The organism is Actinomadura sp. NTSP31 (assembly GCF_041951385.1).
Taxonomy (GTDB): Bacteria; Actinomycetota; Actinomycetes; order Streptosporangiales; family Streptosporangiaceae; genus Spirillospora; species Spirillospora napierensis.
Genome location: NZ_JBGNUT010000005.1, coordinates 114,119 through 170,533, shown reverse-complemented (window position 1 = coordinate 170,533; position 56,415 = coordinate 114,119). Strand labels below are relative to the sequence as shown.

Genomic DNA, 56,415 nt, shown 5'->3' with positions numbered 1-56,415 from the left:
CACCAGATACGGGACGCCCAGCGGCGCGTACGCGGCGACCAGCTCGGCCGGGTCCGCGAGGTCGGCCTTGGTGAGGCACAGCAGCGGATCCATGCCGGCGTCGTAGCCCGCGACGAGCTGCCGGTCGATCATCCGGGGCCGCGGCTCCGGATCGGCCAGCGCCGTCACGATCACCAGCTGGTCGGCGTTGGCGACGACGATCCGCTCGAACGGGTCGGTGTCGTCGGCGGTGCGGCGCAGCGACGACGTCCGCGGCTCCACCCGGACGATCCGGGCGAGCGTGTCCGGCGCGCCGGACACGTCCCCGACCAGCGCGACCCGGTCGCCGACCACCACGCCCTTGCGGCCGAGCTCGCGGGCGCGCATCGCGACGACGGGCCGCTCGTCACCGGTCCCGGTGCCCACCAGGCAGCGGTACCGGCCCCGGTCCACCGCCGTCACGAACCCGGCGGAGGCGTCCTCGTGCGCCGGACGGCGGCGGGTGCGCGGCCGCGACCCGCGGCGCCCGGGCCGCACCCGGACGTCGTCCTCGTCGTAGTCCTGTACTCGTCGTGCCAGTGGTCCGTCCCCGTTCTCAGGCGGACGCCCGCATCGACGTCCACAGCTCGGTGAAACCTGGAAGTGTCTTGCCCACCGTGCCCGGATTCTCCACCTCGACGCCCGGGACGGCCAGGCCCAGCACCGCCGCCGCCATCACCATCCGGTGGTCGTCGTAGGTGCGGAAGACGCCGCCGTGCAGCTTGCGGGGCCGGATCTCCAGGCCGTCCGGCAGCTCCCGCGCGTCCCCGCCGAGCCCGTTGATCTCGGTGACGAGCGCCGCCAGCCGGTCGGTCTCGTGCCCGCGCAGGTGCGCGATCCCGGTCAGCCGGGACGGGGAGTCGGCCAGCGCGGCGAGCGCCGCGAGCACCGGCGTCAGCTCCCCGACGTCGTGCAGGTCGGCGTCCAGCCCGCGGAACCCGCCGGGCCCGCGGACGGTCAGCCCGTCCGGCCCGAGCGCCACGTCCGCGCCCATCCGGGCGAGCAGGCCGCGCAGCGCGTCGCCCGGCTGCGTCGTCTCCGCCGGCCAGTCCGGCACCGTGACGCGGCCGCCGGTGACCAGCGCGGCGCCGAGGAACTGCGCCGCGTTCGACAGGTCGGGCTCGATCACCCACTCGCCGCCGCGGACCGGCCCCGGCGCGACCCGCCAGAGGTTCTCCCCGGTCTCGACCGCCACCCCGCGCTCGCGGAGCATCGCCACCGTCATCGCCAGGTGCGGCGCGGACGGCACCGGCGGCCCCTCGTGCCGGACCTCCACGCCCTTGTCGAACCGCGGCGCCGCCAGCAGCAGCCCCGACACCAGCTGCGACGACCCGGACGCGTCGATCGTCACCGGGCCGCCGCCGACCGAGCCGGTCCCGTGCACGGTGAACGGCAGCGCGCCGCGCCCGCCGTCGTCGATCGCGACGCCGAGCGCGCGCAGCGCGGCGATGATCGGCCCCATCGGCCGCTTGCGGGCGTACGGGTCGCCGTCGACGGAGACCTCCCCGGCGGCCAGCGCCGCGACGGGCGGGACGAACCGCATCACCGTCCCGGCGAGCCCCGTGTCGACCCGAGCGGGCCCCCGCAGTTCACCCGGAAAGGTCTGCCAGTCGCCCTCCATCTGGGGGGACGACCCCCCAGCAACGGCATTCGAGTCCTCTCCAATGTTGGCCCCCAGCGCCCGCAGCGCGTCCGCCATCAGCTCGGTGTCGCGGCTGTGCAGCGGCCGGGTGATGCACACCGGGTCCTCGGCGAGCGCCGCCAGGATCAGCGCCCGGTTGGTCATCGACTTGGAGCCGGGCAGCCGGACCGTGGCGTCGACCGGGCCGCCGGCGACCGGGGCCTTCCAGTGCGGAGTGGGCATGCCCCAAGGCTATCGGGCGCGCCCGGTGGCGCGGCGAGCGGATTTCCCGCTCAGACAGGGATGGTGAGCAGCGTCCCGCCGCCGTCCACCACCACCTGGAAGCGGCTGATCTCGTCGCGCGACAGGGCCGTCGCGCCCTGCATCGTCAGCGGCTTCGGCGATCCGGGGACGCCGTAGCCCGGCGCGGGAACGCGCCAGCCGCCGACGACCGTCCGCGCCCCCGACGTCGACACCGCCTCCAGATGGCACCTCAGCGGGCCCTTGACCTTGGCCAGCTCGAAGGTCACCTGCGTCCCCCACTTCTTGTTCACCAGCCCGACCGTGCCGGACGCGCCGGTCCGCGCGTCCGTCGCCTGGTGCCGCTCGCCCACGATCGCCTGCGCCTGCGGCGGCGCCTTCTGCCCGTCGTCGCCGCCCAGCGTCGTCCCGACGCCGACCCCGGCCGCCACCAGCGCGGCGGCCGCCGCCGCTCCGGCCGCGTACGCGACGCGCCGCACCCGCCGGTCCCTGGCCTGCTTGCGCCGGACCAGGTCGATCACCGGCGCCGGGGGTCCGGCCGGTTCGCCCGGCGGCTCGGCCTCCGCCGGGCCGATCCCGGAGAGCGCCTCGGCCATCGAGCCCATCTCCCGCAACTCGGCCTGGCAGAAGCCGCAGGCCCGAAGATGCGCCTCGAAGGCCCGCCGATCATCGGCTTCGAGAAGCCCCAGCGCGTAGGCGCCGACGTCGGTGTGCTCGACCTGGGAACTCATGAGGTCACCCCCCTCTCCTCCAAGGCGACGCGCAGCGCGCGCAGCGCGTAGTAGACGCGGGACTTCACCGTGCCGACCGGGATCCCGAGGTGCTCGGCGGCCTGGTTCACCGTCCGGTCGCGCAGCACCGTCTCGGTCAGCGCCTGCCGGTGCGCGGGCGACAGCGAGGCCAGCGCCTCGGTCACGACGACCTTGCGCAGCAGGCCGTCCATCTCGTCCGCCATCGGGAGGTTCTCCAGGGGGGCGTCGCCGACCTCGGGCGGCCGTACGTCGCGGTGCCGCCGGTCGTCGATCACGATACGCCGGGCCACCGTGGCGAGCCAGGGCATCAGCGAGGACGAGCGGGCGTCCAGCCGGCCGGCGCTGCGCCACGCCCGGATCATCGTCTCCTGCGCCACGTCCTCCGCCCACTGCCGGTCGCCGCCGGTCAGCCGCAGCACGAACGACAGCAGCGGCCGCTGGTACTCCCGGTACAGCTCCGCCACCAGCTCCTCGCCGTCCGGTGCGGGGCGCGGGCCGCCGTCCGGGCCGGGCCTGCGGAGCAGGCTCCGCAGGCCGCCGGTCCGGCGGGTCGATCCGGGTGCTGCCATGCCGGGCGTCTCCGTGTCGGTCGAAGAACCCACGTCGGGGGGCGGTCACCTGGCAGTACGCGGGCGACCCGGGTCGCGGTTCAACGGATTTGAGACCGCCTTAAGGCTCCCTTCGGGAAGCCGGCGCCCGGAGGCTCAGTGCTTGACGGACTGCAGCACCTTGCCCGCCTGCACGGCCGTGCCGGCCCCGACCGTCCGGCCGGCCTTCGCGGCCTTGGCGGCCTGCGTCGCGGTGCCCGCCTTGACCGTCTTGCCGGCCTTGGCGGCGCGGGCGGCCTGCGCGGCGGTCTGCGCCTTCACGGTCTTGCCGGCCTGGGACGCCATGCCGGACGCCCTGCCGGAGGCCCAGCCCGCCTTCCCGGCGGCCTTGCCGCCCTTCAGCCCGAACCGGCCGCCCTTGCGGGACGCCTTGCCGAGCTTCAGCCCGCCGAGCAGCGCGCCGCCCCGGCCGGAGGCCTTCCCGGACGTCCTGCCCAGCTTCATGCCGAGCTTCGCGCCGCCGCCGCGGCCCGACTTGGCGGCCTTGGCGGCCTGCGTCGCGGCGCCGGCCTTGATGGACTTGCCGGCCTGCGACATCAGGCCGGACGCCTTCCCGGCCTTCGCGGACGCCTTGGTCAGCTTGGCGCCGAACAGGGCGCCGCCGCCACCGCCGGCCTTCGCGGCCCCCTTGGCCGCCTTCCGGCCGCCCTCGGCACGGGCCACGCGGACCTGCCGGGCCGCTTCCCGGCGGGCCTCCCGCAGCGTCACGGCGGCCTCCCGGCGCATCGCCTTGGCCTCGGCGCCGGACTTGATCTGCGATTCGCGGACGGCGCGGCGCAGCTCGGCCATGCGCGGCTGGCGGCGCGGCTGCGACGCCGACATCAGCAGCGCGCCGAACAGCGCGGCGTTCTTGAGCAGGTGGGAGCGCTCGGCGTCGCGGCGCTCGGGGTCGTCCTCGGTCCAGTAGCGGTGCTCGGTCGCGAGCGCGGGCACCATCTGGGCGGCCAGCAGCAGCGTCGTCAGCCGCCGGAACCTGCCCATGACCAGCAGCGCGCCGGTGCCGATGCTGATCGCGCCCTCGATCCGGACGAGGGTCTCGGGGTCCTTCGGCATCCAGTCGATCCGGTCGGCGATCGGCTTCACCGACGGCCCGACCTGCTCGGCGCGCGGGCGCGGATCGCGGACCGCCTCCAGACCGGTCATGATGAACGGGGCCGCCACCAGGGGGCGGGCCAGGGTCTCGATGGGTCGCATGACCCGCTACATGCCCGCCACAAGGCGCCTCAAGCGCGGCAGGATGGGGACCATGTGCGGTCGATATGCCACCACCCGCGCGCGTCAGGAGCTCCTGGACGAGTTCCAGGTGCAGGTCGACGCGGCCGGCGGGGAGATCCAGCCCGACTACAACGTCGCCCCGACGAAACAGGTCCCCGCCGTCCTGAACCGGCGCCCGAAGGACGCGGCGGACGAGGCGGAGGCGGTGCGCCAGCTCCGCACGCTCCGCTGGGGCCTCGTCCCGTCCTGGGCCAAGGACCTGTCGATCGGCTCCCGCATGATCAACGCGCGGGTCGAGACGGTCCACGAGAAGCCGTCGTACCGCCGGGCGTTCGCCAGGCGGCGCTGCCTGCTGCCCGCCGACGGCTACTTCGAGTGGTACACGCTCGAATCCCCGGACGATCCGGCGGAGGGGGAGAAGAAGGCCAAGAGGAAGCCGCAGAAGCAGCCGTTCTTCATCCGCCCGAAAGACGGCGGCGTGATGGCGATGGCCGGGCTTTACGAGCTGTGGAAGCCGCGCGGCGACGAGGACGCCGACTGGCTGTGGACCTGCACGGTGATCACCACGAACGCGCCCGACGACCTCGGCCGCATCCACGACCGGATGCCGATGGTCGTCGAGCCGGATCGGTGGGACGCCTGGCTCGACCCCGAGCTGACCGACCCCGAGCGGGTGCGGGGGCTGCTCGTTCCCGCCATGGCCGGCACCATGGACGCCTTTCCGGTGTCGAAAGCGGTCAACAGCGTGAAAAACAACGGGCCCGAACTCATAGAACCGTCCGGAAATGGGAATAGTTCCGGCAACCATTCCGGCAGTCTGTTCTGACGGTTCCGACCGCACCCCGGCCCCTCCCGGCTCCGGCGGCCCGAACCCGGCCCGCCATTGCCGGACGGCACTGCCCGGAGACCCCCACCGGGAGGAGTTCGGAGCCCGTGGACGCAGCCGCAGCCCGCTCCCGCCTGCAGGCCATGATCGAGGATCTGGATCGTTCCATCGCCATTCTGCGCGGGGAGGGCCCGGAGCGCGACCCGTCCCCGGCGGACGCCGGCTCCGGCCTTTGCGACCGCGACCGCGTCGAGGCCGCGCTCGACTCCCTGCGCCGGCACCGCGCCGCCGTCCAGGCCGCCCTGGACCGCGTCGGCGCCGGCACCTACGGGCAGTGCGTCGGCTGCGGCCGCCCGGTCCCCGAAGGCCGCCTGGAGGCCCGTCCGGACGCCGCCCGCTGCGTGCCCTGCCAGGCCCGGCACGACCGCCGGGGCCGCTAGAGCCGCTTGGCGCTGGCGAGGAGGTGGAAGCCCAGCGACTCGTCCCCGGGCGGGGCGTTCAGCTCGGTGCGGACGAGGCGGGGCAGCGCGTCCGGGGACGAGGACAGCACGTGCTCGACGGTCGACGGGGACAGCGCCGTGCGCGGCCTGATCCAGCAGACCTCCAGCCCGACCTCGGCGAGCAGCTCGCGGAGCTGGTCGGCGCCGAAGCAGCGGGTGATCGTCCCGTCCGGCCAGGGCACCAGGACGACCTCCGCGCTCGGCACGTCCGACAGGTGCGCCCAGTGGCTCTGCTCGGCCAGCAGCGCCATGCCGAGCGTCAGGGAGTCCACGCACAGCAGGACGCGTCCGCCCGGCCGCAGCACGCGGGCGATCTCGGCGATGGTCTCCTCGGTGGCCAGGTGCCGCGACAGCACCCGGTTCTCGGCGAGGACGGCGTCCATGGAGGCGTCGCCGAGGAAGGCGAGCGACCCCGAGTCCCCGAGGATCTTGACCGTCCCGTTCCCCGGCCCGGCCCGCCCGTCGCCGGACGCCCCGTCGGCGGGGGCCCCGGCCGTGCGGCGCGCGAGCAGGGGGTCGCGGACCTCGACGACGGAGTGGCCGGCCTCGGCCGCGCGCTCCGCGCAGCGGCCGTGGTCGCCGGAGATGTCGAGGACGCGCGACGGCCTGCGCGGCAGCCAGCGCGCCAGCTGCGCGTCGGCCACCGCCCAGTAGAACCTCCAGTAGCGCGCCAGTGCGTCGCCCTCGGGGGAGTCGCGCAGGCTGGCGATGGTGGGCTCGGGAGGTCGCGCCGGCACCGGTAGCAACGTTTGCTCCTGTTCTCGCCGTGTATGTCAGTTCTTCCCCATCAGGGCCCGGTCATCACCCTCCGTGCAGGCCGGGGGGAGGTGGCCCGGCCCGCGCGGGAACGTCCGGAACCTTTTCCGCGCACGGCTCCCGGTCGGGGAATCGGCGGGCGCGTCCCGGCGTTGCACCGTCTCATAACCGTCCGCATAAAGCGGCGCGGGCGCGGCGGACAGGGCCGCGCCGGCCGCGCGGCGGACGGCGCCAAGCACGAGTACAGCGGAGGTGCAGGCCGATGACCACAGCCGTTGCCGATTACCCGCGCGGCGCGGGGGTAGTGTCCCCGCCCGGCGGCGCGCGCGCCCCCGAGGGCGTGATGAGGCAGCGCGGCCCGATATCGTCTGTGGGATACGACGCCACCAGGCCGGCCAAGGCCAAGGGCGCCACAGTCAAGGGGGTGGGTCAGGTACCGGGCACCACGGAGACCGTTGAGCAGCGCCAGGAGCGGTTCCAGCGCGACGTGCTCCCGTTCTTGGACCAGCTGTACTCGGCCGCGCTGCGCATGACGCGCAACCCGGCGGACGCCGAGGATCTCGTTCAGGAGACCTTCGCCAAGGCGTTCGCGTCCTTCCACCAGTTCAAGGAAGGCACCAACCTCAAGGCGTGGCTGTACCGCATCCTGACCAACACGTTCATCAACTCCTACCGCAAACGGCAGCGGCAGCCGCAGCAGTCGGCCACCGAGGAGATCGAGGACTGGCAGCTCGCGCGCGCGGAGTCGCACACCTCCAGCGGCCTGAAGTCCGCCGAGGCGGAGGCGCTGGAGCACCTGCCCGACTCCGACGTCAAGCGGGCGCTGCAGGACCTGCCGGAGGAGTTCCGCATCGCCGTCTACCTCGCCGACGTCGAGGGCTTCGCCTACAAGGAGATCGCCGACATCATGGGCACGCCCATCGGCACCGTGATGTCGCGCCTCCACCGCGGGCGGCGGCAGCTGCGGGGCATGCTGGAGGACTACGCTCAGGACCGCGGCCTGACGCGCACCACCGGGGGGCCGGCATGAGCCGGGGACGCGCCGGACGCGCAGAGCGGAGCCACATGCCGGACACCGCGGCCGGGCGCGGCGCGGTGAGCGAGAGGGGTGCGTGAGCCATGAGCTGTGGCGACCACCACGAAACGTCCTGCGAAGAGGTCCTCGCACGCGTCTACAGCTACATCGACGGCGAACTGGACCAGGGCGGCTGCGGCGAGGTGCGCGAGCACCTCGACGAGTGCGGGCCCTGCCTGCGCGAGTACGGCCTCGAGGAGGCCGTCAAGAAGATCGTCAACAAGTCCTGCGGCTGCGAGCAGGCGCCGGCCGAGCTGCGCTCCAAGGTGCTCGGCCGGATCGAGGAGATCTGCGGCGAGATCAAGGCGTCCGGCACCGCGGGCGCGTCCGAGTCGGCCTGAGCCCGGGTCCCGGGCCCTGAAGTCCGGGCCCGGACGCGCGGGACATGATCGCCCGGTGGCGGGCTGGGTATCGTGCTGGGGTGCTCGCTCTCGTCACCGGCGCCGCCGGCTTCATCGGGTCCCATCTCGTCGACCGGCTCCTCGCCGACGGCCATGAGGTCGTCGGCGTGGACGACCTGTCGTCGGGCGCCAACCTCAACCCGGCGGTCGAGCTGTGGCGGATGGACGTGGCCGATCCCGCGCTGGCCGACCGCGTCGCGGCGCGCCGTCCCGAGGTCGTCTGCCATCTCGCGGCGCAGGTGAGCGTGCGCGCCAGCGTGGCCGATCCGCTGCACGACGCGCGGGTCAACGCGGTCGGGACGGCCAACGTGCTGGAGGCGGCGCGCGCGGCGGGGAGCCGCAAGGTCGTGTTCACCTCCAGCTGCGCGGTGTACGGGGTGCCGGACGCGCTGCCCGTACCGCCGGACGCGCCGCTGCGCCCGGCGTCGCCCTACGCGGCGTCCAAAGTGTCGGGCGAGGTGTACGCCGGGATGTACAGGGCGCTGCACGGCCTCGACTACACGACGCTGACGCTGGCGAACGTGTACGGGCCGCGGCAGACGCCCGAGGGCGAGGCCGGCGTGATCTCGATCTTCACCGACGCATTGTTGGCGGGCCGCCCGACGCGGGTGTTCGGGGACGGCGGGCAGACCCGCGACTACGTGTACGTCCTGGACGTGGTGGACGCGTTCGCCCGCGCGACGGGCGAGGCGGGCGGCGGCGCGCGGTTCAACGTGGGAACGGGCCTGCAGACGACCGACCGCGACCTGCACGCGCTCGTCGCCGCCGCGGTGGGCGCGCCGGACGAGCCGGAGTTCGCGCCGCCGCGCCTGGGCGACCTGCCCGCGATGGCGGTGGACCCGGGGCCGACGCGGGCGGCGCTCGGCTGGGAGCCGCGGGTGAGCCTCGTGGACGGCCTCGCCGAGACGGCCGCCTGGGCCCGCGAACGCACCGCCTGATGCCGGAGACCTGTGGGAATGCGGGCTTGGTGCCATTGATGCGTTGATTCGGGACGGTTTAAGAATGCCATTTGCAGATGCACGTGCATGGGGATTGTGCAGAGGCATTGTGCGGGTACGCTCAGTGCATTATCCCCGGCAATTGATCACTTAAAGTGACCTCTGCTTCACGCTTTGCTCACGATTCCCGGCATGCCTGTGTGACCTGGGCAGTTCGCGTTAGGCTTGGGCCGTAATCAGCGACGGGAACGCGTGCACGCCTCGTGAATTCGGGGTATGTGCGGTTCCGGGAGACCGGGGCCGACCGGTTCCGGCGGACCGGCCGCGCGCCGGCCGACCCGGTCAGACGGGGGGAGGCGGAAGCCATGCTCAAGCGCGAGATTCCGGCCGTGCGAGGCCGGTGCCCGGGTGCCACGACGTCGTCGCTGACGATGCCCGAGGGCGTTTCCTGGGTCTAGTGCCGGCAGGCACGGACGATCCCGGCGGCGGCCCGCTCGTTCGTCACTCCCTAAGGGGCGGCAATGCGTGGACTACCTCTCGCTGCCTGGGCGTACGTGTGCGGTGTGGTCGCGCTCGCGACCGCGGTCATCGCCACGTCGTCCTTCGCGGGGGTGGACTGGACCAAGCTGGCCGTACTGGCACTGCTGTTCCTGATCTGCGACTCGGCGCCCGCCCGGCTGAACGTGGAGCGGGCGCGGGTCTCGCTGAGCTTCGCCGCCAGCCTGGCGGGGGTCGTGCTGCTCGGCCCGGCCGGCGCGGCGCTGCTCGGGCTCAGCGCCCTGGTCACCGGCCAGCGGTTCTTCGCGCCCGAGAAGCGCGCCTTCAACGGCGCCCAGTTCGCGCTCAGCGGCTTCTGCGCCGGCACGGTCTTCGACCTGCTCGGCGGTGACCGCTTCCATCCCGAGCAGACCCGCTGGGTGGAGAACGTGATCGGCCCGTTCCTCGGCGCCCTGGTCACCTTCGTCCTGGTCAACCTGCTGCTGATGGCGGGGGTGCTGCTGCTGTCCCGGCAGGCCGACCCGCGCGAGCTGCTGCACGAGAGCGGCCAGCTCGCCGTCGGCTGCCTCGGCTACGGCATGGTCGGCCTGCTGATCGCCGGGCTGTGGCCGCGGATCGGCGCCTTCGCCGCCGTGCTGGTGCTGCTGCCGCTGTTCATCGCCCGCTGGGCGATGGACCAGGCGTACGCGCAGCAGCAGGCGCACGCCGCCACCCTCGCCGCGCTCTGCCAGGCCGTCGAGACCAAGGACTACTACACCCGCGGCCACTCCGAGCGGGTCTCCCGCGGCTCGGTGATGATCGCCCAGGAGATCGGCATGCGCGCCGACCGGGTCGAGGCGATCCGGTACGCGGGCATGCTGCACGACGTCGGCAAGCTCGGCGTGCCGACCAAGGTGCTGCAGAAGTCGGGCTCGCTCACCGAGGAGGAGTTCGCCGCGATCCAGCTGCACCCGATGCGCGGGCTGGAGATCGTCCGGGAGATCGGGTTCCTGGACGAGGCGCTCGCCGGGATCATGCACCACCACGAGAAGGTGAACGGCCGCGGCTACCCGATGGGCCTGGCCGGCGACGAGATCCCCGAGTTCGCCCGGGTGATCTCCGTCGCGGACGCGTTCGACTCGATGACCTCGACCCGCTCCTACCGGGCGGCCCGGACCGTGGACGAGGCCGTGGCGGAGCTGCGCCGCGGCATGGGCGACCACTTCGACCCGCCGATGGTGGAGGCGTTCCTGCGCGCGCTGGACCGGGACGGCTGGGAGCCGCCGCGGCCGGTCGTGCTGCCGGACGACGACGTCGTCGAGACCACCCAGCAGGACCACGACGACCCGAGCGCCCCGCTGCGGGTCGCCGGAGACGAAGCACGGCGGTGACCGGACCCCCCATGAGCAGCACCCAGATCCGGGCCCGCCGCGAGCGGGCCGCGTGGCAGACCATCGACTCCGGCCAGCTGCTGCTGATCGCCACCGCCGGGCTGTTCGTCATCGTCGCGATCACCGAGGTCGCCGCGGCCGGGCTGCGGCAGCCCAACGTCGCGATCATCTTCGGCGTGCTGATCGCGCTCGGCGAGCTGTTCCGGATGGTGATGCCGGGCAACCGCGAGGTCGCGCCGATCGCCAGCGCCGGCGCGATGGGCTACGCGCTGCTGGTCGGCATCGGCCCCGAGGGCGCCCCGCCGGACGCGCCGCTCGGCGTCGTCCCCGCCGAGCACTCCCCGCTGCAGGTCGTCGCGGTGACCTCGGTCGGGATGCTGGTCGGCTCGCTGCCGCACATCCTGGTCGGCCGGTCCCCGCGCCCCGACGCGATGGCGCGGCGGCTGTTCACCGTCGCGATCGTGGCGCTGTGCTTCCGGCCGATGCTGTCGCTCGGCCTGCCGTGGCAGCTGCTGCTCGCGGTGATGGGCCTCGTCGTCGTGCTGTCCTGCTTCACCGACGTGCTGATCGCCGCGATGATCCGGGCGGAGGCGGTGCGGGCCCGGTTCGGCATCGCGCTGCGCGACGAGATCGACGCGAAGATGGCGCTGTGCGCGGCGACCAGCGCGACCGCGATGCTGATCGCGGTCGCGACCACCGCGATGGGCGAGGCCGCGCTGCTGATCTTCACGGTGCCGATCCTCGTCACCCAGTTCGCGTTCCGCCGGTACGCGGGGATCCGCGCGACCTACCTGCAGACCGTCCGGGCGCTGTCGCGGGTCACCGAGGTCGGCGGGTACGTCGAGACCGGGCACTCGCGGCGGGTGTCGCGGCTGTCGGTGGCGATGGGACGCGAGCTCGGCATGTCCGAGGAGGAGCTGCTGGAGCTGGAGTACGCGGCGCTGATGCACGACATCGGGCAGCTGTCGCTGGGCGACCCGATCCCCGGCGGCGCGACCGTGCTGGCCTCGCCCGCCGAGCAGCGCCGCATCGCCGAGCTGGGCGCCGAGGTCATCAAGCAGACCGGCGTGCTGGACCGGGTCGCGCACATCGTCCAGCTGTCCTCGCACCCGTACCGGACGGGCCCGGAGACGGCCGGCGGGCCCGGGGAGGCGGAGCGGCCCGCCCCGGCGCCGCCGCTGGCGGGCCGCATCATCAAGGTCGCCAACGCCTACGACGACCTGGTGGGCGACTCCGCCGACCGCGACCGCGGCGCCGCCGTGCTGGAGCGGCTGCGGCTGGACTCGGCCGCCGAGTACGACCCGACGGTCGTGGAGGCGCTCAGCCGCGTCGTCGACCGCCGCCCCCGCCCCTGACCCGCTCCCGTCCGCGGACGGCCGCGCGGGCGGGCCGGACGCGCTAGGGTCGGCCCCGTCGGGCGCGCGGGACAACCGGACGCGCCGCCGTCGCGCCGGAGGGGAGTCCGCAGGTGTTCGAGTCCGTGCTCGTGGCGAACCGGGGAGAGATCGCCGGCCGTGTCGTGCACACCGCCCGCGCCATGGGACTCAAGGCCATCGCGGTGTACTCCGAGGCCGACGCCGACCTGCCGTACGTCGCCGAGGCGGACGAGGCGGTGCTGATCGGCCCCGCCGACCCGGCCCGCAGCTACCTGAACGCGGCGGCGATCCTGGAGGCCGCGCACCGCACGAACGCGCAGGCGGTCCACCCCGGCTACGGGTTCCTCGCCGAGAACGCCGCGTTCGCCGGGCGGGTCGCCGAGCGCGACCTGGTCTGGGTCGGGGCGCCGCCGCTGACGATCGCCCGGATGGGCGACAAGATCAACGCCCGGAACCTGATGAAGGAGGCGGGCGTCCCGGTCGCGCCCGGCGCGTGGGAGCCCGTCCCGGACGCGGCGGCCGCCGTGGAGGAGGCCGAGCGGATCGGCTACCCGGTGATGGCGAAGCCCGCCGCCGGCGGGGGCGGTGCCGGGCTGGCCGTCGCGTACGACGAGGCGTCGCTGCGCACCGCGTTCCATGCGGCCCACACCGCCGCGACACGGCTGTTCGGGCACGGCGACGTCCTGCTGGAGCGGTACGTGGAGGGCGCCCGGCACGTCGAGGTGCAGATCCTCGGTCTGGCGGACGGCACCGTCGTCGCGCTGGGGGAGCGGGACTGCTCCGTCCAGCGCCGGTTCCAGAAGGTCGTCGAGGAGACCCCGTCGCCCGGCGTCGGCGCGGCGCTGCGCGAGCGGATGCTGGCCGCCGCCGTCCGCGCGGGCCGGGCCGTCGGGCACCGCGGCGCCGGGACCGTCGAATGGCTGGTCGACCCGGCCGCGCAGGAGTTCTTCTTCCTGGAGATGACCACCCGGCTGCAGGTCGAGCACCCGGTCACCGAGCTGGTCACCGGCGTCGACCTGGTCGAGCAGCAGTTCCGGATCGCGGCGGGCGAACCCGTCGCCGAGTCCGTCACCGCGGCCGGGGCCGCGCCGCGCGGGCACGCGATCGAGTTCCGCGTCCACGCCGAGGACCCGGAGCTGTTCGTCCCCGGGCCGGGGAAGATCGACGTGTGGGAGGAGCCGGTCGGCGACGGCATCCGCATCGACGCCGGCTACGCCGAGGGCAACACCCTCACCGGGCACTACGACTCCCTGCTGGCGAAGCTGTGCGTGTACGGCGACGACCGCGCGCACGCCCTGGCCCGCGCCCGCGCCGCGCTGGGCGCGTTCCGCATCGAGGGGCTCGCGACGAACCTGCCGTTCCTGGCGGAGCTGCTCGACCATCCGGAGTTCGCGACCGGCCGCTACGACACCGGCGTGGTGGCGCGCATGCGGGCCCGCTGACCGCCGGTCCGCCGGGTCAGCGCGCGGGGCGCGGCCTCGCCGACTCCGCCTGGTGCAGGAGGGCGCGGAACCGCGCCGGCGTGTCCGCGCCGCCCGCCGCGAGGACGGTGCCTCCGGCGTCGGTGACGACGGCGTACGGCGGCCATGGAATGTCGTTGGCGTCGTAGACGCCGGGGTCGATGACCAGCGGGAGATCCACTCCGTGCTCGTGCAGGTGGCGTCGGACGTCCCGCTCGTCCGCCGCGCTCACCAGCACCACCCGCCGCCCGGACGCGGCGCCGGCGAACACCGGCAGCATGGTCCGGCAGGTGCCGCACGCCGGCGAGATCAGCGCGAAGACCGTCGGGGCCTCGATCGCCGCGTTCAGCGCGAAGGGCGCTCCGGGACGCGGACCGGCGGGCGGCGGCGCCTCCGGCTCGCGGACCCCGGAACGCGGCCGTGGCATCCCCGCGACCGCGCCGAGGAAGACCGCCGCGAGGACCGGCTGCACCGGCGAGAACGGCGCGGGCCCGGCGACCGCCGCCATGACGGCCAGCAGCAGGAGCAGCCCCGTCCGCGCCACCGACGCGGCGCCGACCGGCGTCGGGCGGCGGGCCGAGCCGAAGCAGCCGCAGTCGATCCGCATGCCGCGCCGCAGCACCGCCGCCATCGCGCCGAGGAACGCCGCGAACAGCGCCGCCGCGGCCAGCGCGCCCCAGCGCCGGGTGGCGGGGACGGCCAGCAGCACGGCCGCCGCGACCTCGGCGGACAGCACCGCCACCGCCGCGGCCCGGGTCAGCCGGCTGGGCAGGACGCGGTACGCCTCGATCGCCGCCGCGAAGCCGCGCACGTCGCGCACCTTGCCGCCCGCCGCGACCAGCAGCACCGCGATCAGCGCCGGCCACGCCGACGCCAGGACGGTCACGCCACCTCCTGCGGGTCCGGCTGGAACGCCGACGCCTGGAGCCGGTACAGGTCGGCGTACAGGCCGTCCGCCGCGAGCAGGTCGGCGTGCGCGCCGCTCTCGGCGACGCGGCCGCGGTCCAGCACGTAGATGCGGTCGGCGAAGCGGACGCTCGCCAGCCGGTGGGTGATCAGCACGACCGTCCGGCCGGCCGCGTGCCGCCGGATCCGCTCGAACAGGGCGTGCTCGGCGCGGGCGTCCAGGGCCGAGGTCGGCTCGTCGAAGATGACCAGCGCGGCGTCCCGGTAGAAGCCGCGCGCGGCGGCGATGCGCTGCCACTGCCCGCCCGACAGGTCGTGGCCGCCCCGGAAGCGCCGGTCCAGCAGCGCGTCGTAGCCGTCCGGCAGCTCGTCGACGACCCGGTCGGCCCCCGCGGCCGCCGCGGCGGTCGCGAGCAGGTCCTCGTCGAGCGGCCGGCCCATCACGATGTTCTCCCGGACGGTCAGCGGCCAGCGCGTGTGGTCCTGGGCGATCACCGCGACGCGCCGGCGGAGCGCGTCGCCGTCCAGGCCGGCGAGGTCGGCGTCGTCCCAGCGGATCGTCCCGGAGCCGGGGCGGTACAGCCCAGCGAGCAGCTTGGCCAGCGTCGTCTTGCCCGAGCCGTTCTCGCCGACCAGGGCGATCACCTCGCCGCGGCCCACCGTGACGCTGACGTCGGTGAGCGCGGGCGTGCTCGCGCCCGGGTACCGGAACGACACCCGGTCGGCGGTGATGCGGCCGAAGTCCCCGGCGGGCGGGACGGCGCCGTCCGGCGGCGGCAGCCGCTCGGCGGCCAGCGCGCGGAAGTTCAGGTAGTCGCCGAAGTACAGGCCCGCCTCGTACAGCTTGTTCAGGCTCAGCACGCACGCCGCGAGCGACGCCTGCCCGGCCCGGATCGCCAGCACGGCGGCGCCCGCGACCGGCAGCGCGATGACGCCGCCGGCGAGCAGGCCGCCGAGCGCGCAGTAGACGCCGACGGTCGCGACGCCGGTGAGCAGGTCGCCGGCCGCCTTGGCGCCGGTCTGGCGGCGCGCGACGTCCAGCTGGACGCGCTGCTCGAGGCCGGCGACCCGGTCGTACTCGCCGAGCAGGAAGCCGCGCAGGGTGAACGCGCGGACCTCGGCGGCGGGCTGCCGCTCGGCCATCAGGTCCGACAGCATGAACTTGCGCCGCCGCGCCGCCGACAGCCGGTAGAACGCCGCGTACCGCAGCCGCGCCGTCTTCAGCGCGGCCCAGCCCGCGGGCACGGCCGTGACCAGCAGCAGCGGCATCAGCGCGGGGTGCAGCAGGCCGAGCGCGACGGCGGGCGCGGCGAGCCCGACCGCGCCGGTCAGCACGCCGACCGTCATCTCCACGACGGTGGCGGTGTCGGGCACGCCGTTGTCGCGGGCGCGGCGCATCGCGTTGTGGAACTCGTGGTCGTCGAACGCGGTCAGCTCCACGCGGGTGGTCAGCTCGAACAGCCGCGTCTCCGCCTGCCGCTCGACCTGCGGCTTCAGCCGTGCCTGCGCCCAGCCGGCGGCGGCCAGCAGCACGCCGCGCAGCGCCGCCGCCGCGCCGACCAGCGCCAGCGCGGGCAGTGCCGCGCGGACCCGGCCGGGCGTCGGCCCGGCGGCGAACAGCGACGCCAGGACGTCGGAGGTGGCCAGCAGGCCGAACGCGGTGAACACGCCGGCCGCGACGTTGCCGCCGAGCGCCACCGCCGTGTCGCGCCGGCTCGCCTGCCAGGCCAGCCGGACCGCCGCCGCGACCAGCGCCGGAAAGCGCCGCAGCATCGCCGGGAGACCGGCTTTCAGCAGTTCCTCGTCGCGGCTTTCCCAATAGGTGATTTCGAGCCCCGACCTGTCGTCGGCGAGGGCCGGGGAACGTCGGAACACAGGGCCAACCTAGATCATCGAATGTCGGGTGTAAATGCCTCGTTCCGTTCGCCGCGTTCCGCGCTGCCGCACCGGTGACAAATCACTGTCTGGACAGCCCGCTGATCATCTGCCCATAATGCGTCCGTTTGATCCGGGAGCCCGGCGCCACCGATGCCGGCTTCCCGCTCTGGTCCCGAACGGCCGCCCGAACGGCGGCCAAGGAAGGAGCCCCCCATGTCCGTGCTCGCCCTGGAGCCCCGCGACGCCGGCGTCCTCGACCCGGAGGACCTCGCCGTGGACTTCGAGATGGAACTGCTGGAACTGCTGCACGGCCCGCAGGCCTGCGTGAACACCTGCAAGCGCACGGTGTGCAGCAGTTACCCCTGCTGCCCCTCCATCGTCTGACCCCTCTCCGACGCACGCGGGAAAGGCCATTGGCTCCCACCGGTGGCCTCTTCCTGCGCGTCCGCCATTGCCGGGTCACGCACCGCGATCGAAGGGCGACAATGGAACCGTCCGTTTTTCAGCGCATTTCCACAATTGCCCACGAGCGTGGTAGGGAAATCCGGTCGGACGCGACCTGGATCAGCGTGCGCGATCCCGGCTTCGCGGCGCCCCGGCAGGGCTGGAAACTGCACGTGTCCGCGCGGCCCGGCACGTTCGCGGAGACGCTCGAACGCATCCTTCCGCTGCTGCTGGCCACCCCGTGCGATTTCAAGGCGGCGCGCTCCGCGGAGATGCTGCGCGAGCTCAACTCGGGCGACCTCGACGCGGCGTCCGTCGGCAAGGCCGTCACCGTCTACCCGCCGCAGGACGCGGTCACCCGGCTCGGGCACGCGCTCGCCACCGCCCTCACCGGCATGGCCGGACCGCGCGTGGTCAGCGACCGCCGCGTCCGCCCCGACGCCCCCGTCTACTACCGCTACGCCCCGTTCGCGCCGCAGTACAAGGTGGACGACAACGGCGACTTCGAGCTGGTCGTCGTCGGCCCGGACGGCGAGGCCGAACCCGGCGCGGCCGGCGTCGAGTTCGCCTGCCCGCCGTGGGTGACCGATCCGTTCCGCCCGCCCGCAGCGGCGGGGAACGCCGCCGCCGGCCCGGCGGCGCCGCGCGTCCGGACGATCGGCGGCCGCTACCGGGTGACCACCGGAGTGATGCGCGGGCCGCGCGGCAACGTCTACCGGGCCGAGGACGCGGGCGGGCGGCCCGTCGTCGTCAAGGAGGCCCGCGCCTACGTCGGGGAGCACCCCGAGGGCTACGACCTGCGGATGTACCTGCGCAACGAGCTGCGCGTCCTGACCGTCCTCGCCGGTGTCGACGGCGTCCCGGAGGCGCTCGACCACTTCCGGCACGGCGAGGACGAGTTCCTGGTCATGAGCGACGCCGGCGCCACCGACCTCAACCGGCACGTGGCCGAGCACGGCGCGCTCACCGGCCGCGAGCTCGCGGACCTGGCGTCCCGGCTGCTCGCCGTCCTCGACGCGGTGCACGCGCGCGGCGTGGTCGTCCGCGACCTGTCGCCCAAGAACGTCGTGCTCGCCGAGGACGGCGGCTGCACGATCATCGACTTCGGGACCAGCCGCCACGGGGACCTGCAGATGCCGGGCTGGAGCCGCGGCTACAGCGTCCCCGACCAGCGCACCGGCCGCCCGTCGGAGCCGTCCGACGACCTGTTCTCGCTCGGCGCGACGCTGTTCTTCGCGGCCACCGGGATGAACCCCGTCATCATCGACCCCGACCCGGAGCGCGGCGTCGAGCGGTCGCTGCAATGCCTGGCGCGGATGTCCCCGGGCGGCGGCGTGGTGGCGCTGGTGCCGCGGCTGCTCAGCCTCGATCCCGGTGTCCGGACGCGCGCCGCCGCGGAGATCCGCGCCGGGCGCCACGCCGCCGCGAAGCCCGCGGCTCCGGTGCCCACCCCGCGCCTGACCGGCGGCCTGCTGTCGTCCGTCCTCGCGCACACCGTCCGCGAGTGCGTCCGGTTCGCCGAGAAGCTCATGGACGAGCCGGAGGACCGCCGGACGAGCCCGCCCGTCACCAACGTCTACGCCGGTTCGGCGGGCGTCGGGATGGAGCTGCTCCAGCACCCCGAGGGCAAGGCCGCGGGCACCGACCTCGCCCGCTGGACGGCCGCGAACCTGCCCGCCGCGAACCTGCCCGCCTCGCTCTACTTCGGCCTCACCGGCACGGCGGTCTTCCTGGCCTCCGCCGGGGTCGCGATGCCACGGCCCGTCCGCACGTCCGGCGGCGAGCGCGCGGACCAGGCGCACGGCGTCGCCGGCATCGGCACCGGCCACCTCCTCCTCGACGCCCTCGCCCCCGACCCCGCGAACGCGGCGATGGCGGCGGAGTGCGCCCGGCGGCTGCTGGCGGGCGACGTCGCCGCGCCCGACGCGGCCGTGTCGGTCGAGCAGCCCGGCTCCGGCGTCGCCGTCGACACCGCGTTCGCGCACGGCGACGCGGGCGTCGCCGACTTCCTGCTGGCCTACCACCGGGCCGTCGGCGACGCCGCCGCCGGAACCGCCGCCCGCGACGCGTTCGCCGCCCTCGCCGCCAGGACGGCCGCGCTCATCGACGAGCTGGACGGCCCGGCCGCGCGTCCCATGGGCGCCTCGTGGTGCCAGGGCATGTCCGGCGTCGTCGGCGCGATGCTGCGCGCCGCCCGCGCCTACGATGACGCGCACTACCTCGACCTGGCCGAACGCGGCGCCCGCGCCTGCCTGGCGATCGCGCCGCGCGCGTGGGTGTCGTCCCAGTGCTGCGGCCTCGCGGGCATGGGGGAGGCGCTCATCGACGTCGCCCTGGCCACCGGCGACGACGCGTACTGGCGCGGGGCCGAGGAGATCGCCGAGCTGATGCTCGTGCGCAGCGGCGGCGAGCCCGGACGGCCGGTTTTTCCCGGCAACGACCTCGACACCCAGGCCTTCACCTGGGGCACCGGCACGGCGGGCGTCCTGTCGTTCCTGCGCCGCCTGGACGCCCGCTCCGGCCCCCGCCTCTGGACGTCCCCGGCCGTCTAGAACACCAGGGAGCGTCTAGAGCGCCAGGGAGTAGGTGAGCAGGTGCAGGCCGGGCACGGGCGACCAGTCCCGGTCGGGCGTGCGGACGAAGCCGAGCCGCTCGTACATGCGGTGCGCGGCCTGCATGTTCGCCTGCGTGGACAGCCGCAGCCCGGTCAGCCCCGCGGCGCGGGCCCGCGCGACGCACTCGCCGACCAGGGCGCGTCCCGCGCCGAGCCGCCGCGCCTTCGCCAGGACGGCGAGCATGCGGAACTCGGCCTCGTCCGGGGCGGCCAGCTCGGCGTACGGGCTGCCGGGCGGGCAGTAGGCGACGGCGCCCGCGATCTCGCCGGCGACCTCGGCGACGAGCAACTGCGACTCGGCGGCCCGATCGGCGGCGTTGCGGAGCGTCCCGACGTAGGACGACTCGGGCGAGACCAGCCCGCCTCGCACGTACACCTCGACGGTCAGCTCACCGATCAGGTCGTACTCGTGGGGGCGCGCGTCGCGGACGGTGAGGGAGGCTGTGTGCATCGGGTGTTTCTCCAGGCCGGGGAGCCGTTGTCGCGGGGTCGCCGCGGCCCGAAGGCCGCGACATATCAGGCTATCCGCATCCATCGCGGGCGCGTGCCCGCCCGGCCTGCCGCCGCGGGCGGATAGTCGTTAGAGGGTTGACTACTAGGGCCGGCCGCGTGTTGATTGGCCGTGTCGACCGTTGGCCACCCGCCGACCCCAGGAGGCGCCATGCCGGTTCCCCGCTCGATCCTCGGCACGCAGGACATCGGCGACATGGAGCTCGGCGTCGTCGCCGGCGCCTGGCCGGACGACGTCCGCGGCCACTACGTCGTCAGCACCTCCGACCAGCGCAGCCACCCCGTGCACGCCTTCTTCGGCGACGGGATCATCGCGCGGCTGCCGCTCCGGCCCGGCCCGGACGGCCGGTTCCGCTGGCGCGCCCGGGTGATCGACACCCCGTCCGTCCGGCTGCGCCGCGCCCGCCCCGACCTGTTCACCGCCGGCCCGGTCGGCACCGGCTCGCCGTGGGGGTTCGTCAACGCCGCCAACACCGCGCCGCTGCCCTGGGGCGACCGGCTGTTCGCCACCTGGGACGCCGGGCGGCCCGTCGAGGTCGACCCCGTCACCCTCCGGTTCGTCGCGGAGGTCGGGCACCGCGACGACTGGAGGCCCGCCATCGACCAGGCCGTCCTGCCGCTGATCTCCACGTCCGCGCACCCGGTCATCGACCCCGAGCGCGGCTGCCTGTGGACGGTCAGCCGCGACGTGATGTCCGGCGCCGTGTCGGTGATCCGGTACGCGGGGGAGGGCAGCCGGGTCGAGCGCTGGGACGTGCGGGACGCCGTCCTGCCGCAGGCCACGCACACCATCACCCAGACCCGCGACTGGCTCGTGCTCGCCGACACCGCCTACAAGATCGACGCCGACGAGGTCTTCGGCGCGGACCGCACCGTCGCCAACAACCCCGACGGCCCCGTCCTGCTGATCCGCAAGGACGACCTGCGCCCCGGCGGCGGCACCGTGACCTGCACGGAGTTCCGGATCGCGCCCGAGGTCAACCACTTCTACGCCAAGTACGACGACGCGGACGGCGTCCAGGTCGTCATGGAGCACACCCCCGGCGTCGACATCGGCATGTACCTGCGCGAGGACGACCTCGACGCGTTCGGCCGCCCGGTCGACCCGGCGCTGCGCGGGATGTACTGCCACGGCATGACGCCCGCGCTCACCACCGTCCTGCTGTTCGACCCCGAGACCGGGACGGTGCGCGAGCACGCCCGCGCCGGCGACCCGGCGCGCTGGTGGCAGGCCGAGCTGTCCGCCATCGACTGGAGCATCGAGGGGCAGACCGCCCCGACCCGGCACCACCTCATCTACCTGGGGTTCCACCCCGAGGCGATCAACCAGCGGGCGCTGCGCAACTACACCGGCCGCATCGACGCCGGCCTGTTCCCGCCGGAGGAGACCCCGGCCGTCCTCGCCAGCCACGACCGCGACGACCTCAAGCCGCTCGCCGAATGGACGTTCGCGCTGGACGACTACCCGACCTCGCCCTCGTTCGTCCCGCGCGGACGCGGCGGCAGCCGGTACGCGGGCGGCGACCCGGGCGGGCACGACGGGTACCTCGTCGTCGCCGTCCACAACGACGACCGCTTCCGCATCGAGCTGTTCGACGCCGCCGACGTCGGTCGCGGACCCGTCGCCGTCCTCGCGCCGCCGCACGGCACCACGGTCCCGTTCCTCATCCACTCCGCATGGATGCCCGAGGCCGTCCCCGCGCCCGACCTGGAGCGGCTGAGCTTCGCCGACGACCTCGACGACCGCCTCGACCAGCTCGCCCCCGACCTGCGGGCCGTCACCCGCGACGTCGCCGCCGACCTCGCCGCCGGGCGTTGACCTGCGGCGTGCCGCCGTACCGACGACACACCGCAGGTGAACGCCGTTCGGCGGGTCAGTGAAGGTCGGCGCAGGAGCGCTCGTCGGGCAGCAGCGGCCGCAGCCGGATGGTGTAGGTCGCGCCCCCGCTCCGCCACGCGGTGCTCGTGTCGTTCGACGGGACCTTCGCGGACGCGGCGACCGTGCACACGGCCGTCCCCACCCGCGCGCCGTCGCCGAGCGGCGCCAGCGGCCACGTCCTGATCGGGCCGTCCGCCACCGCGCCCCGCGACGCGAGCACCGCCGCCTTCGACGGCTTGAACGGCGCGGCCCCCGACGCCAGGTCGGACGCCGGCCAGGTGCCCGGATCCAGCCGCTTCTGGAACGTCAATGCCGGGTCCGGCCGCGACCCCGGCTGGGCGATGCTGCTGTGCGCGTCGCCCAGGGTGAACTCCAGGGTCATCGCGTCCGAGACCCGGCCCGGCCCGACCGTGTGCGAGCGGCCGAGGCCCGCGGCGCGCGCCTCGGCGAGCAGGCGGTCCAGCGCGGCCGGTCTCAGCCGGTACTCGGTGACCCTGCCCTGCGCCGCGACGAGCGCGCGGCCCGTCGAGTACAGCGAGAAGTCGGGCAGGGCGCCCGGGCCGCCGAGCCCGGCGATGCCCCCGGACCTGCGCATCCGCAGGACGAGGTGCTCGCCGCGCGGGGCGTCCTTCGCGGGCTTCGCGGTGGACCCGCCGGGCTCCAGCGAGTGCGGCGGCTCCGCCACGCCGGACGCCCCGCCGCAGGCCGCCAGCGTGCCCGCGCACGCGAGCGCGACGATCAAGCTGGTACGTGCATGCGAACCGGCCATGAGCGTTGGACGCGCCGCCGCGCCCCCGGGTTCCCCCGCGCTACAAATCCGGCGGCGGAAGACTGTGGGAATCCGCGACCGACCGGGCCCCGCTCCGCACGCTAGTGTGCCGGGCGTGAGTGTGCTCGTAGTGACCGGGACCTGCACGGGCGTCGGCAAGACCATCGTCACCGCCGCGCTGGCCGCCGTGGCCGCCGCGCGCGGCGCGTCGGTCGCCGTCGTCAAGCCCGGCCAGACCGGGATGGCGGGCGGCGAGCCCGGCGACCTCGACGAGGTGCGCCGGCTGGCCGGCATCGACGACGTGCACGAGTCCGCGCGGTTCCCCGACCCGCTGTCGCCCGCCGCCGCGGCCCGCCGCGCCGGCGTCCCGCCCGTCCGGCTGCCGGACGTCGGCAAGCACGTCCAGGAACTCGCCGCGACCCGCGATTTGGTGCTCGTGGAGGGGGCGGGCGGCCTGCTCGTCCGCTACGACGAGGAGGGCACCACCATCGCCGACCTGGCCCGCTGGCTCGGCGCCGCCGTCGTCGTCGCGACCCGTCCGGACCTCGGCACGCTCAACCACACGGCGCTCACCCTGGAGGCGATGGCCCACCGCGGCGTGCAGCTCGCGGGCGTCGTCATCGGCTCCTGGCCGCACGACCCGGACCTGGCGATGCGCAGCAACATCCGGGACCTGGAGACCATCGCGGCGCGCCCGCTGTCCGGCGCGCTGCCCGCCGGGGCGTCCGCCCTCGACCCCGCCGAGTTCCTCCTCGCCGCCCACCGCGGCCTGTCCCCGGCCCTCGGCGGCACCTTCGACCCCGCCGCCTTCCGCGAAACCCACACCCCCGACCCGAGCTGAACCAGGCGAGCCGGATCAGCTGGAGCTGTGCCGTGCGGATGCCATTCTGGTCAGTCGTCGGACGGCTTCGCTGTGGCCTCGTGCTGCTCGGCTTCCCACCTCGCTCGGTATTCCGCCTTCAACGCCTCCATTTCTTCCATCGCCTGCCGAAGCGTCCGGGGACGGGCGCGTGGGGAGTCCGGTATGGGAGGACGAGGCGCACCGTCGATGGAGATCAGGTTCTTGGCCACCTCGACCTTGGCGCCTTCTTCGGCGTTCACGTAATCCCACAGCTTGTGGGTCCGCGCCAGGTTGTAGGGCGTGTCCGGGAGGTCGATGCAATAGAACTGGTGTACGACGTAGTACCCCATTCTCAACCTTCCCAGGGTTCCCACTCGGCGGTGCCGATCTCAATGTCGAACGGGTCGGGAAGGTGGACCGTCTCGCCGAACGCCCATGACTCCTGGTGCAGATAGGCGCCGAGGGCCTGGTCCGGGATCGAGTACAAGATGGAACGCGCGGCCTTGGGAGAGCGGTCGACCAGCAGGTAGTACGGGATCTCCGCCCTGGCGTAGCCGTTCCACTTGTTGTTCCCACGCCCCTTCCCCGAGGGCTCCTGGTCGTTCTGGGCGTTGCTGCGAGAGGTGACCTCCACGACCATTTCGACCTGATCGGGGACGAGCGTCCGCACTCTGGAACGCCGCGCGGCCTGGAAGACCTCCTGCTCCAGGAGCATCAGGTCCGGAACGAATCCGTCACCGACGCCGACGAGCGACATCCCGGTCCCGCTGTCGGTCCTCCAGGGGAAGTCAGGACCGAAGGCTCGGTTGAAGACCATCGTGATGTCACCGATGACGGCATTGTGCTCGAACACTGGCGGCGGTGACACGACGACCCTTCCTCCGATGATCTCGACTCGGGACCCTTCGGGGGTGTCGAGGTAGTCATCGAGTTCGCCGCGCACCCACAGGTTGTAAGGGGCATCGGGCAGCATCGACACCTCTTCGTCCGACAAGACTTTCACGTCCTGTGACTCCTCCCTCACGATCTGCTCCGGTCATCGTAGAGAAGGGATGCACCCAGCGTAGCCGGAACCTTCGAACCTGTGCTCGAGATCAGGAGGTGCAAGGGCAGGGGTCAGGTGTCGCGGCGGAGGCGGGTGATGAACTTGTAGCGGTCGCCGCGGTAGAGGGACTGGGCCCATTCGACGGGCTGGCCGGTGGTGTCGAAGGCGTGCCGGGACAGCAGGAGCATGGGCAGGCCGACGTCGACGCCGAGGAGCTGCGCGTCGTGCGGGGTGGCGAGGACCGTCTCGATGGTCTCCTCCGCCTCCGTCAGGTGGACGTCGTAGGCGGTGGCGAGGGTCTCGTACAGGGAGCGGTGGCGGGGCAGCTCGCGGCGCAGGCCGGGAAAGCGGCGGGCCGGGAGGTGGGAGGTGTCGATCGACATCGGCTCGCCGTCGGCGAGCCGGAGCCGGTGGACGCGCAGGACGCGCCCGCCGGGGCGGATGCACAGCAGCGCGGCGAGGCGCTCGTCGGCGCTGACGTACCCGGCGTCCAGGATGCGGGTCTCGGGACGCAGGCCGTGGTGGCGCATGTCCTCGGTGTAGGAGACGAGCTGGAGCTCCTGCGAGACCTTCGGCTTGGCGACGAAGGTGCCCTTGCCCTGGATGCGCTGCAGGCGCCCTTCGACGACGAGTTCGGCGAGGGCCTGCCGGACGGTCGTCCGGGACGTCTCGTACTTCTCGGCCAGCGCCCGCTCGGGCGGCAGCGGGCTGCCCGGCGGCAGCGACTGGATGAGCTCGACGAGGAGTTCTTTGAGCTTGTAGTACTTCGGGATGCGCGGCGCCTGGTTGGTGTGGTGCTTACCCAGGTCGCCGAGTGCCGCCCGATCGAATCCGCGCTCGAATCCGTCCCCGTGCCGGGGTCCGCCCCTGACCTCCGTCACGGCATCTCCTCACGTTCATCATCGGTTTCCCCCGATGTTATGCGTGAAGACTACGGCCGGTAGAGTGCACGACCTCCGCCAGGGCCGCCCCCAGTTCTGTGAGGTCCGCCTCGCTCACCGTCGCGCGCGCTGTGAGCCGTAGGCACGCCCGTCCCTTCGGGACGGAGGGAGGACGGAAGCAGCCGACGCGCAGTCCGTGCTCAGCGCAGATCCCGGCGGCGCGTACCGCGGCGTCCGGTTCGCCGAGGAACACCGGGACGACGGCGGCGGCCGGATCGGCGGTCTCCAGTCCGGAACCGGCCGCGAGGTTTGCCATCGCGCGGGCCGTGGAACGGGCCCGGCCGGGCAGGTCCGGGTCCGCCTCCAGGACGTCGAGGGCGGCGAGCGCGGCGCCCACGGCGGGCGGGTTCAGGCCGGTGTCGAAGATGAACGAGCGGCCGGTGTCCAGCAGCGCCTGGACGACCTCGGGCGCGCCGAGGACGGCGCCGCCCTGCGAGGCCAGCGACTTCGACAGGGTGAGGGTGAGGACGACGTCGGGTTCGCCGGCCAGGCCGGCGGCGTGCGCGGCGCCGCGTCCGCCGGCGCCGACGACGCCGAGCGCGTGCGCCTCGTCGATCACGAGCAGCGCGCCGTGCGCGCGGGCGGCGCGGTGCAGGCCGGCGAGCGGCGCCAGGTCGCCGTCCACGGAGAACACCGCGTCGGTGACGACGACCGCGTGGTCTTCGTCACGTCCGGCGAGGGCCCGCTCGACGGCGGCGGCGTCCCGGTGCGGGACGATCGCGACGCGGGCTCGCGACAGCCGGCACGCGTCCACGATCGAGGCGTGGTTGACCTGGTCGGACACCACCAGGGTGCCGGGGCCGGACAGCGCGGTGACGGCGCCGAGGTTGGCCAGGAAGCCGGAGGAGAACACCAGCCCGGCGGCGCTGCCGGTGAACGCGGCGAGCCGCCGGTCCAGCTCGGCGTGCAGCGCGGTCGTGCCGGTGACCAGCCGGGACCCGGACGACCCGGTGCCCCATTCGCGGGCCGCGGCGATCGCGCCCGCCACGAGCCGGGGGTCGCCGGACAGCCCCAGGTAGTCGTTGGACGCCAGGTCGGCCAGGCCGTCGTGGTCGGCGCCGCGGGGGCGCAGCGTCCGCCGCAGGCCCGCCTCGGACCGCCGGGCGGCCGCGTCGCGGAGCCGGGCGAGCGGGTCGGGGCGCCGCGGCGGGGGGCCCGCCGGCGCGTCGGGTGCTGCGGTCATGCCGGAATCCTGCCAGGTGGCGTGCGGCGGGGACGGAGGCGGGGCGCCGGGAACCGATGGGCGATGATGGTCGCGTGCCTACCTTGACCGATCTGGTCCGCGACCACACCGACCTCACCGAGACCGATGTGGAGTGGCTGCACGCGCTGGTGTCGGACTGGCAACTGCTCGCCGACCTGTCGTTCGCGGACCTGCTGCTGTGGGTGCCGCTGCGGTCCGGCTCGGCGGTCCCGGCCGACGAGCAGGGCGGCCGGGGCGGGCGGCGCGGCGGCGCGCTCGACACGAACGCGGCCGTGCAGGGCTGGGTGGCGATCGCGCAGATGCGGCCGACGACCGGCCCCACCGCCTACCCCGAGGACCTGGTCGGCAAGGTCGTCCGGACGGGCCGGCGCGGGCTGATCGACGTGGCGTGGCGGGAGCGGCGGATCGTCCGGGAGGGCGACCCGGAGTGGGGCAGCGGCATCCCCGTCCGGGAGGAGTCGATCCCGGTGCGCCGCGGCGCCAAGATCCTCGGGGTGATCCAGCGCAGCACCAACCTCAGCTCGGCGCGGACCCCGTCCCGGCTGGAGCTGACCTACCTGCAGAGCGCCAGCGACCTCGCCAAGATGATCTCCGAGGGCCGGTTCCCGGTGCCGGGCGAGGAGCCGAACATGGTCCGCTCGCCGCGCGTCGGCGACGGGCTGATGCGGCTGGACCGCGGCGGCGGCGTCACCTACGCCAGCCCGAACGCCCAGTCCGCCTACCGGCGCCTCGGCCTGCCGTCGGACCTGGTCGGCGAGTCGCTCGGCAAGGTCACCGCCGACCTGTGCGACACCGGCGAGCCGCTGGAGGAGGCGCTCAGCGTCGTGCTCAGCGGCCGGGCCCCGCGCGAGGTGGAGGTCGAGGCGAACGGCTCGGTCATGCAGCTGCGGACGATCCCGCTGGTCGTCGGCGGCACCCGGATCGGCGCGATCGTGCTGTGCCGCGACGTCACCGAGCTGCGCTGGCGCGACCGGGAGCTGATGACCAAGGACGCCACCATCCGGGAGATCCACCACCGGGTGAAGAACAACCTGCAGACCGTCGCGGCGCTGCTGCGGCTCCAGGCGCGCCGCCTGCAGATACCGGAGGGGCGGGCGGCACTGGACGAGGCGGTCCGCCGGGTCGGGTCGATCGCGATCGTGCACGAGACCCTGTCGCACACCCCCGACGAGCTGATCGACTTCGACGACATCGCGGACCGGGTGATCATGATGGCGGGGGAGGTGTCCACCCCGGAGACCAAGGTCGAGCCGAAGCGGACCGGCAGCTTCGGCGTGCTGCCCGCCGAGATCGCGACGCCGCTGGCGATGGCGCTCACCGAGCTGCTGCAGAACGCGCTGGAGCACGGCCTCGCCAACCGGTTCGGCACGCTGGAGGTCGTCGCCCGCCGCTACGGGGAGGGCGGCGCGCACAGCGAGCCGGCGGGCGTCCGGGTCTGGGGCGAATGGCCCGACTCCGGCGCGGCCGAGCCGCACGCCCCGAAGGAGGCGCCCCGCGAGCCCGGCGACGGCCCCCGCCTCGTCGCGGTGGTCACCGACGACGGCGTCGGCCTGCCCCCGGACTTCGACGTGGAGAGCAGCAACAGCCTCGGCCTGCAGATCGTCCGCACGCTCATCGTCGGCGAGCTCGGCGGCCGCCTGGACTTCCGCGACCGCCCCGGCGGCGGGACCGAGGTCACGGTGGACGTCCCGCTCGACCACAACCATCGCTCCGGCCCGCGCGCCTGACGCCGCGGCGCGGCCGGGCCCGCGAACGCCGACGGCGCCGGCTTTCCGGCCCTGGGGGTTCGGAAGCGGCGCCGCTGGACGGTGCGATCGGGGTGCTACAGGCCGGCGTTGGCGCGGGCGCGGGCGCGGCTGGCGCGGCGCTTCAGGGCGCGGCGCTCGTCCTCGCCCATCCCGCCCCATACGCCGGAGTCCTGGCCGGACTCCAGCGCCCAGCGCAGGCAGGCGTCCGTCACGTCGCAACGCCGGCACACCTGCTTGGCCTCTTCGATCTGCAGGATCGCGGGCCCGGTGTTGCCGATCGGGAAGAACAGCTCGGGGTCCACGTCACGGCAGGCAGCGCGGTGGCGCCAGTCCATGCGGTCCACTCCTTCGTCAGGTGGTGTGAGACACTCCACGTTTGTGAACGGCTTCACATGTCGCGAACGCCCGGAGCGGCGGTGGCCGGCGATCCAGGGGTGATTGTTCCGCGGCGCTGCGAGCAGGAGGCGGACGACGTTGGGGCCCCTGTCGGCTGGCGCACTACGAGCGTTTCAGCCGGGTACGGGCAGACGCAAGACCTTTGAGAAGGGATTCTCAAAGTATGGGTGTCGCATGTGTCACACCAGTGGGTCGGCCGTGTTACTTGGTTCCCAGTAGAGCGTGACGCCGGTCTCAGATGAGGATGCGGACCGCCTTCGGCACCGAGCGGAACGTCACGCTGCGCTGTTCCCCGAGGTAATCGCCGTCCAGCTGAAAGGCGACCGGGCGGCTCGCCCGCAGGGTGACCTCCGCCGCGTCGTGCGCGTTCACCACGTGCCGTCCCTGCACCGGGCGGGTGCGCACCAGCATCATCTGCCCGAGCGCGCCGAGGATCGGGCCGGCGTCCATGGACCGCATGCCGAACACGTCCAGCCCGCGCCCGAAGTTCGCCTTCGGACTCGGATTCACCGGCAGCCGGCCCATGAAAGTCCAGGGCGCGGTATTCGACACGAACGCCAGGAACAGCCCCGATATCGGCGGGCGGCCCGGCACTTCCAGAGTGAGGGCCGGACGGCGCCGATCCGTGCCCGCGAAGAAATGGCGGACCGCGGCCCGCACGTACAGCGACGGGTCGGCCTTCGCGCCCGCGCCGCGGCGCCGCTCCACCTCCCGGACGACCTCCGCGTCCAGCCCCACGCCCGCGTTGAAGGTGAAGTACCGCCGCACGCCGTCCGGCAGGCACGCCGCCCCGAGCCCGACCGTCCGGTACCGCCCGGCGCGCAGCGCCTCCAGCACCGCCTTCGTCGCGCCGATCGGGTCGTTCGGCAGCCCCAGCGCGCGGGCGAACACGTTCGCGCTCCCGGACGGCAGCACCGCCAGCGCCGGCAGATCGGGCGACGGGCCGTTCGCGAGCAGGCCGTTCACCGCCTCGTTCACCGTGCCGTCGCCGCCGAGCGCGATCACCGCGTCGTAGCCCTCGGCGGCGGCGAGCCGGGCCAGCTCGGTCGCGTGGCCGCGGTGCGCGGTCTCGGCGATCTCGAGGTCGAGGTCGCCGGCGAAGGCCCGCACGAGGATGTCGCGGGCCCGCCGGGAGGTGGAGGTCGCCTTGGGGTTGGCGATGAGCATGGCGCGCACGGCGCCAGCGTACCGAGGGTCATCCGCGGGTTTACCCGCGCGTCGGGCACGGCCGCGGCCGAGTAGGGTTTCGATGTGACCGATCGTCCCATCACCGTGCGGGCCGCCGCCGTCCTGGAGGGCGCGGAGGGCCTCGGCGCCGTCGCGTTCGGCGTCTACACCGGCGTGGAGACCGCCGCCGGCGCCGCCGTCGACCCGGTGAGCGCGATCGGGGTGACCGTCCTCGCCCTCGCCGGCGGGCTGGGCATGCTCGCCTGCGCCCGCGGCCTGCTGCGCGCCGCCCAGTGGAGCCGCGCCCCGACGGTGCTGACGCAGCTGTTCGCGCTGCCGGTCGCCTGGTCGCTGTGGCAGAGCGACCGGCCCGCCATCGCCGTCCCGATGGGGCTGGTCGCCGTGCTCGCGCTGGTCACCGTGCTGAGCCCGCCGAGCACCGCCTGGCTCGTCGAGGACCCGGACGGGGACGAGGACGAGGACGCCGCGGACGCGCCGCCCCGCGACCCGAAGCCCGGCGCCGCGGACCCGAGCCCCGCGGACGGCCGCTCCCTCGGGCAGAAGCTGATGGACCGCCTCAAGGAGCAGCCCGCCAAGGGCACGTCCGCCAAGAACTGACCGAACGCCAACGCCGAGGGCCCCGGGGAGAGCGTCCCCGGGGCCCTTCGGCGTTCGGTCGTCCTACTCGTCGGCGGTCAGGCCCTCGCGCAGCTGCGCGAGCGTGCGCGCCAGCAGCCGCGACACGTGCATCTGCGAGATCCCGAGCTCGGCGGCGATCTGCGACTGCGTCATGTTGCCGAAGAACCGCAGCAGCAGGATCTTCTTCTCCCGCGCGGGCAGCTTCTCCAGCAGCGGCTTGAGCGACTCGCGGTACTCCACGCCCTCCAGCGACTCGTCGATCATGCCGAGCGAGTCCGCCACGGCGGGCGCGTCCTCGTCGCCGGAGTCGGGCGCGTCCAGGGACACCGTGGAGTAGGCGTTCGCCGACTCCAGGCCCTCCAGCACCTCTTCCTCGCTCATCTGCAGGTGCGCGGCCAGCTCGCTGACCGTCGGCGCCCGGCCCTCGCGCTGCGCGAGGTCGCTGATCGCCTTGGTCAGCGACAGCTTCAGCTCCTGCAGCCGGCGCGGCACCCGGACGGCCCAGCCCTTGTCGCGGAAGTGCCGCTTGATCTCGCCGACGATCGTGGGCGTGGCGTAGGTGGAGAACTCCACGCCGCGCTCCAGGTCGAACCGGTCGATCGACTTGATCAGCCCGATGGTGGCGACCTGGATCAGGTCGTCCAGCCACTCGCCGCGGTTGCGGAAGCGCCGGGCCAGGTACTCCACCAGGGGCAGGTGCAGCTCGACGAGCTGGTCGCGGATGCGCTGCCGCTCCGGGTCGCCCTCGGGCAGCTCGGCGAGGCGCTCGAACAGCGCACGGGCCCGCGCGCGGTCCGGTACGCCGCTGCTCTCGGATCGCTCGTTGCTCGCGCCGGCGATGGTCGTCTTCTCCGTCACGGGGCCCCCGCCGTACCGCGCCGCTTCTGCAGCGTCACGGTCACCCGGTCGTCGGAGCCGATCTGGGCGTCGACCTCGCCGGCCAGCGACGACAGGACGGTCCAGGCGAAGGTGTCGCGGCTGGGCTCCTGGCCGTCCACGGTGAGCACCGACACCGAGATGCGCATGGCCTCCCCGGTCAGCTCGAACTCGCACGACAGGTCCGTCCCGGGCACGGCCTGGGACAGCAGCATCGCGCACGCCTCGTCGACCGCGATGCGCAGGTCCTCTATCTCGTCCAGCGTGAAGTCCAGCCTGGCGGCCAGCCCCGCGGTCGCGGTTCTGAGCACCGACAGGTAGGCGCTCGCGGCGGGCAGCTTCACTGTCACCACGTCGCGCACGGACAACTGTGTACTGGCAGGCATGGCAGCGGTTTCCTCGGTCACGTCACTCCCTCGCAGGATGGTCCCGCTGCTTCCGAAACTACCGCCTGCGGAGCCCACTGCGAGACTTCGCCGCGCAGAGGTTTGTTCCGGTTGGCCAACTATTGACTAGATGACTTGGTCTCTAGATATCTTGCCGCCATGGATTCCCTGGAGAAGTACGAGTCCGACGGGTACGCGATCTTCCGCGGCGTGCTGGACCCCGAGCTGGTCGCCGAGGCGGACGGCCACGTCCGCTGGCTGCAGGAACACCATCCGGGACGCAGCGGCGAGGACCTGTCGACCGAGCTGGTGGCCCGCGACCCGTTCTGGGTGCGGCTCGTCTCCGACGACCGGCTGCTGGACGTCGCCGAGCGGTTCATCGGCCCCGACATCGCGCTGTTCGCCTCGCACTACATCGCCAAGCCGCCGCGCACGGGCAAGGCCGTCCGCTGGCACCAGGACGGGGCGTTCTGGCCATTGGACCCCATGAAGGTCGTCACACTCTGGCTCGCAGTGGACCATTCCACGCCCGAGAACGGCTGCCTGCGCGTCATCCCGGGCTCGCACCGTGAGGAACTTCACGGTGTCCGGGAGCTCGACGGCGACGACGCGGTCTTCAACGTGGAGAGCGACGTGGCCGTGGACGAGTCCAAGGCGGTGGACATGGTGCTGCGCCCCGGCGACGTGGAGGTCCACCATCCGGGGATCATGCACGGCAGCAACGCCAACACCTCGCCGCACCGGCGCTGCGGCCTGACGATCCGCTACATCCCGACCTCGACCCGGATCACCGCCGAGCCGCAGCCGTTCCCGAGCGCGCTGCTGCTGCGCGGCGAACCCGGCGTCAACGCCTACCAGCCGATGCCCCGCTACGTGGAGGGCGAGCACTACCCCTTCACGGGCTCGGCGGACTGGGCGTGACGGACGCCCCGGGCGGCGGGAGGAGCGCGCCGGGATGGCCGATCACCTCCGCGGCCAGCCGGGCGCCCGCCTCGGCGGCGGCGCGCCGGCCTTCGCCGGCCAGGCGCGCCGCCAGGTAGGCGCCGTTGAACGCGTCGCCCGCCGACGTCGTGTCGACCACGTGCACGCCCGGCACGGCGGGCACGGCCTCCATCGAGTCGCGGTCGGCGATGACGCAGCCCGCGGCGCCCAGCTTGACGACGATCTCCGGCACGCCGGCGTCCCGGAGCCGTCCGACGCAGGCCCGGGCGGACGCGTCGCCGTGCACGAGCCGGTCGTCGTCCAGGGAGGGCAGCGCGATCGAGGTGTGGGCCAGCACCGCGGCGGCGGCTCCGGCCGCCGCGCCGGGGGAGGGCCAGCCGCTGGGCCGGTGGTTGCCGTCGTAGGCGACGAGCCCGCCGCGCCGCCGGGTCTCCGCGAGCACCTCGGCCAGCCGGGCGCGGGCCCGCTCCGTCATGATCGAGAGGGTGATCCCGGACAGGTAGACCAGGTCGTGGCCGGCGACCGCCTCGTCGACCGAGGCGGGCTGGTCGGGGCCGAACAGGTCGCGGGCGGCCGACTCGCCCCGGTAGTGCTGGAACGTCCGCTCGCCGTGCTCGTCGGTGCGGATCAGGTAGAGGCCGGCGCGGCCGCCGGGCCGCACCCGCGCGTACCTGTCGCCGACACCGTGGGCGTGCCAGCGCGCGCGCATCCCGGCGCTGTAGGGGTCGTCGCCGGTGACCGTGACGAACTGCACGTCCACCGCGCCGGGGGCGGCGCTGCGCGCCAGGTAGGCGGCGGTGTTGAAGACGTCTCCGGCGTAGCCGAGGGCGAGCCGGTCGGGTGTCAGATGCCGCAGTTCGATCATGCATTCGCCGATGAGGGCGACCCGGGGAACGTTCACGGGCAGCACGATACATCTAGACAACAAGTCATCTAATGACCAGACTTCTGGCCGTGCACAGAAGATCCCCCTGGCGCGGCCTCACCGCCGGCGTTCTCACCCTGGCCCTGTCCACGACGGCCTTCACCGCCCCCGCCCGCGCCGCCGCGACCGCCGCCGAGGCGTGCGGCGGCACGCCGACCCCCGCCTTCCGGAGCGCGGCGCCCGACGCCGGCCTGAACGGCCTGTTCACCCGCTACGGCGACGACAACGGCCGGACCGACGACTGGACCGGCGCGGACGGCACCTTCTCCACCACCCTGCCCGGGGGGCGGGTGGCGTTCGTGTTCTCCGACACCTTCCTCGGCAGGGTCAACGCCGACGGCACGCGCTCGCCGGTCGTCGAGGAAGGCGGCACCACCCCGTTCGTCAACAACTCGTTCGTGGTGAAGTCCGGCGACCGGCTGAGCACCGTGCACGGCGGCACCCGCGAGCAGCCGAAGGCCGTCATGCCCCCGCGTGACGACAAGCACTGGTTCTGGGCCGGCGACGCGATCACCGCGGGCGGCAAGGTCCAGGTCACCTACCAGGAGTACGAGCGCTTCGGGCCCGGCATCTGGGACTGGCGCTGGCTCCGCAACGTCGTCGCGAAATTCCGGCCCGACAGGCTCTCCGAGCCCGTCAGTGTGACCCCGATCCCGTCGTCCAAGGGGATCTCCTGGGCGTCCTGGCTGGAGCGGTCGGACGGCACGATCTACGTCTACGGCGTCGAGGACCTCGGCGACACCAAGTACATGCACCTGGCCCGCGTCCGCGGCGGCGACCTGGCCCGGCCGTGGGAGTTCGCCGCGGCCGACGGCACCTGGTCGCGGAACGAGGCCGACTCCGCGCGGATCATGAGCGGCGTCGCCAACGAGTACAGCGTCACCCGCATGGGCCGCGCCTACATGCTCATCACCCAGGACACCACCGAGAAGTTCAGCACGAACATCGTCGCGTACTTCTCCTGCTCGCCGCAGGGCCCGTTCACCGGCAAGACCACCGTCTACTCGACCCCCGAGACCGGCGCGAACGGCAGCTACGGCAACGCCAACATCTTCACCTACAACGCCCACGCGCACCCGGAGCTGAGCCGCCCCGGCAGCCTCGTCGTCTCCTACAACGTCAACAGCTTCGTCAACACCGACCACTACAAGGACGTCACGATCTACCGGCCCCGCTTCGTCGACCTGAAGTTCGGCTGACCGATGGCGTACCGACGGCATCGCCCGGCCCGCAACTGGGGCGCGCGCCTGCACGAGATCACCTGGTTCGGGATGCGCGCCGTCGTGCTGGAGAACGAGCTGCTGCGCGTCACCGTCCTGGCGGACAAGGGCGGCGACGTCGCCGAGTTCTGCTACAAGCCGCGCGACATGGACTTCGTCTGGCTCGCGCCGGACGGCATCCGCAACCCGCGCGACGTGGCGGGCGGCGCGGGCGACGACGTGGCGGCGTTCCTCGACCACTACGAGGGCGGCTGGCAGGAGGTGCTGCCCAACGGCGGTGAGCCGAGCACCTACCGCGGCGCCGCGCTGGCGCAGCACGGCGAGGTCGCCGGGCTGCCCTGGGACGTCGACATCGCGGCGGACGACCCGTCCGAGGTCGCGGTGCGGCTGACCGTGCGGGCGCGGCGGATGCCGCTGCGCGTGGTGAAGACGTTCCGGCTGGCGTCCGGTGAGGCCGAGCTGCGCGTCGACGAGGAGCTGGCGAACGAGTCGGGGGTCGGGCTGGAGGTGATGTGGGGCCACCACATCGTCTTCGGCGCCCCGTTCCTGCGCCCCGGGCACCGGATCCGGCTGCCGGACGGGGCGGCGGCCGGACCGGAGCTGGCGGTCGTCCCCGAGCACGGCGCGCCGAGCGACATCCACTACCTGTCCGGGTTCCGGGACGGCCGCTACGAGATCATCGACCCGGACGCGGGCCTCGGCCTGCGGGTCCGCTGGGACGCCGCCGTCCTGCCGGACCTGTGGCTGTGGCGCGAGCTCGGCGCGACCCGGGAGGCGCCCTGGTGGGGCCGCGCCTACGTGGTGGGGCTGGAGCCGTTCGCCGGACGGCCGACCGAGGGCCTCGCCGAGGCGGTGCGCAACGGGTCGGCGCTCACCCTGCGGCCGCACGAGACGAGGCCGCTGTGGCTGCGCGCGGCCGTGATCGAGGGGGAGGAAGCGCGATGAAGGAGTTCGGCGGCAAGGTCGCCGTCGTCACCGGGGGGTCGCTCGGCATCGGCCGGGCCGTGGTGCGGCGGCTGGCCGGGGACGGCGCCGCGGTCGTCTTCTGCGGCATCGACGAGGACGGCGTCCGCGCCACCGAGGCCGAGCTGCGCGACGACGGCCTGGACGTGACCGGCGTCGTCGCCGACGTCACCGACGCGGAGCAGATGCGCGGCCTCGTCCGCCGCGCGGTCGATGCGCACGGCGGCCTCGACACCGTCGTCACCTGCGCCGGGATCCAGCGGTACGGGACGGTGGAGGACACCGCCGAGGAGCTGTGGGACGAGGTCCTCGGCGTCAACCTCAAGGGCGTCTTCCTGGTCTGCAAGGCGGCCGTCCCGGAGCTGCGGCGGCGCGGCGGCGGCACGATCGTCACGATGTCGTCGGTCCAGGCGTTCGCGTCGCAGGACCGGGTCGCCGCCTACACGGCGAGCAAGTCCGCGATCAACGGGCTCACCCGCGCGATGGCGCTGGACCACGCCGCCGACGGGATCCGCGCCAACGTCGTGTGCCCCGGCTCCGTCGACACCCCGATGCTGCGCTGGGCCGCCGACCTGTTCCGCGGCGCGACCAGCCAGGACGACCAGGTCGCCGAGTGGGGCCGGGCGCACCCGCTGGGCCGCGTCGCGCGCGCGGAGGAGGTCGCCGAGGTGGTGGCGTTCCTCGCCGGTCCGCGCTCCTCGTTCATCACCGGGGCCGAGCACCGCGTGGACGGCGGCCTGCTCGCCCGCAACCCCGCCGCACTCCCGGAGGCCTGAATGCCCGCCGCCCGCGTCTTCTTCGACGGCCTGTTCAGCAGCCCGCGCCTGGACCATCCGGAGTGCGTGGCGGTCCACCCCGACGGCAGCGTGTGGTGCGGCGGGGAGGCCGGCCAGATCTTCCGCGTGGACCCGGCGGGCGAGAGCGTCGAGCAGGTCGCCACGACCCACGGGTTCGTGCTCGGCATCGCCTTCGACGCGTCCGCGTCCCACCTCTACATCTGCGACATCGAGCACCCCGGCGTGTTCCGCCTCGACCTCGCCACCGCCGAGGTGTCGCTGTTCGCCGACGGCGCGGACGGCCACCGCTTCGTCAACCCGAACTACCCGGTGATCGACGCGCAGGGCCGGATCTACGTCTCCGACAGCCGCCAGATCGACGACCCCGGCCCGTCGGTGTTCCGGTACCGGCCGGACGGTGCCGGAGAGGTCTGGGACGGGCGCCCGATGGCGTTCGCGAACGGCCTCGCGCTGGCCCCGGACGAGTCGGCCCTGTACGTCGCCGAGTCGTTCCTGCCCGGCGTGACCCGCGTCGAGATCCGGCCGGACGGCACCGCGGGCGGCCGCTCGACGGTCGCCGAACTGCCCGGCACGGTCCCCGACGGCATCGCCTTCGGCCCCGACGGCCTCCTCTACGTCGGCCTCTACGAGCCCAGCGAGGTGCTGCGGCTCACCCCGGACGGGCGGCGGGAGACCGTCGTCCGCGACCCGACCGCCCACCTTCTCTGCCATCCGACCAACCTGGCGTTCCGGGGCACGACGGCGTTCGTGGCGAACCTGGGCCGCTGGCACATCAGCGCCTTCGACCTCTAGACCCGCGGAGGGTCCGCATGCGTCTCATCGCCCGCGCGGCCGTGGCCTCGACTCTGGCCGCGACCGCTCTGCTCGCCCCCTCGACCGCCGCCCACGCCGCCGCGCCGACGTGCGGCGGGAGCGCCGCCCCGGTGTTCGGCACGGCGACGCCGAACACCTCGCTCAACGCGAAGTTCACCTCGTACGGCAACGGCAACACGCGGCTCGACGACTGGACCGGGGGTGACAGCACCTACTCGGTGAAGCTGCCGGACGGCCGGACGGTCTTCGGCTTCTCCGACACCTTCCTCGGCAAGGTCAACGCCGACGGCTCCCGGCCGCTGACCGTCGCCGACGGCGGCACGACCCCGTTCGTCAACAACACCTTCGTGGTGCAGTCGGCTGCCGGTTCGCTGACCGGCACCGCGCACGGCGGCACCGCCGCGAACCCGACGGCCCTGCTGCCGCCGAGCGACTCCTCCCACGTCTACTGGGCGGGGGACATGACGGTGAACGGCAGTGAGATCCAGCAGCCGTACCGGGAGTACAAGGTCGGGTCCGGCGACCTGAACGTCACCTGGGACCGCAACGTCCTCGCGCGGTTCGCGACGAGCGACCTCACCCGGCCGGTCTCGGTCACCTCGCTGCCGTCCGGCAGCGGCGTGATGTGGGGGTCGGCGCTGCTGAGGGACGGCGGCTACACCTACGTCTACGGCACCGAGGACCTCGGCTCCGGCGGCAAGCACATGTACGTCGCGCGGGTCGCGGGCACCGACCTGCGCGGGACGTGGAGCTACCTGGCGGCGGGCGGCGCCTGGTCGTCGTCGGAGTCGGCGGCGGTGGAGGTGCTGAGCGGCGTGTCGAACGAGTTCAGCGTCAGCAGGCGCGGGAACTTCTACATCCTGCTGACGCAGGACACGAAGGACGCGTTCAGCGCGCAGATCGACACGTACCTGTCCTGCTCGCCGGCCGGGCCGTTCACCAACGAGAAGACCGTCTACAACACGCCCGAGGGCGGGCCGTTCGGCTCGTACGGCGACGGCGACGTCTACACCTACAACGCGCACGCGCACGCCTCGCTCACGACGGCGAACAACCTCGTGGTGTCGTACAACGTCAACAGCCTCGACACGGTCACGGGGCCGACGAAGGACGTCTACCGCGACGTGAGCATCTACCGTCCGCGCTTCATCGGCGTGCCCGTGACGGGCTGACCCGGTGGATCGTGAACTGTCCGACGCGCTCGCCGGGATGCCGTACGTGAGCCTGGCCGACCCGGTGAAGGCGCGGGCCGCGATGCGGGACCTCGCCGCCGCGCTGGACGGCGGCGCGGCGGCGGACGAGCGCGTCGAGGTCGCCGACCGGACGGTCGCGGGCGGCGTGCCCGTGCGGATCTACCGGCCGGAACGGCCCGCCGGTCCCGCGTTGGTGTACTTCCACGGCGGCGGCTTCGTCACCGGCGATCTGGAGAACGAGCATCGCCGTTGCCTGGACTTCGCCGCGGACCTCGGCATCGTGGTGGTGTCGGTGGACTACCGCCTGGCGCCGGAGCATCCGTTCCCCGCGCCGTTCGAGGACGCCTGGGCGGCGACCGTCTGGACGCACGCGCACGCGGCCGGGCTCGGTGCCGACCCCGGCCGGATCGCGGTCGGCGGCGGCAGCGCGGGCGGCGGGCTGGCGGCGGCGGTGGCGCTGCGGGCGCGGGACGAGGGCGGGCCGCCGCTCGCCTTCCAGTTGCTGCTCTATCCGGTGCTCGACGACCGCATGGACACCCCGTCGATGCGCGAGTACACCGAGCCGCCGCTGTTCAACCGGGGCGAGGTGGAGCACATGTGGCGCCACTACCTCGGCCCGGCCAGGGGGGCGCCGGGCTGGGAGACACCGGTGTACGCGGCTCCGGCCCGCGCGCCGGACCTGTCGGGGTTGCCGGCCGCGTACGTGCTGGTGGCCGAGGCCGATCCGCTGCGCGACGAGGACTTCGCGTACGCGCGGCGGATGGCCGAGGCGGGTGTGCCGGTCGAGCTGCGGCACGTGCCTGGCGCCTACCACGGCTTCGACGGCGTCCTGTCCGCGGCGGTGGCGCGCCGGGCGCACGATGACCAGCGGGCGGCGCTGCGCAGGGCGTTCCGCCTCGACGCTGGACATCCCGGAACATCAAGTGATTAGATGACTTGACTTCTTCCAGGCTCGAACGAGGTAGCAGATGTCCAAGGATGTGGCCCGGCCCAGTCTCTCCGACGCGCTCACCGAGCGCGTGCTGGAGGTGATCCGCGCCGGCGGGCTGCGTCCCGGCGACCGGCTGCCCTCGGCGCGGGAGCTGTCGGAGCGCTTCGCGGTGACCACACCCACTCTCCGCGAAGCGCTCCGCCGGCTCGAGGCCACCGGGGCCGTCCAGATGCGGCACGGGTCGGGCATCTACGTGGGCGCCGACCTCGAACGGATGGTCATCCCCAACCCGAACATCCGGCCGTTGCAGGGCGACCAGCTGCTGCAGCTGCTGGACGCCCGGCTGCTCATCGAGCCGCCGCTGGCCGCGCTGGCGGCCAGCCGCGCCGCGCCCGCCGACCTGGAGCGGCTGCGCACCGTGCTGGACCAGGCGGGCCGGCACCTGGAAGGCGAGGACGCCGAGCTGGACGCGGCCAACATGACCTTCCACCGCGCCGCCGCCCATGCGTCCGGCAACGCCGTGCTCGGCGAGGTCGTCGACTCGCTGCTGTCGGTGCACGGCGCCGAGCAGCGGGAGATCCTGCGGATCTTCGACGACCGGCGCCGCGACCACGAGGAGCACCGGGCGATCCTCGGCGCCATCGAGGCCGGCGACGGCGAGCACGCCGAGGAGCTGATGCGCGCGCATCTGCTCGACGTCACGAAGGTCATCGAGTCCCGGCTCACCTGACCGTCCCGCCCCCGGGACATCCGCCCGGCCCCCGGAACACCCGTCCCGCCCGTCCGGACCACCCGCCCCGCACGGGGCCGGCGGTTCCCCCAGCACACCCTCGACACCCCCGCGACGCCCCGAACCCCCCAGATCACTCGGAACACCGTCAGCACGACCTCCAACCCACCCCATGAACCAAGGAGGCCCCCATGCCGTCGATGCGCACGCGCACGACCGCCGTCCTCACGGCGGCCGCGGCGCTGGCCGCGGTCGCGGGCTGCGCCTCGGGCAACGACTCCGGCGGGTCGAAGTCCGGGCTCAGCCTCTACAACGACAAGGGCGCGTGGAAGCCCTTCTTCGAGCAGATGAGCGCGCTGGGCAAGCAGCAGACCGGGCTCGACATGAAGCCGGTGGGATACACCGACGAGCCGACCTACACCGCGTTCATCAAGTCCTCGTTCCGCACCAAGGTCAAGCCGGACCTGTTCACCTGGACCACCGGCGGGCGCCTCGAGGAGATCGTCAAGCAGAACCAGGTCGCCGAGACGACGTCGATCTGGCAGGACGCCATCAAGAGCGGCGACCTCACCCAGGACCTCGCCAAGTACTACACGGTCGGCGGCAAGCAGTACTGCGTGCCGCTCAACACCGCGTACTGGGGCATGTTCTACAGCAAGAAGATCTTCGCGAAGTACGGCCTGACGCCGCCGACGACCTGGGCCGACCTGATGAAGATCGCCCAGACGCTGAAGGGCAAGGGCCAGGTCCCGTTCAACCAGACCACGCCCACCTCGCTGTTCTCCTTCGCCTGGTTCGAGCAGCTGCTCGCCGGCACCGACCCCGACCTGTACGAGCGGCTGTCCACCGGGCAGGCCTCCTACACCGACCCGGGCGTGGTCAAGGTGATGGAGCAGTGGAAGTCGATGATCGACGCCGGCTACTTCTCCAACCCCGGCGACAAGGCCGACCCCGCGGACCACTTCAAGTCCGGCGACGCCGCCATGGTCATCAGCGGCACCTGGTTCAACACCAGCATGACCCAGCGCGGGCTCAAGCAGGGCACCGACTACGGGTTCTTCTTCATCCCCAACGTCGCGCCGTCGCTGCCCAAGCGGTCCCTGGTCTTCGAGAGCGGGCCGCTGTGCTCGCTGCGCAAGGCGCCCGACGCGGCCGCCAGCACCAAGTACCTGAAGTGGTGGATCACCCCCGCCGCGCAGGAGAAGTGGGCCAACGCGCGCGGCGACGTGTCCGGCAACCCGAAGGTCAAGATCGCCGACCCGGAGCTGGACAAGGTCACCAAGGAGGCCGCGGACGGCGGGAACCGGCTCGTGCCGCGCTACTTCGAGGCCGCGCCCGCGCCCGTCCTGACGGCCGCGCTCAGCGGGTTCGACGGCTTCCTCGCCAAGCCCGGCTCGTACATGAAGGTGCTCCAGGACGTCCAGAAGGTCAACGAGGACTACTGGAAGACCCACAAGGCCGGAAGCTGAGCCCGCGATGACCGACCAGACGACCGCCGTGCGCGCGAGGACGCCGCTCGGACGCGCGCGCGGCGGGCAGCGGCGCGGCGGGAGACGCGGGCGCCCCCCGGCCGGGTTCGCGATGCACGGCCGGTTCCGGCACGCCTACCTCACCCCGGCCGTCCTCTTCGTCGCGGTGCTGATCTACCTGCCGTTCCTGTGGACCGCGTACCTGAGCCTCACCACCTACGACGGCCTCGGGTCGCCGAAGTTCACCGGACTGGACAACTACCGGCGGCTGCTGCAGGACGAGGCGCTGCTCACCTCGATCCGCAACACCCTGCTGTGGGTCGCCGGCACCACGGTCCTGCCCGTCGGGCTCGGCCTGCTGGTCGCGGTGCTGTCGTACAACATCAAGGGCGGCGCCTGGTACCGGCTGCCGTTCCTCATCCCGTACGCGATGTCCGGCGCCGGCATCGGCCTCATCTGGGGCTTCATCCTGCAGCCCGACGGCATGGCCAACCAGGTGCTGACGTTCCTCGGCATGCCCGGCGGCCACACCGAGTTCCTCCAGGACGGCCCGCGCAACACGTTCGCGATGATCGTGGTGTGGGCGTGGCAGCAGCTCGGCGTCAACATGCTGCTGTTCGTGGTCGGCCTCCAGTCGATCCCGCGCTCCCCGATCGAGGCCGCCCGCATCGACGGCGCGTCGGGATGGCAGCTGTTCCGGTACGTCATCTGGCCGCTGATGCGGCCGCTCACCACCGTCGTGTTCGGGCTGGCGCTGGTCGCGAGCCTGAAGACGTTCGACATCGTCTGGGTGATGACGCAGGGCGGCCCCGGCCGGACGTCCGAGACGCTCGCGGTGACCATGTACCGGCAGGTCTTCGTCGCCGACGAGTACGGCTACGGGTCGGCGATCGCCGTGCTGCTGACCACGGTCACCGGGCTCGCCTCCTACCTCTACCTGCGCCACCAGCTCGGCAGGGAGGCCTCCTGATGCGCCGCGTCGTGCTGATCGTCCTCGGCCTGGTGTGGCTGTTCCCGACGTACCTGATCGTCGCGAACGCCGTCCGCCCCGCCGGCGACTACGACCCGTCCGACGCGGTGAAGCCGCCCGGGTCGATGGGGCTGTTCGACAATGTCGGTGAGGCGTGGAGCCGCACCGACGTCGGCGCCACAATCGGCAGCACCGCGATCTACAGCCTGGTCGCGCCCGCGCTCGCGGTGCTGTTCGGCGCGCTCGCCGGCTACGCGATCGTGGTGCTGCGGGTCCGGTTCGGGTTCCTCTGGTTCGTCGTGATCTTCGCGGGCACGGTCGTGCCGTTCCAGATGCTGCTGGTGCCGCTGTTCGTCGGCTACAGCAAGGTCTCGCTGTACGACAACCAGATGGGCCTGGTGCTGGTCCACACCGCGATCAGCGTGCCCCTCGCCGCGCTGGTGATGCGCAACTTCTTCGGCTCGGTGGCCGTCTCGATCTTCGAGGCGGCGCGGCTGGACGGCGCGTCCACGTTCCGCATCTTCTGGCGCATCTACCTGCCGCTGTCGTCGGCCGCGCTGGCCGCCGTGTTCATCCTCGAGTTCACCTACGTCTGGAACGACCTGCTGTTCGGGCTGACGCTGGCGCAGTCCGACAACGTCCGGCCGGTCTGGGCGGAGCTGTCGGCGCTCACCACCGACGTGTACGCCGGGACGCCCGTCCCGGTCGCGCTGGCCGCCGGGCTCGTGGTCTCCCTGCCGACGGTCGTGCTCTTCCTGGCGACGCAGCGGCTGTTCACCCGCGGGCTGACGCTCGCCCAGTTCTGACCCCGGTCACCGTCATTCTGAAAGGACCTGGATGACCAGTCGGCTCCTGACGGAGAGCCTCGGCTCCCCGGACTACGACGGTATCCGCGCCGCCCTCCGCCACGACACCTCCACCGAGGTGCTCGCGGTCCGCGGGCTGTCGGTGCGGGCGGCGGTGGTCCCGCTGTTCAGGCGGGACGCGGCCGGCGCGCTCCGGCAGGCCGTCCGGATCGAGGCGGGCCCCGGGCTGACGCTGCGGCTCGGCGACGCCGAGGAGCGCACCGACGCCGCGGGCCGGGCGACCCTGCTCGTCCCGGCCGTCGACGCCACGCGCCGCCTCACGCTGGAGGTGCGCGACGGCGCGGGCCTCGTCGGCGCCGCCCCGCTCGACGTCACGCCGCAGCGCAAGTGGAGCGTCTTCGTCGTCCACCACTCGCACCTGGACATCGGCTACACCGACACCCAGGGCACCGTCCTGCGCCACCACTTGGACTACCTGGACGCGGCGCTGCGGCTCGCCCGGGAGACCGACGGCCGGCCGGGCGACGCCCGGTTCCGCTGGTCGGTGGAGTCGTCGCTGCCCGCGCTGCGCTGGCTCGCCACCCGGCCGGACGACCAGGTCGCCGAGTTCGTCGACCGGACCCGCAGCGGGAACATCGAGGTCACCGCGTTCCCCATGCAGCTGCACACCGAGGCGTGCTCGACCGACGAGCTGTACCGGCAGCTGCGGTTCGTGAAGGACCTGCGCGACCGCCACGGCATCGACGTCCGCTCGGCGATGCACACCGACATCCCGGGCGCGGTCGTCGGCGTCGTCGACGCGCTGAACGCCGCGGGCGTCCGGTACCTCGCGGCGGCGCACAACTGGGCGGGACGCTCCGTCCCGTACATCACCGGCGGCGACAAGCTCGGCCGCCCGTTCCGCTGGCGGGCGCCGAGCGGCCGCGAGCTGATCGTGTGGTTCACCGACACCCCGCACGGCATGGCGTACATGGAGGGCAACACCGTCGGGCTCGTCGACGGCTACGACCTCGCCGAGGACCTGCTGCCGCGCTACCTGTCCTCCCTCGCCGACCGGCCCTACCCGTACGGGCCCGGCACCTTCGGCTGGTACGCCGCGCCCGGCCAGGTCGGCGCCGACAAGGCCCCCGACGTCCTCGACGCGGTGCACCTGCGGGTGCAGGGCGCGCACGCCGACAACGCCGGCCCGTCGATCATGCCCGCCGACATCGCGCTGCGTTGGAACGCGACATGGGAGTACCCGCGGCTGCGGACGGCGACCAACGCCGAGTTCTTCGAGCACGTCGAGGAGCACCACCGCGACCGGCTCCAGGTCCACGAGGGCGACTGGACCGACTGGTGGGCCGACGGCCTCGGCTCCGGCGCCCGCCCGCTCGGCCACGTCCGGCGCGCCCAGAACGTCCTGCGCACCGCCGAGACGCTGCACGCCCTCGCCGGCGCCGAGGCCGAGGGCCTGGACGACGCCTACGACAAGGCGGCGCTGTTCGACGAGCACACCTGGGGCGCGGCCAACCCGTGGGAGGACGCCGAGGAGGGCACCGACTCCGGCGGCCTCCAGTGGACCCGCAAGTCCGCAGTCGGCTACCAGTCCTACGACGACGCCCTCGACCTGCTGCAGGCCGGGGCGCGGCGGTTCGGCGCCACGCTCGGGCCCGCGCCGGACGCGCTCGCCTCGTTCGCCGTCCTGAACCCCGGCGGCGCCACGCGGACCGACGTCGTCCGCGCGTTCCTGCCGCGCGACGTGGTGCCCGTGGACGTCCCCGTGACGCTGCTCGACGCCCGCACCGGCGAACCGCTGCCGCACCACGAGGAGGAGGTCGACCCCGACGAGTGGCCGACCCGCCCGATCGGCCGCCACCTGGAGGCCGTCGTCCCGGACGTCCCCGGCATGGGCCGCGTGCGCCTCGACGTCGTCCGCGGCGCGACGCCCGCCCCCGAACCGGTCGACCTCGGCCGCGACGGCGTGATCGAGAACGAGTACTACCGCGTCACCTACGACCTCGCCGAAGGCCACCTCGCCTCGATCTTCGACAAGGCCGCCGGACGCGAGCTGGTCAACGCCGACGCCGCCGCCGGGTTCGGGCAGTACGTCTACGACCGGTACGCGACCGCGCCCCACTTCAACCACATGTCCGGGCACATGCTCGTCCACGACAGGACGCTCCTCGGCGACCGCGCCCTCGGCCGGCACGCCGCCGTCGTCAGGTGTGAACGCACCGCCGTGGGAGAACGCCTCATCGTGGAGCTGACCGGTAAGGGCGTCGACTGGATCCGCACGACCCTCGACCTGTACGCGGGCGTGCCGCGGCTCGACCTGCGCTTCCAGCTCGGCAAGCAGCCGACGGCCACCAAGGAGGCGGTCTTCTTCGCCTTCCCGTTCGCGGCCGGCGGCCCGCCCGCGGCATGGGAGCTGACCGGCGGCGTCGGCGGCACCGGCGTGCCGAGCGTCCCCGGATCGGCCGAGCACATGCGCCCGATCCGGCACTGGGTCGCGTTCGAGGACCCCGAACTGACCGTGGCGTGGGCGACGCTGGAGGCGCCCCTCGTCCAGTTCGGCTCCATCCACATGCCGTACGCGCCGTTCCCGCCCACCCTCGACGACGAGCCCGCCACCGTCTACTCCTGGGCGCTGAACAACATCTGGGACACCAACTTCCCGTCCCAGCAGCAGGGCGAGACCACCTTCCGGTACGCCGTCGCGTCCGCCGCCGGCGGGCTCCCGGGCCGGCGGCTCGGCGCCCTCGCCGCGGCCGGGCTCACCGACCCGTTCGTCGCGACGCTGGCGACCGGGACCGGACCGGCGGAGCCGACGGAGGCCTTCGCGTCCGTCGGCGACCCCGACGTGCACGTCACCTCGATCGGGCGGGACGGCGCCGACCTGGTCGTCCGGCTCCGCTCGCTCGCCGCCGCACCCGTCGAGACGACGCTGTCCGTCCCCGGGATGCGCCGCGCCATCGTCGACTCCGGTCTCGGCCGCGACGCCGCGGAGGCGCCCGTCCGGGACGGCGCCGCGACCGTCCGCCTGCCCGCCTGCGGGATCGTCGCCGTCACGGTGAAGGGGAACCTCTAAATGAAGATCACCGGCATCCGGGCCACCACCGTCGCGGTCCCGCTGGAGGCGCCGCTGCTGCACAGCAACGGCGCGCACTGGGGCCGCTTCGTCCGCACGATCGTCGAGGTCGAGGCGGACAACGGCCTGGTCGGGCTGGGCGAGATGGGCGGCGGCGGGCAGAGCGCCGAGGACGCGTTCCGCGCGCTCGCGCCCTACCTGGAGGGGCACGACCCGTTCGAGATGGAGGCCCTCCGCTTCAAGATCGCCAACCCGACGGCGAGCCTGTACAACAACCGCACCCAGATGCTCGCCGCCATCGAGTTCGCCTGCGTCGACCTGGTCGGCAAGCACCTCGGCGTGCCCGCCCACGACCTGCTCGGCGGCCGGGTCCGCGACAGCGTCCCGTTCGCGTCCTACCTCTTCTATCGCTACCCGGGCGCGGACGGCCGGACGCCGGAGGTCCGCACCCCCGAGCAACTCGTCGCGCACGCCCGCGACCTCAAGGAGCGGCACGGCTTCGCCGTCCACAAGCTGAAGGGCGGCGTCTTCCCGCCCGCCTACGAGCTGGAGTGCTACCGCGCGCTGGCCGAGGCGTTCCCGGACGACCGGCTGCGCTACGACCCCAACGCGGTGCTGAGCCTCGACGAGGGACTGCGGTTCGGGAAGGCCATCGAGCACCTCAACAACGACTACCTCGAAGACCCGGTCTGGGGCCTGGAGGGCCTGCGGCTCGTCCGCGAACGGGTGAGCACCCCGCTGGCCACCAACACCGTCGTCGTCAACTTCGAGCAGCTCGCCACCAACGTGCTGCACCGCAGCGTGGACGTGGTGCTCCTCGACACGACGTTCTGGGGCGGCATCCGCGCGTGCGTGAAGGCCGCCGGGATCTGCGACACCTTCCAGCTCGGGGTGTCGGTGCACTCGTCGGGAGAGCTCGGCATCCAGCTCGCCACCATGCTGCATCTCGGCGCCGTCCTGCCGAACCTCACCTATGCCGCCGACGCGCACTACCACCACCTCGCCGGCGACGTCATCGAGGGCGGCCCGTTCCGCTACGCGGACGGGCGGATCGCGGTGCCGTCCGGGCCCGGCCTCGGCGTCACGCTGGACCGTGACAAGGTCGCCGAGTACGCCGAGCTCTACCGGGAACTGGGCGACTACCCGTACGACCGCGACCCGGGGCGCCCCGGCTGGTACCCGCTCGTCCCGAACGAGCGGTGGGCCGACCCGGCGGCGCCGCTGGCCGCGCTCTAGCCCCGGACGGCGCACCCGGCGGCCTGGCATAGCCTTTCCGGCATGATCCGCCCTGCCGCCCCCGGTGACGTCCCCGCGATCCTCCGCCTCATCCGCGAGCTCGCGGAGTACGAGCGCGCCCTGCACGAGGTGAAGGCCACCGAGGAGCAGTTGAAGGAGCGCCTGTTCGGCGACGACCCGCGCGTCCACGCGCTCATCGCCGAGCACGAGGGCCGCGTCGCGGGCTTCGCCGTGTGGTTCCTCACGTTCTCCACGTGGAACGGCACCCACGGGATCTACCTGGAGGACCTGTTCGTCGACCCGGACGTCCGCGGCCACGGCTACGGCAAGGCCCTGCTCACCGAGCTCGCCCGGATCGCCGACGAGCGCGGCTACGAACGCGTCGAGTGGGCGGTGCTCGGGTGGAACAAGCCCGCGATCGGCTTCTACGAGTCCCTGGGCGCCCGCCCGCAGGACGAGTGGACGACCTACCGCCTCACCGGCGACGCCCTCACCAAGGCCGCCCGCTCCTGACGGAACGACCGAGGCCCGGCCCCCACCGGGGACCGGGCCTCGCCGTCGGCCCTGGTCAGGCCTGCTTGGTCTCCCAGAAGATCTTCGAGATCTCCTCGATCTTGGCGAGCAGGTCGTCGGCGACCTTGGGGTCCATGCTGCCCTTGGTGCCGGAGGCGCCGGCGAGCTTGGTGGCCTCGTTGAACAGCTGGTGCAGCTGCGGGTACTTCTCGAAGTGCGGCGGCTTGAAGTAGTCGGTCCAGAGCACCCAGAGGTGGTGCTTGACCAGCTCGGAGCGCTGCTCCTTGATCAGGATCGCGCGGGCGCGGAACTCCGGGTCCTCGTTGGCCTGGTACTTCTCGGCGATCGCCTTGACCGACTCGGCCTCGATCCTGGCCTGCGCCGGGTCGTAGACGCCACACGGCAGGTCGCAGTGCGCGGAGACCGTGGTCTTCGGGCGCAGAAACTTGAACACCTGCGATTCCCTTCCCTCGTTGCGGATCATGCTCAGGGCACCGACATTACCCTTGTGCTCCCGGGCCCGTCCGGCCAGGGCGCTCGGTATTTCGGCCTAGGACCGGGCCGCGGCGCGGCCCGGCGCCCTTTCCCGGTGATGGTGACCCGTGGCCGCGCGACTATGCGGCCGAACGCGCGAAAAGCGCCGCGCAGGAAGGCGAGGAGAGCGATGCGGATGCGCCACCCGGTGGCCTGGACGCTCGGCGGGGCGGTGCTGCTGGCGCTGGCCGGGACGCGCGGGCGGCTGCGGACGGTCGCGGTGACCGGCGACTCGATGCTGCCGGGGCTGGCACCGGGGGACTGGCTGGTGGTGCTGGCGGGCGCCCGGCCGCGTCCCGGGGACGTCGTGGTGGCGCGGCACCCCGAGCGGGCGGACGTGCTGATCGTCAAGCGGGTGGCGCACCGCTCCGGGGACGGCTGGTGGCTGGAGAGCGACAACCAGCGGGCCCGCGGCCGCCGCGACAGCTGGGACTTCGGCGCGGTGCCGGACCGCCGGGTCCTCGGCCGGGTCGTGGCGCGGTACTGGCCGTGGCGGCGGGTGTCCGTCCGCCCGGGGGCCGGTCGGCCCGCGGACGGACGGTAGCGGCGCGGCCCGCATCCCGTGGTGGGGACGCGGGCCGCGCATCACGCCGCGCCGCATCGGGCGGGACGCGGGAGGTCAGATGCGGTTGACGCCCTCGGCGCGGGCCTGCGCGGCGACCGCGGCGGTGACGGCGGGCGCGACGCGGTCGTCGAAGGGGTTGGGGATGATGTAGTCGGCGGTGAGGTCGTCGCCGACGATGTCGGCCAGCGCGTTCGCGGCGGCCAGCTTCATGCCCTCGGTGATGGAGTGCGCGCGGACGTCCAGCGCGCCGCGGAAGATGCCGGGGAAGGCGAGCACGTTGTTGATCTGGTTGGGGAAGTCGCTGCGGCCGGTCGCGACGACCTTGGCGTGCCGGAGCGCGACCTCGGGGTGCACCTCGGGGGTGGGGTTGGAGAGGGCGAACACGATCGCGCTGTCGGACATGGTGGCGACGCACGACTCGTGGACGGTGCTGCCGGACAGGCCGATGAACACGTCGGCGCCGCGCAGCGCCTCCTCGGTGGAGCCCTTCAGGTGGGACCGGTTGGTGATCGCGGCGATCCGCTGCTTGACGGGGTTGAGCCCGTCGCGTCCCTCGTGGATGAGGCCCTTGCTGTCGGACAGCGCGATGTCGCCGATGCCGGCCTCGATGAGGATCTGCGAGACGGCGATGCCGGACGCGCCGGCGCCGGCCACGACGGCGCGCAGCTCCGACAGCGGCTTGCCGACGAACCGGGCGGCGTTCTTCAGCGCGGCGAGCGCGACGATCGCGGTGCCGTGCTGGTCGTCGTGGAAGACGGGGATGTCGAGGGCCGCGCGGAGCCGGTCCTCGATCTCGAAGCACCGGGGGGCGCTGATGTCCTCGAGGTTGATGCCGCCGAAGCTCGGCGCCAGCCGGGTGACGGTGTCGACGATCTCGTCGACGCCGGTGCAGTTCAGCGCGATCGGCACGGAGTCGACGTCGGCGAACTCCTTGAACAGCAGCGACTTGCCCTCCATGACGGGCATGGAGGCGGCCGGGCCGATGTCGCCGAGGCCGAGCACGGCGGTGCCGTCGGTGACGACGGCGACGACCCGGGAGGTCCAGGTGTACTCGTAGGCGAGCTCGGGGTTGTCGGCGATGGCCGTGCACACCCGGGCGACGCCGGGGGTGTAGGCGAGGGACAGATCGTCCTTGTTGCGGACCGGGATGGTCGACCGCATCTCCAGCTTGCCGCCGCGGTGCAGCGGGAAGGCCGGATCGTCGTCCAGTGAGAGCGGTTCGGTGGGAATGGGCTCGGCAGCCACAGCGACCCCTGTCTGAAAGTTGGCTTTCGGGCGATGCCGCCGCGGTGGTGTGGTCTGGTGGCCGTCACCTGGTGGACATCTCGCGACGTACGGGGGTCACCCGTTGTCCGATTGTGCCATACGGGGTGCCGCCGGTCCGGGGGCGTGGCGGTGGCGGCCGTCACTGATCGGCACGGACGGTAGCGTGATCTTCGCGTACAGTGCCGGGACGCAGGGTGGCGGCGCGGGCGCCGGGCCGCCTCGTTGTCCGATTGTGTCGGACCCTTTATCCGCATTGGGTGGTGTGTGCGCCAAAATGTGCACTTGACCTCAGGATCCATGGGGGATCCCGACGCAACCACTGGAGGGGGACCTGTGATCACCGGTTCTCTGCGCCGCCATGCCGTCGCGGCTGGCGCGCTCGTGCTGACAGGCGCCCTCGCCCTGTCGGCCTGCGGCGACGACAACGATTCCGGCGGCGGTACCGCGCCGAAGACCAGCGCGGACGCCAAGCTCGCCGCCCTGGTGCCGGCCGGCGTCAAGAGCGACGGCAAGATCATGGTCGGCTCGGACGCGTCCTACCCGCCCAACGAGTCGGTCGACCCGGCCACGCAGAAGATCCACGGCTGGGACGTGGACCTGTTCACCGCGGTCGCCGGCAAGCTCGGGCTGAAGGTCGAGTTCCAGAACGCGGGCTTCGACACGATCATCCCGGGCGTCCAGTCCGGCAAGTACGAGGTGGGCGTCTCCTCCTTCACCGACACCAAGGAGCGCGAGCAGGCCGTCGACTTCGTCACCTACTACTCGGCCGGCACCGCCTGGGCGACGCTCAAGGGCAACCCCAAGGGCGTGAACCCCGACGACGCGTGCGGCAAGACCATCGGCGTCCAGCAGGGCACCGTGCAGGTCGACGACCTGAAGAAGCGCAGCCAGAAGTGCGCCGCCGCGGGCAAGCCGGGGATCAAGTCGGTCGTCCGCAAGCAGCAGACCGAGGTCAACAACGACCTGGTCGCCGGCAAGGTGGACGGGATGGCCGCCGACTCGCCGATCGTCGGCGACGCGGTGAAGAAGACCGGCAAGCTGGACATCATCGGCCAGGTCTACGACACCGCGCCGTACGGCTACACCATCGGCAAGAACTCCGGCCAGCTGAAGGAGGCCGTGCAGGGGGCGCTGAAGGCGCTCATCGCCGACGGCACCTACAAGAAGATCCTCACCGAGAACGGCGTGGAGAGCGGCGGCATCACCGATCCGGTGATCAACGGCGCGACGAGCTGATCGGATGACGGTCGACAACGAGGTCGAGAAGGGGCGGCCCGAAGCGATCCGGGCCGTCCCGGTCCGGCACCCGGGCCGCTGGGTGGGCGCGGCGGTCATCGCGGTCCTGGTCGCGATGTTCGTCCACTTCCTGCTCACCAGCAAGTCCCTGGACTGGTCGGAGCAGTGGAAGTACCTGTTCTCCGACGCGGTCCTGAAGGGCGTCCGCAACACCATCTGGCTGACGCTGGCGGCGATGCTCGGTGGCGTGGTGCTCGGCATCATCCTCGCCCTCATGCGGATGTCGTCCAACCCGCTGCTCAGCGGCGCGGCATGGGTGTACCTGTGGTTCTTCCGCGGGACCCCGCTGTACACGCAGCTGCTGATCTGGGGCGCGGTCGGCAGCCTGTTCCCGACGCTGAGCGTCGGGATCCCGTTCGGCCCGGAGTTCCACACCTGGAAGACCCAGTCGCTGATCAACGTGGCGATCGCCGCGGCGCTGGGGCTGATCCTCAACGAGGCCGCCTACATGGCGGAGATCGTCCGGGCGGGGATCCTGTCGGTGGACGAGGGCCAGCAGGAGGCGGCGAGCGCGCTCGGCATGTCCCGCGCGCAGACGATGCGCCGGATCGTGCTGCCGCAGGCGATGCGGGTGATCGTCCCGCCGACCGGCAACGAGGCGATCTCGATGCTGAAGAACACCTCGCTGGTGGCGGCCGTCCCGTACTCGGAGCTGACCTTCACCGCGCAGACCATCTACGCCAGCACCTACAAGATCATCCCGATGCTGGTGATGGCGTGCCTGTGGTACCTGCTGATCTCCTCGGTGATGATGATCGGCCAGTACTACCTGGAGCGCCACTACAGCCGGGGGACGAGCCGGGGCGAGGCGTCCCGGCAGCGGCTCCGCTTCCGCGGCGGCGGGGGCGCGCAGTGAAGGGGGGCGCCGTGACCGACCTCACGAAGCAGGAGCCCGCCGGCGCCGGGCCCATGGTCAAGGCCGAGCAGGTGCACAAGTCGTTCGGGCGGCTCGAGGTGCTCAAGGGCATCGACCTGGAGGTCATGCCGGGCGAGGTGATGTGCGTCATCGGCCCGTCCGGGTCCGGCAAGTCGACGTTCCTGCGCTGCATCAACCACCTGGAGAAGATCAACGCCGGGCGGCTGTGGGTGAACGGGCACCTCGTCGGCTACCGGCAGGTCGGCGAGAAGCTGCACGAGCTGCGCGACCGGGAGGTCGCCGCGCAGCGCCGCGAGATCGGCATGGTGTTCCAGCGGTTCAACCTGTTCCCGCACATGACGGCGCTGGAGAACGTCATGGAGGCGCCGTGCCGGGTGAAGCGCAAGGCCAAGTCGCAGGCGCGCGAGGAGGCCGTCGCGCTGCTCGGCCGGGTCGGCCTCGGCGACAAGGCGCAGACCTACCCGGCGCAGCTGTCCGGCGGGCAGCAGCAGCGGGTGGCGATCGCGCGGGCGCTGGCCATGGAGCCGGCGCTGATGCTGTTCGACGAGCCGACGTCCGCGCTGGACCCGGAGCTGGTCGGCGAGGTGCTGGAGGTCATGAAGCAGCTCGCGCTGGACGGCATGACGATGGTCGTCGTCACCCACGAGATGGGGTTCGCCCGCGAGGTCGGCGACTCGCTCGTCTTCATGGACGGCGGCGTCGTCGTGGAGAAGGGCACGCCCCGCGAGGTGCTGAACAATCCGCAGCATCCGCGCACGCAGGACTTCCTGTCCAAGGTGCTCTGACCGCGGGGCGCCGCGGCGCGCGGTCCGGACGGCCCGTCCCCGCAATGGGGGCGGGCCGTCCGGCGTTCCGGCGGGCGGTTAGCGTGTGTCCATGTTCGCTGTCACGGCCACACAGATCGACGCAGACAATCCGCTGAACGGGCTGACGCTGGGGGAGCGGCCCGATCCCGAGGTGCCGGACGGCTGGACGACCGTCACGGTGCGGGCCGCCGCGCTCAACCACCACGACCTGTGGTCGCTGCGCGGCGTCGGGCTCCCCGCCGACCGGCTCCCGATGATCCTCGGCTGCGACGCCGCGGGCGTCGACGAGGACGGCAACGAGGTCATCGTGCACTCGGTGATCGCCGACCCGGACCGGGGCGGCGGCGACGAGACCCTCGACCCGAAGCGGTCGCTGCTGTCGGAGCGGTATCTGGGGACCCTCGCCGAGAAGGTCGCGGTGCCGCGCCGCAACCTGATCCGCAAGCCGGCGGAGCTGTCGTTCGCGGAGGCCGCGTGCCTGCCGACGGCGTGGCTGACCGCCTACCGGATGCTGTTCGACAAGGCGGGGCTGCAGCCGGGCTCGACGGTGCTGGTGCAGGGCGCGGGCGGCGGCGTCGCGACCGCCGCGATCGCGCTGGCGTCGGCGGCGGGCTTCCGGGTGTTCGCGACGAGCCGCAGCGAGGCCAAGCGCAAGCGCGCCCTGGAACTCGGCGCGGACGTCGCGGTCGAGTCCGGCGCGCGGCTGCCCGAACGGGTCGACGCGGTCATCGAGACGGTCGGCGAGGCGACCTGGTCGCACTCGCTGAAGTCGCTGCGGCCCGGCGGCCGGATCGTGGTGTCGGGGGCCACCAGCGGCCAGGTGCCGCCGGCGGAGCTGAACCGGGTGTTCTTCCTGCAGCTCCAGGTCGTCGGCTCCACGATGGGCACCCGGGAGCAGCTGGAGCGGCTGGCGCGGTTCCTGGTCAAGACGGGCACCCGCCCGCTGATCGACCGGACGCTGCCGCTCGCGCAGGCGCGCGACGGGTTCGCCGCGATGGCCGAGGGCGACCTCTTCGGCAAGATCGTCTTCACCCCGTAGCCGTCGGGCCGCGGCGGGTCGTCGCCCTGGGACGCCCCATCCCGGCGACTCGCCGCGGCCGGCCGCGGGGCGGGTCAGTCGCGGGCGTCGATGTCGCGGTCGAGGATCTCGGTGCGGAGGCGGTCGCGGGTCTCGTCCAGGAGGGCCTGGACGGCGGTCAGGTCGTCGTCGCTGAGGCGGGACGGCTTCGCGGCCTTGCGGACGTCCTCGACGAACCCGCGCAGCAGCCGCTCCAGCTTCAGGCGGGCGATGTCGTCGCGGCTGCCGGTCGCCGTCTTCCAGGCGTCCTCCCAGTTCTGCCGCCACTCCTCCTTCCACGCCTGCTTCTGCTCGCGCCAGAAGTCCTTCTGCCGCCGCCACTCGTCCTTCTGCCGGCCGGTGGTCTCCTTCCACGCCTCCTTGGACGTGCCCCTGCCCTGGTCGCGCATCGTCCGCGCGGCCTCGGTCAGCTCCTCGCGCAGCGACCGGACGGTCTGCCGGACGTCCTGCTGGACGCCGCGCGCGAACTCCTGCGCGGACGCGGTGATCTCGTCCTCCAGCTCGGCCAGCTCGTCCATCCGGCGCTCCAGCTCCGCGCGGCCCTTGTCGGTCAGCGAGTACACCTTCTTGCCCTTGACCACCTCGTGGGTGACCAGGCCCTCCGCCTCCAGCCGGGCCAGCCGCGGGTAGATCGTCCCGGGGGAGGGCGAGTACACCCCGAGGAACCGGTCCTGCAGGATCCGGATCACCTCGTAGCCGTGCCGCGGGCTCTCCTCCAGCAGCTTCAGCAGGTACAGCCGGAGCCGGCCGTGGCCGAAAACGGGGCTCAACTCACTTCTCCATTCGCGGGGTGCGGATCTTCGGGGCGTCGTCCTCGCGGCCGAGCAGCGTGATCGAGCCGGACACCGAGTTGACCGACAGCCGCCCCGACCCGTCGCCGATCTTGCCGGAGACGGTGGTGGCGACGGCCCGGTCGGCCCGGCCGAGCTCGGGGAACGACGTCTCGATCCGGCCGGCGGCGGCGTTCAGCGACACCCGCGCGCCGGCGGACTCGGGGACGCGCAGCGCGACCTCCCCGGAGACGGTGTTGACGTCGACGCGGCCGTCGCCGACCAGGTCGACGTCGGCGGCGATGCGGCCGCTGACGGTGCGGGCGGTGAGCTGCTCGACGGCGCCGCCCGCCAGCGCCAAGTCGCCGGAGACGGAGGTGAACGACACCGTCCCGTCCAGGCCCTGCGCCTCGATGTCGCCGGAGACCGTGTTGGCGTCGACCGCGCCGGTCACCCCGTCGAGCGTGATGCCGCCGGACGCGCACTTGATCGACGTGCGGGCGGTCAGCCCGGTGATCAGCGCGTCGGCGGACACCAGGTTGACCGTGACGGGGCAGTCGTGCGGGACGGTCACGGTGATCGCGACGCGGGCGCGGTGGGTGCGCAGCCAGCTCAGCACGCCCTCGACGAGCCGCTCATGGGTGATCGTCAGCATCCCGGCCTCGTGCGTGATCGCCAGCGGCGGCCCCTCGATCTCGCCGACCATGACGGACGGCCGCTCGTCGGA

56 protein-coding genes (2 of these 56 only partly in view) are annotated in these 56,415 nt (G+C 73.2%); 33 read left to right on the top strand and 23 right to left on the bottom strand.

Features of this window, described 5'->3' with window-relative positions; genetic code table 11:
* The 5 genes from rsgA to ACA514_RS10440 all read right to left on the bottom strand — a co-directional run.
* Positions 1-516: the 5' portion of a ribosome small subunit-dependent GTPase A gene (gene rsgA / locus ACA514_RS10460; RefSeq protein ID WP_375040851.1), read on the bottom strand. Its footprint begins 450 nt before the window's first position; 516 of the gene's 966 nt are visible here — the first part of the coding sequence; its start codon is at positions 514-516; its stop codon lies beyond the left edge, outside the window.
* 58 nt (positions 517-574) lie between these two features.
* Entirely contained in the window at positions 575-1,882 is a 1,308-nt protein-coding gene (gene aroA, locus ACA514_RS10455; protein ID WP_375040850.1) for a 3-phosphoshikimate 1-carboxyvinyltransferase, read from the bottom strand.
* A gap of 50 nt (positions 1,883-1,932) precedes the next feature.
* A complete protein-coding gene (locus ACA514_RS10450) occupies positions 1,933-2,631 on the bottom strand; it encodes an anti-sigma factor family protein (RefSeq protein WP_375040849.1) in 699 nt (232 codons plus the stop codon).
* A complete protein-coding gene (locus ACA514_RS10445; protein ID WP_375041105.1) occupies positions 2,628-3,116 on the bottom strand; it encodes a sigma-70 family RNA polymerase sigma factor in 489 nt (162 codons plus the stop codon). Before ACA514_RS10445 ends, ACA514_RS10450 begins: the two co-directional genes overlap by 4 nt.
* 240 nt (positions 3,117-3,356) lie before the next feature.
* A complete protein-coding gene (locus tag ACA514_RS10440; protein WP_375040848.1) occupies positions 3,357-4,454 on the bottom strand; it encodes a DoxX family protein in 1,098 nt (365 codons plus the stop codon).
* A 52-nt stretch (positions 4,455-4,506) separates the two neighbouring features.
* Between ACA514_RS10440 and ACA514_RS10435 the strand changes: the two genes are divergently transcribed.
* Positions 4,507-5,301, top strand: coding sequence for an SOS response-associated peptidase (locus ACA514_RS10435; protein ID WP_375040847.1), 795 nt, complete (start codon positions 4,507-4,509; stop codon positions 5,299-5,301).
* Between the two features lie 107 nt (positions 5,302-5,408).
* Positions 5,409-5,741, top strand: coding sequence for a TraR/DksA family transcriptional regulator (locus tag ACA514_RS10430; RefSeq protein ID WP_375040846.1), 333 nt, complete (start codon positions 5,409-5,411; stop codon positions 5,739-5,741).
* Here ACA514_RS10430 and ACA514_RS10425 read toward each other — a convergent pair.
* The gene (locus ACA514_RS10425; protein WP_375040845.1) at positions 5,738-6,538 is read right to left on the bottom strand and encodes a class I SAM-dependent methyltransferase; all 801 of its coding nucleotides are present in this window, start codon (positions 6,536-6,538) and stop codon (positions 5,738-5,740) included. The two genes, ACA514_RS10430 and ACA514_RS10425, sit on opposite strands and share 4 nt — an antisense overlap.
* A 443-nt stretch (positions 6,539-6,981) precedes the next feature.
* On the opposite strand from ACA514_RS10425, the gene ACA514_RS10420 reads away from it, so the two are divergent.
* From ACA514_RS10420 to ACA514_RS10395, 6 genes are all read left to right on the top strand, one after another.
* The gene (locus ACA514_RS10420; RefSeq protein WP_344261548.1) at positions 6,982-7,587 is read left to right on the top strand and encodes a sigma-70 family RNA polymerase sigma factor; all 606 of its coding nucleotides are present in this window, start codon (positions 6,982-6,984) and stop codon (positions 7,585-7,587) included.
* An 89-nt stretch (positions 7,588-7,676) separates the two neighbouring features.
* Positions 7,677-7,973, top strand: a complete 297-nt coding sequence (rsrA, locus tag ACA514_RS10415; protein ID WP_375040844.1) for a mycothiol system anti-sigma-R factor — start codon at positions 7,677-7,679, stop codon at positions 7,971-7,973.
* 80 nt (positions 7,974-8,053) lie between these two features.
* Entirely contained in the window at positions 8,054-8,971 is a 918-nt protein-coding gene (locus tag ACA514_RS10410; protein WP_375040843.1) for an NAD-dependent epimerase/dehydratase family protein, read from the top strand.
* Between the two features lie 521 nt (positions 8,972-9,492).
* Positions 9,493-10,839: an HD-GYP domain-containing protein gene (locus tag ACA514_RS10405; protein WP_375040842.1), complete on the top strand. Its 1,347-nt coding sequence runs from the start codon at positions 9,493-9,495 to the stop codon at positions 10,837-10,839.
* An 11-nt stretch (positions 10,840-10,850) separates the two neighbouring features.
* Complete coding sequence (locus ACA514_RS10400) at positions 10,851-12,194, top strand: HD-GYP domain-containing protein (RefSeq protein ID WP_375040841.1); 1,344 nt, start codon at positions 10,851-10,853, stop codon at positions 12,192-12,194.
* Between the two features lie 113 nt (positions 12,195-12,307).
* On the top strand, positions 12,308-13,657 hold the full coding sequence (locus ACA514_RS10395; protein WP_375040840.1) for an acetyl/propionyl/methylcrotonyl-CoA carboxylase subunit alpha: 1,350 nt from the start codon (positions 12,308-12,310) through the stop codon (positions 13,655-13,657).
* A 16-nt stretch (positions 13,658-13,673) separates the two neighbouring features.
* Here the strand turns inward: ACA514_RS10395 and ACA514_RS10390 are convergent, their stop codons facing one another.
* Entirely contained in the window at positions 13,674-14,561 is an 888-nt protein-coding gene (locus ACA514_RS10390) for a TlpA family protein disulfide reductase (protein WP_375040839.1), read from the bottom strand.
* Entirely contained in the window at positions 14,558-16,456 is a 1,899-nt protein-coding gene (locus ACA514_RS10385) for an ABC transporter ATP-binding protein (RefSeq protein ID WP_375040838.1), read from the bottom strand. Before ACA514_RS10385 ends, ACA514_RS10390 begins: the two co-directional genes overlap by 4 nt.
* A 216-nt stretch (positions 16,457-16,672) precedes the next feature.
* On the opposite strand from ACA514_RS10385, the gene ACA514_RS10380 reads away from it, so the two are divergent.
* Entirely contained in the window at positions 16,673-16,843 is a 171-nt protein-coding gene (locus tag ACA514_RS10380; RefSeq protein WP_375040837.1) for a hypothetical protein, read from the top strand.
* 101 nt (positions 16,844-16,944) lie between these two features.
* Positions 16,945-19,455 (top strand): class IV lanthionine synthetase LanL, encoded by a 2,511-nt coding sequence (gene lanL / locus ACA514_RS10375; RefSeq protein ID WP_375040836.1) that lies wholly within the window; start codon positions 16,945-16,947, stop codon positions 19,453-19,455.
* 15 nt (positions 19,456-19,470) lie between these two features.
* Here the strand turns inward: lanL and ACA514_RS10370 are convergent, their stop codons facing one another.
* Complete coding sequence (locus ACA514_RS10370) at positions 19,471-19,968, bottom strand: GNAT family N-acetyltransferase (RefSeq protein ID WP_375040835.1); 498 nt, start codon at positions 19,966-19,968, stop codon at positions 19,471-19,473.
* A 210-nt stretch (positions 19,969-20,178) separates the two neighbouring features.
* Between ACA514_RS10370 and ACA514_RS10365 the strand changes: the two genes are divergently transcribed.
* On the top strand, positions 20,179-21,846 hold the full coding sequence (locus ACA514_RS10365; protein ID WP_375040834.1) for a carotenoid oxygenase family protein: 1,668 nt from the start codon (positions 20,179-20,181) through the stop codon (positions 21,844-21,846).
* A gap of 55 nt (positions 21,847-21,901) precedes the next feature.
* Here the strand turns inward: ACA514_RS10365 and ACA514_RS10360 are convergent, their stop codons facing one another.
* Entirely contained in the window at positions 21,902-22,648 is a 747-nt protein-coding gene (locus ACA514_RS10360; RefSeq protein WP_375040833.1) for a hypothetical protein, read from the bottom strand.
* Positions 22,649-22,790: 142 nt separating this feature from the next.
* Here ACA514_RS10360 and bioD point away from each other — a divergent pair, with 142 nt between their 5' ends.
* On the top strand, positions 22,791-23,516 hold the full coding sequence (gene bioD / locus ACA514_RS10355; protein ID WP_375040832.1) for a dethiobiotin synthase: 726 nt from the start codon (positions 22,791-22,793) through the stop codon (positions 23,514-23,516).
* A gap of 50 nt (positions 23,517-23,566) precedes the next feature.
* Here bioD and ACA514_RS10350 read toward each other — a convergent pair whose 3' ends face one another.
* From ACA514_RS10350 to ACA514_RS10335, 4 genes are all read right to left on the bottom strand, one after another.
* Entirely contained in the window at positions 23,567-23,866 is a 300-nt protein-coding gene (locus ACA514_RS10350; RefSeq protein WP_375040831.1) for a hypothetical protein, read from the bottom strand.
* A 2-nt stretch (positions 23,867-23,868) separates the two neighbouring features.
* Positions 23,869-24,540, bottom strand: a complete 672-nt coding sequence (locus tag ACA514_RS10345) for a Uma2 family endonuclease (RefSeq protein ID WP_375040830.1) — start codon at positions 24,538-24,540, stop codon at positions 23,869-23,871.
* 92 nt (positions 24,541-24,632) lie between these two features.
* Positions 24,633-25,442 (bottom strand): GntR family transcriptional regulator, encoded by an 810-nt coding sequence (locus tag ACA514_RS10340; RefSeq protein WP_375040829.1) that lies wholly within the window; start codon positions 25,440-25,442, stop codon positions 24,633-24,635.
* A 37-nt stretch (positions 25,443-25,479) separates the two neighbouring features.
* Positions 25,480-26,685 (bottom strand): 8-amino-7-oxononanoate synthase, encoded by a 1,206-nt coding sequence (locus ACA514_RS10335; protein ID WP_375040828.1) that lies wholly within the window; start codon positions 26,683-26,685, stop codon positions 25,480-25,482.
* 74 nt (positions 26,686-26,759) lie between these two features.
* On the opposite strand from ACA514_RS10335, the gene ACA514_RS10330 reads away from it, so the two are divergent.
* Positions 26,760-28,433, top strand: a complete 1,674-nt coding sequence (locus ACA514_RS10330) for a sensor histidine kinase (RefSeq protein WP_375040827.1) — start codon at positions 26,760-26,762, stop codon at positions 28,431-28,433.
* Between the two features lie 95 nt (positions 28,434-28,528).
* Here ACA514_RS10330 and ACA514_RS10325 read toward each other — a convergent pair whose 3' ends face one another.
* Positions 28,529-28,789, bottom strand: coding sequence for a WhiB family transcriptional regulator (locus tag ACA514_RS10325; protein WP_151541468.1), 261 nt, complete (start codon positions 28,787-28,789; stop codon positions 28,529-28,531).
* A 295-nt stretch (positions 28,790-29,084) separates the two neighbouring features.
* Positions 29,085-30,026, bottom strand: a complete 942-nt coding sequence (locus ACA514_RS10320; RefSeq protein WP_375040826.1) for a diacylglycerol/lipid kinase family protein — start codon at positions 30,024-30,026, stop codon at positions 29,085-29,087.
* A 75-nt stretch (positions 30,027-30,101) separates the two neighbouring features.
* On the opposite strand from ACA514_RS10320, the gene ACA514_RS10315 reads away from it, so the two are divergent.
* Positions 30,102-30,635: a hypothetical protein gene (locus tag ACA514_RS10315; RefSeq protein WP_375040825.1), complete on the top strand. Its 534-nt coding sequence runs from the start codon at positions 30,102-30,104 to the stop codon at positions 30,633-30,635.
* A 63-nt stretch (positions 30,636-30,698) separates the two neighbouring features.
* Here ACA514_RS10315 and ACA514_RS10310 read toward each other — a convergent pair whose 3' ends face one another.
* Positions 30,699-31,514: an RNA polymerase sigma factor SigF gene (locus tag ACA514_RS10310; RefSeq protein ID WP_173099279.1), complete on the bottom strand. Its 816-nt coding sequence runs from the start codon at positions 31,512-31,514 to the stop codon at positions 30,699-30,701.
* Positions 31,511-31,939, bottom strand: a complete 429-nt coding sequence (locus tag ACA514_RS10305; protein ID WP_375040824.1) for an anti-sigma factor — start codon at positions 31,937-31,939, stop codon at positions 31,511-31,513. The genes ACA514_RS10310 and ACA514_RS10305 overlap by 4 nt, the downstream gene beginning before the upstream one ends.
* A 138-nt stretch (positions 31,940-32,077) precedes the next feature.
* On the opposite strand from ACA514_RS10305, the gene ACA514_RS10300 reads away from it, so the two are divergent.
* Complete coding sequence (locus ACA514_RS10300) at positions 32,078-32,839, top strand: phytanoyl-CoA dioxygenase family protein (protein WP_375040823.1); 762 nt, start codon at positions 32,078-32,080, stop codon at positions 32,837-32,839.
* Here ACA514_RS10300 and ACA514_RS10295 read toward each other — a convergent pair.
* Positions 32,814-33,761, bottom strand: a complete 948-nt coding sequence (locus ACA514_RS10295; protein WP_375040822.1) for a sugar kinase — start codon at positions 33,759-33,761, stop codon at positions 32,814-32,816. The genes ACA514_RS10300 and ACA514_RS10295 overlap by 26 nt on opposite strands.
* Positions 33,762-33,814: 53 nt before the next feature.
* Between ACA514_RS10295 and ACA514_RS10290 the strand changes: the two genes are divergently transcribed.
* The 13 genes from ACA514_RS10290 (at position 33,815) to ACA514_RS10230 (ending at position 48,496) form a co-directional block, all read left to right on the top strand.
* Positions 33,815-34,984: a DUF5005 domain-containing protein gene (locus ACA514_RS10290; protein ID WP_375040821.1), complete on the top strand. Its 1,170-nt coding sequence runs from the start codon at positions 33,815-33,817 to the stop codon at positions 34,982-34,984.
* Positions 34,985-34,987: 3 nt separating this feature from the next.
* The gene (locus ACA514_RS10285; protein WP_375040820.1) at positions 34,988-35,950 is read left to right on the top strand and encodes a DUF4432 family protein; all 963 of its coding nucleotides are present in this window, start codon (positions 34,988-34,990) and stop codon (positions 35,948-35,950) included.
* A complete protein-coding gene (locus tag ACA514_RS10280) occupies positions 35,947-36,744 on the top strand; it encodes an SDR family NAD(P)-dependent oxidoreductase (RefSeq protein WP_375040819.1) in 798 nt (265 codons plus the stop codon). The genes ACA514_RS10285 and ACA514_RS10280 overlap by 4 nt, the downstream gene beginning before the upstream one ends.
* Complete coding sequence (locus ACA514_RS10275) at positions 36,745-37,557, top strand: SMP-30/gluconolactonase/LRE family protein (RefSeq protein WP_375040818.1); 813 nt, start codon at positions 36,745-36,747, stop codon at positions 37,555-37,557.
* Positions 37,558-37,574: 17 nt separating this feature from the next.
* A complete protein-coding gene (locus ACA514_RS10270; protein WP_375040817.1) occupies positions 37,575-38,750 on the top strand; it encodes a DUF4185 domain-containing protein in 1,176 nt (391 codons plus the stop codon).
* 4 nt (positions 38,751-38,754) lie between these two features.
* Complete coding sequence (locus ACA514_RS10265; protein ID WP_375040816.1) at positions 38,755-39,702, top strand: alpha/beta hydrolase; 948 nt, start codon at positions 38,755-38,757, stop codon at positions 39,700-39,702.
* A 37-nt stretch (positions 39,703-39,739) separates the two neighbouring features.
* Entirely contained in the window at positions 39,740-40,432 is a 693-nt protein-coding gene (locus tag ACA514_RS10260) for a FadR/GntR family transcriptional regulator (protein ID WP_375040815.1), read from the top strand.
* A 191-nt stretch (positions 40,433-40,623) separates the two neighbouring features.
* Positions 40,624-41,901 (top strand): ABC transporter substrate-binding protein, encoded by a 1,278-nt coding sequence (locus ACA514_RS10255; RefSeq protein ID WP_375040814.1) that lies wholly within the window; start codon positions 40,624-40,626, stop codon positions 41,899-41,901.
* Positions 41,902-41,908: 7 nt separating this feature from the next.
* A complete protein-coding gene (locus tag ACA514_RS10250; RefSeq protein ID WP_375040813.1) occupies positions 41,909-42,871 on the top strand; it encodes a carbohydrate ABC transporter permease in 963 nt (320 codons plus the stop codon).
* Positions 42,871-43,677: a carbohydrate ABC transporter permease gene (locus tag ACA514_RS10245; protein ID WP_375040812.1), complete on the top strand. Its 807-nt coding sequence runs from the start codon at positions 42,871-42,873 to the stop codon at positions 43,675-43,677. The genes ACA514_RS10250 and ACA514_RS10245 overlap by 1 nt, the downstream gene beginning before the upstream one ends.
* Before the next feature lie 31 nt (positions 43,678-43,708).
* Positions 43,709-46,747 (top strand): glycoside hydrolase family 38 C-terminal domain-containing protein, encoded by a 3,039-nt coding sequence (locus tag ACA514_RS10240; RefSeq protein WP_375040811.1) that lies wholly within the window; start codon positions 43,709-43,711, stop codon positions 46,745-46,747.
* Positions 46,748-47,983: an enolase C-terminal domain-like protein gene (locus tag ACA514_RS10235; protein WP_375040810.1), complete on the top strand. Its 1,236-nt coding sequence runs from the start codon at positions 46,748-46,750 to the stop codon at positions 47,981-47,983.
* 42 nt (positions 47,984-48,025) lie between these two features.
* Positions 48,026-48,496, top strand: a complete 471-nt coding sequence (locus tag ACA514_RS10230) for a GNAT family N-acetyltransferase (protein WP_375040809.1) — start codon at positions 48,026-48,028, stop codon at positions 48,494-48,496.
* A gap of 55 nt (positions 48,497-48,551) precedes the next feature.
* On the opposite strand, the gene sodN is transcribed toward ACA514_RS10230, so the two are convergent.
* A complete protein-coding gene (gene sodN / locus ACA514_RS10225) occupies positions 48,552-48,980 on the bottom strand; it encodes a superoxide dismutase, Ni (RefSeq protein ID WP_375040808.1) in 429 nt (142 codons plus the stop codon).
* 180 nt (positions 48,981-49,160) lie between these two features.
* On the opposite strand from sodN, the gene sodX reads away from it, so the two are divergent.
* Positions 49,161-49,574 carry a nickel-type superoxide dismutase maturation protease gene (gene sodX, locus ACA514_RS10220; protein WP_375040807.1) on the top strand — a complete coding sequence of 138 codons (414 nt, stop codon included), beginning with the start codon at positions 49,161-49,163 and terminating at the stop codon, positions 49,572-49,574.
* A gap of 75 nt (positions 49,575-49,649) precedes the next feature.
* Here the strand turns inward: sodX and ACA514_RS10215 are convergent, their stop codons facing one another.
* Positions 49,650-50,840 carry an NADP-dependent malic enzyme gene (locus ACA514_RS10215; RefSeq protein ID WP_375040806.1) on the bottom strand — a complete coding sequence of 397 codons (1,191 nt, stop codon included), beginning with the start codon at positions 50,838-50,840 and terminating at the stop codon, positions 49,650-49,652.
* Positions 50,841-51,194: 354 nt separating this feature from the next.
* Between ACA514_RS10215 and ACA514_RS10210 the strand changes: the two genes are divergently transcribed.
* The 4 genes from ACA514_RS10210 (at position 51,195) to ACA514_RS10195 (ending at position 54,879) form a co-directional block, all read left to right on the top strand.
* Positions 51,195-52,097 carry an ABC transporter substrate-binding protein gene (locus tag ACA514_RS10210; RefSeq protein ID WP_375040805.1) on the top strand — a complete coding sequence of 301 codons (903 nt, stop codon included), beginning with the start codon at positions 51,195-51,197 and terminating at the stop codon, positions 52,095-52,097.
* A gap of 4 nt (positions 52,098-52,101) precedes the next feature.
* Entirely contained in the window at positions 52,102-53,013 is a 912-nt protein-coding gene (locus ACA514_RS10205) for an amino acid ABC transporter permease (RefSeq protein ID WP_375040804.1), read from the top strand.
* A gap of 53 nt (positions 53,014-53,066) precedes the next feature.
* On the top strand, positions 53,067-53,819 hold the full coding sequence (locus tag ACA514_RS10200; protein ID WP_375041104.1) for an amino acid ABC transporter ATP-binding protein: 753 nt from the start codon (positions 53,067-53,069) through the stop codon (positions 53,817-53,819).
* Between the two features lie 91 nt (positions 53,820-53,910).
* Positions 53,911-54,879 (top strand): zinc-binding dehydrogenase, encoded by a 969-nt coding sequence (locus tag ACA514_RS10195; protein ID WP_375040803.1) that lies wholly within the window; start codon positions 53,911-53,913, stop codon positions 54,877-54,879.
* A 74-nt stretch (positions 54,880-54,953) separates the two neighbouring features.
* On the opposite strand, the gene ACA514_RS10190 is transcribed toward ACA514_RS10195, so the two are convergent.
* Both ACA514_RS10190 and ACA514_RS10185 read right to left on the bottom strand, forming a co-directional pair.
* Positions 54,954-55,688, bottom strand: coding sequence for a helix-turn-helix transcriptional regulator (locus tag ACA514_RS10190; RefSeq protein ID WP_375040802.1), 735 nt, complete (start codon positions 55,686-55,688; stop codon positions 54,954-54,956).
* A gap of 1 nt (position 55,689) precedes the next feature.
* Positions 55,690-56,415, bottom strand: the 3' portion of a protein-coding gene (locus ACA514_RS10185) for a DUF4097 domain-containing protein (protein ID WP_375040801.1). 99 nt of this gene lie beyond the right edge of the window; only the last 726 of its 825 coding nucleotides appear in the window; the start codon falls outside the window, past its right edge; its stop codon occupies positions 55,690-55,692.

Excerpts from the sequence above, each read along its gene's own strand:
- ACA514_RS10435 (WP_375040847.1), top strand. The coding sequence starts at position 4,507 with ATGTGCGGTCGATATGCCACCACCCGCGCGCGTCAGGAGCTCCTGGAC.
- ACA514_RS10440 (WP_375040848.1), bottom strand. The coding sequence starts at position 4,454 with ATGCGACCCATCGAGACCCTGGCCCGCCCCCTGGTGGCGGCCCCGTTC.
- ACA514_RS10400 (WP_375040841.1), top strand. The coding sequence starts at position 10,851 with ATGAGCAGCACCCAGATCCGGGCCCGCCGCGAGCGGGCCGCGTGGCAG.
- lanL (WP_375040836.1), top strand. The coding sequence starts at position 16,945 with ATGGAACCGTCCGTTTTTCAGCGCATTTCCACAATTGCCCACGAGCGT.
- ACA514_RS10280 (WP_375040819.1), top strand. The coding sequence starts at position 35,947 with ATGAAGGAGTTCGGCGGCAAGGTCGCCGTCGTCACCGGGGGGTCGCTC.
- ACA514_RS10325 (WP_151541468.1), bottom strand. The coding sequence starts at position 28,789 with ATGGACTGGCGCCACCGCGCTGCCTGCCGTGACGTGGACCCCGAGCTG.
- ACA514_RS10365 (WP_375040834.1), top strand. The coding sequence starts at position 20,179 with ATGCCGGTTCCCCGCTCGATCCTCGGCACGCAGGACATCGGCGACATG.
- rsrA (WP_375040844.1), top strand. The coding sequence starts at position 7,677 with ATGAGCTGTGGCGACCACCACGAAACGTCCTGCGAAGAGGTCCTCGCA.
- ACA514_RS10405 (WP_375040842.1), top strand. The coding sequence starts at position 9,493 with ATGCGTGGACTACCTCTCGCTGCCTGGGCGTACGTGTGCGGTGTGGTC.
- ACA514_RS10335 (WP_375040828.1), bottom strand. The coding sequence starts at position 26,685 with ATGACCGCAGCACCCGACGCGCCGGCGGGCCCCCCGCCGCGGCGCCCC.
- sodX (WP_375040807.1), top strand. The coding sequence starts at position 49,161 with ATGCGGATGCGCCACCCGGTGGCCTGGACGCTCGGCGGGGCGGTGCTG.
- ACA514_RS10195 (WP_375040803.1), top strand. The coding sequence starts at position 53,911 with ATGTTCGCTGTCACGGCCACACAGATCGACGCAGACAATCCGCTGAAC.
- ACA514_RS10255 (WP_375040814.1), top strand. The coding sequence starts at position 40,624 with ATGCCGTCGATGCGCACGCGCACGACCGCCGTCCTCACGGCGGCCGCG.
- ACA514_RS10350 (WP_375040831.1), bottom strand. The coding sequence starts at position 23,866 with ATGGGGTACTACGTCGTACACCAGTTCTATTGCATCGACCTCCCGGAC.
- ACA514_RS10245 (WP_375040812.1), top strand. The coding sequence starts at position 42,871 with ATGCGCCGCGTCGTGCTGATCGTCCTCGGCCTGGTGTGGCTGTTCCCG.
- ACA514_RS10450 (WP_375040849.1), bottom strand. The coding sequence starts at position 2,631 with ATGAGTTCCCAGGTCGAGCACACCGACGTCGGCGCCTACGCGCTGGGG.
- ACA514_RS10205 (WP_375040804.1), top strand. The coding sequence starts at position 52,102 with ATGACGGTCGACAACGAGGTCGAGAAGGGGCGGCCCGAAGCGATCCGG.
- ACA514_RS10275 (WP_375040818.1), top strand. The coding sequence starts at position 36,745 with ATGCCCGCCGCCCGCGTCTTCTTCGACGGCCTGTTCAGCAGCCCGCGC.
- ACA514_RS10270 (WP_375040817.1), top strand. The coding sequence starts at position 37,575 with ATGCGTCTCATCGCCCGCGCGGCCGTGGCCTCGACTCTGGCCGCGACC.
- ACA514_RS10260 (WP_375040815.1), top strand. The coding sequence starts at position 39,740 with ATGTCCAAGGATGTGGCCCGGCCCAGTCTCTCCGACGCGCTCACCGAG.
- ACA514_RS10370 (WP_375040835.1), bottom strand. The coding sequence starts at position 19,968 with ATGCACACAGCCTCCCTCACCGTCCGCGACGCGCGCCCCCACGAGTAC.
- ACA514_RS10200 (WP_375041104.1), top strand. The coding sequence starts at position 53,067 with ATGGTCAAGGCCGAGCAGGTGCACAAGTCGTTCGGGCGGCTCGAGGTG.
- ACA514_RS10300 (WP_375040823.1), top strand. The coding sequence starts at position 32,078 with ATGGATTCCCTGGAGAAGTACGAGTCCGACGGGTACGCGATCTTCCGC.
- ACA514_RS10240 (WP_375040811.1), top strand. The coding sequence starts at position 43,709 with ATGACCAGTCGGCTCCTGACGGAGAGCCTCGGCTCCCCGGACTACGAC.
- ACA514_RS10250 (WP_375040813.1), top strand. The coding sequence starts at position 41,909 with ATGACCGACCAGACGACCGCCGTGCGCGCGAGGACGCCGCTCGGACGC.
- aroA (WP_375040850.1), bottom strand. The coding sequence starts at position 1,882 with ATGCCCACTCCGCACTGGAAGGCCCCGGTCGCCGGCGGCCCGGTCGAC.
- ACA514_RS10285 (WP_375040820.1), top strand. The coding sequence starts at position 34,988 with ATGGCGTACCGACGGCATCGCCCGGCCCGCAACTGGGGCGCGCGCCTG.
- ACA514_RS10380 (WP_375040837.1), top strand. The coding sequence starts at position 16,673 with ATGTCCGTGCTCGCCCTGGAGCCCCGCGACGCCGGCGTCCTCGACCCG.
- sodN (WP_375040808.1), bottom strand. The coding sequence starts at position 48,980 with ATGATCCGCAACGAGGGAAGGGAATCGCAGGTGTTCAAGTTTCTGCGC.
- ACA514_RS10230 (WP_375040809.1), top strand. The coding sequence starts at position 48,026 with ATGATCCGCCCTGCCGCCCCCGGTGACGTCCCCGCGATCCTCCGCCTC.
- ACA514_RS10235 (WP_375040810.1), top strand. The coding sequence starts at position 46,748 with ATGAAGATCACCGGCATCCGGGCCACCACCGTCGCGGTCCCGCTGGAG.